This window comes from Micromonospora sp. NPDC093277 (assembly GCF_044765245.1).
Lineage (GTDB): Bacteria > Actinomycetota > Actinomycetes > Mycobacteriales > Micromonosporaceae > Micromonospora.
The window spans coordinates 55,804-112,517 of the sequence record NZ_JBIWJO010000003.1; the positions used below are offsets into that span (position 1 = coordinate 55,804).

Below are 56,714 nucleotides of genomic sequence, written 5' to 3' on the forward strand. Positions count from 1 at the left end.
GCGACCGGTCCAACGTCACCGCGCTGGTCGATCGGCTCGAGCAGGCGGGCCTGGTCGAGCGCCGGGTCGACCCGGCCGACCGGCGGCAGAAGACACTGGTGGTGACCGAGGCCGGCCGGCGCGTACGGGACCAGGTGTGGCAGGTGATGTCGGACTCCCGACTCCTCGGCGGCCTCACCACCGGAGAGCTCGCCACGCTGCGCGAGCTGGTCTGGAAGGTCTCCGACGGCGGCTGCCCGGAGACGTGCGGCGAAGGCTGAGCCCGGCTCGGCCCGATCGTGCCCGACTGGGCGACCTGAGCCTCCGTCGGTAATGCTGTCCGACGTGACCACCCCGCAAGATCTCGATGACCGGTTCCGGGCGGCGCTGGGCGCGCTCGGCGGGCCGGACCAGCGCCGTGACCTGGCCGAGTGGCTGCCCGACGGTGGACCGTTGACCGGAGCGCAGGCACTGGCCCTCTTCGACGCCCAGGCGACCAGCCGGCTGCTGGACCTCGCCGCCCGGTGGCTGCGCAGCTTCGGGGAGGGCTACTACACGATCGGCTCGGCCGGCCACGAGGGCAACGCCGCGGTCGCCGCCGCCCTGCGCCCGACCGACCCCGCCCTGCTGCACTACCGGTCCGGTGGCTTCTACTGCGTCCGGGCCGCCCAGGCGGCGGGCGGCTTCCCCGCCGCCCCCGAGGGGCGGCCGGACGGCGGCGACGACCCCGACGACGCCGAACCCGAGGCGTCCACGGACCCGGACAGGGCAGGCCCCGACCGCCCGGCGCCCACCCCCACCGCTGATCCGACCCTGGTCACCGATCCGTCGCCGGTCACCGACCCGTCCTCGGCGGACGGCCCGTCCTCTGTGGCCGGCCCTTTGTCGGAGCCGGACGCGGAGGTGCCCGCCGAGGTAGTGCCGGTGCCCGCCGAGGTCGCGCCCGACGCCGGTGGGCCGGCCCCCGGTGCCACGCCGGCCCGGTCGGGCGAGACCCCAGACGATCCCGAGTCCGTGGTGCCCCTGCCGACCGGCGCCGGGGTGACGGCGGTGGCCGACGGCGAGGCCGGGACCGGCCTGCCGGCGCTGCCCACACCGGACCCCGACGACGGGTACGTGCAGGCGGCGCGGGACGTGCTGCGCGGCGTGGTCGCCTCGGCGCGGGAGCCGATCGCCGGGGGCCGGCACAAGGTGTTCGGCCACGCCGACCTCGCGGTCATCCCGACGACCTCCACCATCGCGTCCCACCTGCCCCGGGCGGTCGGCATGGGGCTCGCCCTGGAACGGCTGCGCCGGGTCGGCGGTGGCCGGCGGCCCGGGGCGGCGGTTCCCGAGGCCGGCGGAGACGGCGCCGCCACCTCGCCGTGGCCGGCGGACGCGATCGTGGTCTGCTCGTTCGGGGACGCCTCGGTCAACCACGCCACCGCCACCGCCGCGTTCAACACGGCGGGCTGGTACGACCACACCGGGCTGCGTATCCCGGTCCTGTTCGTCTGCGAGGACAACGGACTCGGCATCAGCGTGCGCTCGCCGAAGGGCTGGGTCGAGGCGACGCTGCGGGCCAGGCCGGGGATCCGGTACTTCACCGCCGACGGCACCGATCCGGTCGAGACGTACCGGGTGGCGGAGCAGGCGGCGGGCTGGGTGCGCCGGCACCGGCGGCCGGCGGTGCTGCACCTGACCACCGTACGGCTGATGGGTCACGCCGGGGCCGACGCGGAGACCGCGTACCGGAGCCCGGCCGAGATCTCCGCGGACCTGGCGCGTGATCCGTTGCTGGCCACGGCGCGGCTGCTGGTGGCAACGGGCTACGCCACCGGCGAGGAACTGCTGGCCCGGTACGACGAGCGCGGCTGGCAGGTCCGCCGGATCGCCGAGGAGGTGCTCGACGAGCCGAAGCTGGCGTCCCCCGCCGAGGTGGTGGCGGAGCTGGCCCCGCGCCGGCCGGCCCGGCTCTCCCGGGCGCTGGCCGACGCGGCGGCCCGCGCGGCCGGGCCGAACGCGGGCGCCCGGGCCGAGGCGTTCGGCGGCAAGCCGCCGGAGCTGGCCGGGCCGCTGACCCTGGCGCAGAGCATCAACGCGGCGCTCGCCGACGGGATGCTGGACCACCCGGGGATGGCCGTCTTCGGCGAGGACGTCGCCGCCAAGGGCGGCGTGTACGGGGTGACGAAGGGGCTGCGGGACAGGTTCGGGGCGGCCCGGGTCTTCGACACGCTGCTCGACGAGACCTCGATCCTCGGGCTCGGGCTGGGCGCCGGCGTCGCCGGGATGCTGCCGGTGCCGGAGATTCAATACCTGGCGTACCTGCACAACGCCGAGGACCAGCTCCGGGGCGAGGCCGCGACCATGCGGTTCTTCTCCCGCGGGGCGTACCGGAACCCGATGGTGGTACGGGTGGCCGGGCTGGCGTACCAGGAGGGGTTCGGCGGGCACTTCCACAACGACAACTCGGTGGCCGTACTCCGGGACGTGCCGGGGCTGGTGATCGCGGTGCCGGCGCGGCCGGACGACGCCGCGCCGATGCTGCGGACGTGCCTGGCCGCCGCGGCAGTGGACGGGAGCGTCTGCGCGTTCCTGGAGCCGATCGCGCTCTATCACACCCGTGACCTGTACGCGGACGGCGACGGCGAGTGGCTGGACGAGTACGCCGGGCCGGGCGCCTGGGCCGCACGCCACGTGCCGATCGGTCGGGCCCGGGTGTACGGGGTGGGCTCGGCCGAGGACCTCACCATCATCACCTTCGGGAACGGGGTGCGGATGTCGCTGCGGGCCGCGGCCACCCTCGCCGACGAGGGGATCGGCAGCCGGGTGGTGGACCTGCGCTGGCTCGCCCCGCTGCCGGTGGCCGACATCGTCCGGGAGTCCTCGGCCACCGGGCGGGTGCTGGTCGTGGACGAGACCCGCCGTTCGGGTGGGGTGGGCGAGGGGGTGATCGCCGCTCTGGTGGACGGCGGATACGTCGGTGCGGCGCGACGTGTGGCGGGACTTGACTGTTTTGTACCATTAGGTCCGGCGGCCCGTCAGGTTCTGGTCTCCGAGGAGGCCATTACCCAGGGTGCCCGTACCTTGCTGGCACGGTAAATTCCGTTCCACCCGGTGCGCCACTTGCGCGGGGGGCCACAAACTGTGTGGACTTGGCGCGACGGCGTCGGACGACGCCACGAGCAGGGATGAGATGAGGAGGCACGCGACAGTGAGCGCGACCGCTGGTCAGGCCGCCGACGGGGTACGCAGTCTGGCGGACCGGTTCGGGATCGAGCCGGGGATGGTCGTCATGGAGATGGGCTACGACGACGACGTCGACCAGGATCTCCGGGACGCCCTGACCGACCGCTGTGGAGAGCTGGTCGACGAGGACACCGACGAGGTGGTCGACGCGGTTCTCGTCTGGTACCGAGAGGGCGACGGCGACCTCTTCGAGATCCTCGTCGACGCACTCGGGCCGCTGGCCGACAACGGGGTGGTCTGGCTCCTGACGCCCAAGGCCGGCCGGGACGGTCACGTCGAGCCGAGCGAGGTCGCGGAGAGCGCCCAGACCGCCGGCCTCCAGCAGACCTCGACGATCAACGCGGGTCGGGACTGGAGCGGCGCCCGGCTCGTGCTCCGGCGCGGGTCGAAGAGCCGGAAGTAGTCCCCGTACGCCACCCGGCGGCGCCCGTCGCCGGGTGTGGCAGGCTGATCACCTCCAGACTCGACCCAAGGAGTTTGTATGCCCATCGAGGTTGGCGCCGAGGCGCCGGACTTCGTGCTCAAGGACCAGAACAACCAGGAGGTTCGGCTCTCCGACTTCCGCGGCAGGCGGACCGTGCTCCTGGTGTTCTACCCGCTCGCCTTCACCGGCATCTGCCAGGGCGAGCTCTGCGAGGTGCGGGACAACCTCAACGAGTACGTCAACGACGACGTCCAGGTGCTGACCGTCAGCGTCGACTCGGTGTACGCCCACAAGATCTGGGCCGACCGTGAGGGCTACGAGTTCCCGATGCTGGCCGACTTCTGGCCGCACGGCGCGGTGGCCCAGGCGTACGGCGTCTTCAACGACGTCGCGGGCATCGCCAACCGGGGCACCTTCGTGATCGACAAGGCCGGCGTGGTCCGGTTCGCCGAGATGAACCTGCCCGGCGAGGCCCGGGACCAGCAGGGCTGGCGCAAGGCCCTGGCCGAAGCCGTCGCCTGATCCCACGTTCAGGTACGCCGTTCGACCGGACCGGAGGCCGGCAGGTAAGCTTGCCGGACCTCCGGCCCGCCGTACGGGCGTTCCGGGCGCGTAGCTCAGTGGGAGAGCACCCGCCTTACAAGCGGGGGGTCGCAGGTTCGAAACCTGCCGCGCCCACCATCAGTTGCTCGGACAATCTGATCATGAATGACCTCAGGATCCGCGACCGGACTGCCGCCGACCTGCCGCACTGTGTCGCGATCCTCGCGGCGGTGCATCGCCTCGACCACTACCCGCTGAACTGGCCGGACGACCCGCAACCATGGCTGTCGCCGGCCAACGCCCTCCATGCCTGGGTCGCGGAGACGGCACGAGGCCACATCGTCGGCCATGTCGCCGTTCACCGCGTCGATTCCGCCACGGCCCCTGCCTCGATGCCCACAGCCGAGGTCAGCCGCCTGTTCGTCACGCCGGACGCCCGCGGGTGCCACGTCGGGTCCCAGCTCCTGACCCACGCCCGCGAATGGGCCGTCGGACGCCGGCTCCAGCTCGTCCTGGAGGTCGTCGACCACCAATGCTCCGGCCCCGCCATCACCCTCTACGAACGCGCCGGCTGGCGGCACACCGACACGACCGCCGCCACCTGGACCGGCCCGGAAGGCGTCCCCGTCCGGTTGCGCCGATACACCCTCACCGAGGACGCGCCCCCCACGTGATTACGCGCGCGTTCCGTCTCGACACCCCGAGTTGACGGGTTCCCTAGGGTGTAGGCGGGAGGTCGGCGATGCGGAGAGAGGTGGGCGCCCTCGCGGGCGTCACCGCGCTTCTGATGGTCGGCGGTTGCACGCCGGAGGACCGTGCCGACCGGCCGGCGGCGGCGACGGTCGCCAGCCCGTCGGTCACCGCCAGCCTCGCGATTGACGCCGCCACCATGGCAAGAGGCCCCGAGGCGGACGAGGTTCCCCGGCCGGTCAGCTGCGAGCCCGGCGAGGCACACATGATCGAGCCGACGCCGACCCCGCCCGGCCCCGATGACGTCCTCGCCGGTCCGGTCATGTGGCGGGGCCTGAAGGCGATGGCGACCGGAGACCCCGCCGCCTTCGGCTACCAGGACGCCGACGGCAGCCACTACAAGGTCGGGGTGGGCATCCGGGCCGGCGCGACCGCGACCGTCATGATCGGCCCGGAGGCTCGCGGCTACGCCGGCCTGAAGTACGGCCAGGCGTGGGACTTCCGGCCGGTGGAAGGGGTACGGTTCTCCGCCTGTCCGGAGGGCGACACCTGGTTCGTCGGCGGGTTCTTCGTCAAGGGGCGCCGATGCGTGCCACTGGACATCACGGCCGAGGGCGACCGGCCGGTACGGGTCGTCGTGTCGCTCTTCGCCGGACCCTGCCCCAGCTGACCGTGGCGTGACCTTGCCCACCCTCCGTGCGGCGGTAAGGGGATGGGCAGGTCATCTCCCGTTACCCGGCGGTTAAGCTGGAGGCGCGAAGTCGCTCCCCCCGACCGGGGTGCGGCTTCGTAGTGCTTCACGGGATCCGTGTAGCCCAGCCGTTCCGACGTTCTCCGGGCCAACCGAATCGGGACGACTGCAACCCCCGCCGCCCGACCGGCACATCCGGCGGGCCAACCCGGAACGGAGTAAGCCACGCCATGAGCGTGACTATGCAGGAACCTGCTGCCCCCGTCGAGTCGGCGGCTCCCGCCGAACGCGGCCGCATCGACCGCTTCTTCGAGATCACCCGCCGGGGCTCGACGGTCAAGCGCGAGGTGCTCGCCGGGATCACCACCTTCGCGACGATGGCGTACATCGTCGTGCTCAACCCGCTGATCATCGGAACCGCGCCGGACGTCAACGGCAACATGCTCGGCATGGGAGCGGTCGCCGGGGTGACCGCGCTGGTCGCGGCGGTAATGACGATCATGATGGGGATCGTCGGCCGGGTGCCGTTCGGGGTGGCGACCGGACTCGGTCTCAACGCCTTCGTCGCGTACGCCGTGGCCTCCCAGATGACCTGGGCCGAGGCGATGGGCCTGGTCGTCATCGAGGGTCTGATCATCACCGTGCTGGTGCTGACCGGCTTCCGGAAGGCCGTCTTCCGGGCCATCCCGGCCGAGCTGAAGGCGGCCATCGCCGCCGGCATCGGCCTGTTCATCGCGCTGATCGGCTTCGTCGACGGCGGTTTCGTCCGGGCCGGCACCGGCGTGCCGCTGCAGCTCGGCTCGGGCGCCAACGGCACGCTGCACGGCTGGCCCACGATCGTCTTCCTGGTCGGCCTGCTGGTCACCGGCATCCTGGTCGCCCGCAAGGTGAAGGCCGGCGTGCTGATCGGCATCGTCGCCACCACGGTCGTCGCCGTGATCGTCAACGCCCTCGCCAAGCCCGGCGGGGCGATCGTGGACGGCCAGCCCAACCCGGACGGGTGGCGGCTCAACGTGCCGACCCTGCCGGACCCGCTCTGGCAGAAGCCCGACCTGCACCTGCTCGGCAACGTGTCGTTCGGCTCGTTCGCGCACGTCGGCGTGATGACCGCGCTGCTACTGGTCTTCACCCTGGTGCTCGCCGACTTCTTCGACGTGATGGGCACGACCGTCGGCCTGGCCAAGCAGGCCGGCCTGACCAACGCGGACGGCACCGACATGCCCCGGCTGGGCAAGGTGCTCTTCGTCGACGGTGTCGCCGCGGTCGCCGGTGGCGCGGGCAGCGCCTCCTCGGCCACCACCTACGTCGAGTCCTCCTCCGGCATCGCCGACGGTGGGCGTACCGGCCTCACCAGCGTGGTCACCGGTGTGCTCTTCCTCGGCGCGCTGCTGCTCACCCCGCTGGTGCTGCTGGTGCCGAGTGAGGCCGCCGGCCCGGCCCTCGTCATCGTCGGCGCGCTGATGATCCGCCAGGTCAAGGACATCGACCTCACCGACGTGGGCGTCGCGGTCCCGGCGTTCCTGACCATGACCCTCATGCCGTTCACCTACTCGATCACCAACGGCATCGGCGCCGGCTTCGTCAGCTGGGTGGCGATCCGGGTGGCGCAGGGCAAGGCCCGGACCATCCACCCGCTGATGTGGGCGGTCTCCGCCGCGTTCGTGATCTACTTCGGGATCAACCTGGTCAAGGCGGTCACCGGCGTCAGCTGACCGGATCCTCGTCGCGCCCCCGCTGCCCGTTGGCCCGAGGCAGCGGGGGCGCGGCGTATCCGGATCACGTGTCGGATCGGCTCGTTGTACCGGTACGCCAGGACGAGAGGGGGCGGCATGGGCTACGCGGACGTCAACGGGGTCCGGCTCTGGTACGAGGTCCACGGGACCGGCCGGCCGCTGGTGCTGCTGCACGGCGGCTACGGGTCGGCGGAGATGTTCGACCCGATCCGGCCCGCGCTGGCCGCCCGCCGGCAGGTGATCTCGGTCGACCTCCAGGGCCACGGCCGCACCGCCGACGTCGACCGTCCGCTGCGCTACGAGTCGATGGCCGACGACCTCGGGGCGCTGCTGCGCCATCTCGACCTACCCGAGGCCGACGTGCTGGGCTACTCGCTCGGCGGCGGGGTGGCCCTGCGTACCGCGATCCAGCATCCCGGCCAGGTCCGCCGCCTGGTGCTGGTCTCCACCCCGTTCCGGCGGCGGGGCTGGTACCCGGCGGTGCTGGCCGCGATGGCGGCCCAGGACGAGCGGGTGGCCGAGCAGATGCGCGGCACCCCGCCCCACGAGCTGTACGAGCGGTTGGCGCCCCGCCCGCAGGACTGGCCGACGCTCTGGGCCAAGACCGGCGAGCTGCAGCGCCACGACTACGACTGGTCCGCCGAGGTGGCCGCCCTCGCCCTGCCGGTGCTGCTGGTCTACGCCGACGCCGACTCGATCCCGGTCGGTCACATGGCGGAGTTCTTCGGGCTGCTCGGCGGCGGGCACCGGGACGCCGGCGGGGACGGCACCGACCGGCCGGCGTCCCGGCTGGCCGTGCTGCCCGGCCTGACCCACTACGACATCGTCGGGTCACCGGCGCTGCCCGCCGCCGTCCTGCCCTTCCTCACCCACGAGGTCCGCACGCCCGCCTGACCGCCCCTTGCCGACACCGTCCGAGGGCCTTGATCGTTGGCAGCTCAGCAATCCGACACGCCGAGGGCCTTGATCGTTGGCAGCTCAGCAATCCGACGCGCCGAGAAGAACGCAGCCCGTGCGCCAAGGATCATGAATCTCCCGCCGGCGTGATCTGCAACAGGGAGGGCTTCGGCGGCCATAGTGGGCCCCTTCGGCGCGCGACAGGCGATCCGGGTTACCGATCAGGGCAGCCGGCGGTCCAGCCAGCGCAGCAGCGCGTCGCCCTGGGCGCGCTGGAACGCCCGAACGGTGGGGATGCCGGTCGGCGGTGGGAGCCGGGATCCGTCGAGGAAGAACCCGGTGAACCCGGCCAGTACGCCGGTCAGGTCGGCCGGGTCCACCCCGGCGGCGAGCGGCAGGTCGCGCAGCAGCGCCTCGGGGTCGTGCCCGCCGTACACCTGCACGTTGATCAGGATCATCAGGCTGTCCAGCCAGGCCGACCCCCGGCAGGCCCACGGCCAGTCGACCACGTTGACCGTTCCGTCGGGGCTGATCAGCAGGTTGTCGGCGCGAATGTCGAGGTGGCACAGGGTCTCGCCGGCCAGCGCCGTCAGCCCCCGGTCGGCTGCGGCGCACAGCTCGGCCAGCCGCGGCCGGGCCCACGGGTCCAGGTCGACCGGCGGATCCTCGGCGATCCGCCGCCAGCCGGCGAAGTCCCGCGCGAGTTGCTCGGTGGCCGTGGGCGCCACCGCGATCGACGTCGGCGTGAGGGCGTCGGCCATCGCCTCCAGGGTGGACAGCACGGCCGCCAGCTCGCCGGCCGCCCAGGGGGTCACCGGGGGCCGGCCCTCGACGTCGGCGAAGACCAGTGCCACCCAGTCGCCGTCGTCATAGCTGCCGAGCAGTCGGGGCGCGGGCGCAGCCGACGGCAGCGCGGCGGCGATCTGCGCCTCCACGCGGTGCAGCCGGGGGCTGTGTTCGTTCTGCGCCGGGCTGACCGCCTTGACGAAGGCCCGTCCACCACCGGCGGTGCGTACCCGGTCGGCGGTGCCGGGGGAGAAGCCGCCCTGCTGCGAGACGGCCTCCACCACCCGGTCGCCGAGGATCTCCTCGACGGTAGCCCGGACCGGGGCCGGCAGGTCGCTCCAGCGGATCCGGCTCTTCGTCGCGCTCGTCACAGGTCCACCGTGCGATGCCGGCCCGGCTCGGAGCAATCCGATTACCGCATCCCGGCGGTGTAGCGGAGGAGGACGAGCCCGCTGTCGAACGGGCATGCCTCGACCAGGGTGAACCGGTGCGGGGCGAATTCCCGGTTGGCCAGCGGAACGCCGCTGCCGGCCACGATCGGGTTCAGTTTGACCACCAGTTCGTCCACCTCGCCGAGGAGCTGGCCGGCGAGCTGGCCGCCTCCGCAGAGCCAGATGTCCCCGCCGGGCTGCCGCTTCAGGTCGCGGACGAAGGTCACCGGGTCGGCGTCGACGATCTCCACCTGCGGGTCCTCGGACGGGGGCAGCGATCGGGAGAAGACGTACTGCTTCAGGTGGGCGTACGGGCTGGTGACGCCGAGCTTCAGCGCCGGGTCGTAGGTGCTGCGGCCCATCACCAGCGCATCGAAGCGGCCGGCGGGCGGCGAATCGATGCCGAGCTGGGTGTGGGCGAAGGTGGGGAAGGTCTGCGGCCATTCGGCGGCCAGGTGGGCCAGCACGTCCGGCTCCGGCATCAGGGGAAAGAAGTCGTAGGACCCGTCGGGGGCGGCGATGAAGCCGTCGAGGGTGCTGGCGACGTAGTACACGAGCTCGCGCAAATCGGCTCCGAAGATCGGCTTAACCACGACGGCTGTCGTGGTCGGATCGAATGTACAACACCTGTCGTGGTTATTGCTAGGGTGGGTCGGTGGCCAGGAACCCGGAACGACGCAACCTCCTCGCCGACGCCGGGCTGCGGGTCCTCGCCGCGTCCGGCGCGCGCGGGCTCACCCACCGCGCGGTCGACGCCGAGGCCGGCGTGCCGGTCGGCACCGCCTCCAACTACTTCCCGTCCCGGGCCGCGCTGCTCGCCGGCCTCGCCGAGCGGATCTTCGAGCGGATGGCGCCCGACCCGGTGGTCCTGGCCGACCTCGGGCGGCGCGAACCATCGCTCGCCCTGGTCACCGACTATCTGCGGTACGTCGTCGAGCGCACCACCCGGGAACCCGAGCTCACCCGGGCGCTGTTCGAGCTGCGGTTGGAGGCGTCCCGCCGGCCCGAACTGCGTCGTGCCCTCGGCGACGTGCTCCGCCGGGGGTACGCCGACGACGTCGCGTTCCACGTCGCGGCCGGGCTGCCCGGCGGCGCGTTCGAGGTGGCCCTGCTGCACTACGCGGTGGACGGGCTTCTGCTCGACCGGTTGACCACCTCGATCGACGCCGGGTTCGACATCGACCAGGTGGTTTCCGCCCTGGTCTCCCGTCTCGTCGGCGCGGGCGGCTGACCCCTACCCCCAGGTATGTCCACCGGTGCAGCGGGAAACCGGCACGGAACGGGGCTGGGGAGGGGCGACGGATGACGGATGACGCCGGACTGACCATCGGCGTGCTCGGCTCGTACGGCGGCCGCAACCTCGGCGACGAGGCGATCCTCACCGGTCTCCTGTCCGACCTGCGGCAGCTGGAGCCGAATGCCCGGATCATTGTGTTCTCCCGGAACCCGGCGCACACCGCGATGGCCCACCCGGACGTGGAGGCGGTGCCCTGGGAGGGCGTCAGCCGCGCCGACTCGTCGCTGATCCTGGCCGACCTCGACCTGCTCATCCTGGGCGGCGGCGGCATCCTCTACAACCGTGAGGCCCGCCGCTACCTACGGGTGGTCCGGGTCGCCCAGGAGCGGGGGCTGCCGCTGCTCACGTACGCGGTGGGTGTCGGGCCGCTCAGCGACGGCGTGGACACGGGGATGGTGCGGGAGACCCTGGCCGGGGCGACCGAGGTGACCGTACGGGACCAGGAGTCCCGGATGGTGCTGGAGGAGGCCGGCCTGCTGAACCCGATCACCGTCACCGCCGACCCCGCGTTCCTGCTGGAACCGGAGGACTTCCCGGACAGTTGGCTGCGTGAGGAGGGCGTCCCGGCGGGCAAGCGGCTGGTCGGGCTGAGCGTACGCGAGCCGGGCCGGGCCGCGGAGCGCCTCGACATCGACGGCTACCACCGGCTGCTCGCCCAGATCGGCGACTTCCTGGTGCACCGGATCGACGCGTACGTGCTCTTCGTCCCGATGGAACGCGACGACATCCGGCACTCGCACGGGGTGATGTCGCACATGACCGCCGCTGAGCGGGGGCGCGTGCTGAACGGCGACTATTCGCCCCGGCAGATCCTCGGCCTGATGCGCCACTTCGACCTGGCGGTCGGCATGCGGCTGCACTTCCTGATCTTCGCCGCCATGGTCGGTACGCCGTTCCTGCCCCTGCCGTACGCCGGGAAGGTCTTCGACCTGGCCCAGCGGCTCGGCGTGCCGGCGCTGCGTGGCGTGGAACGCGAGGTGGAGGGCCCGCTGCTGGCCGAGGTGGACCGGCTGTGGGACGAGCGGGACTCGCGGGCGGAGGAGACCGCCCGAATGGTGGCGAAGGTGTGCGACGAGGCCCGGGCCACCTCCCAGGTCACCCGGGGCGTGCTGGACAGCATCCGTTCGCGGACCCTGTCCCGGGCCTCCGAGGCGCAGGTCCCGCACTGAGGCGCCAGCGCGGTGTCGGGACGGTGGGTCAGCCGGGTCGATGCCGGTTCAGACCGCCGGGCGGCGCCAGCGCGGTGCCGGGGACGGTGGGTCAGCCGGGGTTCAGACCGCTGGGCCGCGCCAGGCGTAGATCCAGGGCCGGCCCCGGTGGTTGTCCGTCTCCAGCTCGTAGATCTGCGCCTTGGCCAGCCCCTCCGCGCCGAGGTGATGGTGGGTCAGCGGGGGGCGATCGTTGCTGTCCAGCTCGACGGTGACGGTCTCGCCGTCGGCCGTACCGCCCACCAGGGGGATCTGCACCGTGGAAGCCATGCGCCCATCCTGCCCCGGCGCAGGCCGGGCCGCAGCGGATAGCAGCGCAGCGGGGCCGGCCGCTCCCGGGGCTGCCGACGCAATGATCGACTCCGTGTGCGGCAACAGGTGGTCTCGCGATCGGCTGTGACCACCACATGCCGCACACGGAGTGGATCAAGGATTGGCCACCTGCCGCACGCGGAGTGGATCAAGGATTGGCCACCTGCCGCACGCGGAGTGGATCAAGGGGCGGCCCGAACTGGCCGACGGGAGACCGGGCTCAGTCGCGGGGCAGCAGGCCGGGCGGATACTCCATCCCGTCGTGGGTGCAGGCGGCGGCGGCCACCCGGGCCGCGTACCGGGCGGCGTCCAGCGGGGGCGCGCCGCGCAGGCGGGCGGCGATCAGGCCGGCCGCGAACGCGTCGCCGGCGCCGTTGGTGTCCACCACCGGGGCGGGCGGGGTCGCCGCGGGCACCCGCGCCGGTGGGGTGTCCACCCCGTGCAGGGTCGCGCCGGCGGCCCCGCCGGTCACCAGCACCGTCCGCGGCGCCAGCCCGTCGGCGACCTTCCCGGCCCGGTCGCCGAGCCGGACGTCGCTGACGAAGACCAGGTCGGCGGCCTCGGCGAAGGGGCGGTGGTAGTCGTTCTCGCCGTCCCAGTCGTGCAGGTCGGTGGAGAGGGCCGTGCCGTCGCCGAGGCCCGCGCGCAACGCCGGCAGCGCGTCCCGGGCCCAGTCCATGATCGAAACGTGTACGTGCGCCGCGTCGCGTACCAGCGCGGTCAGCTCCGCCTCGGCGAACGGCACCGGACCGGCCCACGGGCGCGGGTCGTAGAGGGACATCCGGCGGCCGGCCGGGTCGACCAGGTTCACCGACCGGCGGGTGCCGCCGGGGGCGTCGGCCAACACGGTCCGTACCGACGTGCGGGCCAGGGCCGCCCGGACCACGTCGCCGGCCGGGTCGGAGCCCAGCACGTCGATCAGCGCCACCCGCAGGCCGAGGGCGTGCGCGGCGAGCGCCACGCCGGCGCCCGTGTTGCCGATCCGCAGCTCGACCGGGGGTACGGTCAGCGAGTCGGCGGTGGGCAGCGGAAGTGCGGGAACCTGGGCGCGGATGTCGACCCCCAGGCCACCGATCACGAGTAGATCGACCACGCCGCCGAGACTATCCGGCCGGGGCCGCCTATCCTGGCACGGGCGGTCGTCGAGGGGGAGTGCGTGCTGGTCATCCACGGGCTGTGGCTGCCCGGCGTCGGGCTCGCCGTCTGGGCCGAGGACAGCACCCGGCCACCCCGCGCGCCCCGCCGTCCCGGGCGCCCCCCGCGCGAGCGCCCCCATCCCTTCGCCGCCGACCAGGCCAGCCTCGCCGCCGCGCTCGGTGACCCGCGCGCCGCGCTCGGCGACCCGCGCGCCGCGCTCGGCGACCCGCGCGCCGCGCTCGGCGACCCGCGCGCCGCGCTCGGCGACCCGCGCGCCGCGCTCGACAACCCGCCGGCCGCGCTCGACAACCCGCCCGCCGCGTTCGGTGACCCGCCCGCCGCCCTTGGCGACCCGCCCGCCGCGCCGGCGTCGGTGCTGCTCACCCTGCCTACCCGGGCGGGCTCGCCGCTCGATTCGCCGGAGCTGGTCCGGGCCGCCGTCGACGAGCCGGTCCGCGGCCCGGTGGCCCTCGCCGGGTGGCGGGTGCCCGCCCTCGCGTACGTCCCGGACGCCGCGTTCGCACTGCTCCGGGCGCTTGACCCGAAGGACGCCGTGATCGGTGCGAGCCTGCGCCACCTGGCCGAGCTGGCCGACTTCGCCGCCGACCTGGTCGCTCGCGGCCGGCTCCTGCCCGGCGTGGCCGACCACGATCCCGCCTCCGCCGACCAAGATCCCGCCTCCGCCGACCACGATCCCGCCTCCGCCGACTTCGCGTCCCCCGCCGCGCTTGCGTCCCCGCCGCACCCCACCCCCGCGCCGCTGTCGGGTGTGGCCGCCGCAGATCTTGGAGACCTGCCGTTCGGACAGGACGGTAAGTTTCCAAGATCTGGCCAACGCGCGAGTGGCGACGGCGACCAGCGCGTTCTCAGCGCAGGCGGGGGCGGCTCGGTCGGCCGGAGCCGGGCCGTGCGGGGCGCGGCGGACGGCGGGCGATCCCGGCGTCACCTGCGCCCGGTGGGCGACGGGGACGTGGCGACCGCCCGGGCGGTCTGGCGTCCCCTGCTCACCGGCACGGATGCGGCCTGGGCGCGCTCGCTCGCCCTCGCACTGCCCCCGGCCGCCCGCGCCGCCGTCGAGTGGGAGGTCAGCCGGACCGCCGGTGGCCGGACCGTCGGTGGCCGGACCGCCGGTGGCCGGGTGGCCGGAGGGGTGCCGGCGGGCGCCGAGCCGGGGGAACTTGTCGCCGCGGCGCTGGACGCGCTGACCGACGCGGCCGCCCGGGCCGCGCTCGCCGACGTCTCGCTGCACCGGGGCATGCGGCCGGGCGGGCCGGTGCCCCGCTGGCTGGCCGCGCTCACCGGGCCGGAGCGCGCCTTCACCGCCGAACCGGCCGCGCTGGTCACCCTCCGCACCGAGCTGGACGCCTGGCAGCGGGACGCCGCCGGCGGCGCGGTACGAGCCGCCTTCCGGCTGGTCGAGCCCGACGTCGACCCGGTGGCCGAACTGGTCGAGGAGGGCTCCTGGCGGGTCGAGTTCGGCCTGCACCCGGCCGACGAGCCGGGCCTGGTGGTCGACGCGGCGCAGGTCTGGCAGGGGCCGACGCCCGCGCTGGCCGGGCGCGGCGTCGACCCGCAGGAGACGCTCCTCGCCGAGCTGGGCCGGGCCAGCCGGCTCTGGCCGGAGCTGGAGGACGCGCTGCGGACCGCCACGCCGGAGGGGACGGACCTGGACGCGGACGGGGCGCACCGGTTCCTCCGCGAGGGTGCGCCGGTGCTGCACGCGGCCGGTTTCGGGGTGCTCCTGCCGTCCTGGTGGCGGCGGTCCTCGGCGCGTCTCGGCGCCCGGTTGCGGGCACGCAGCCGCACCGCCCCGGGTGCGGTCGCCGCCGCCTCCGGCGGTCTCGGGTTGGACGCCGTGGTGGACTACCGCTGGGAGGTGGCCCTCGGCGACCAGCCGCTGACCGCTGAGGAGCTGGCCTCGCTGGCCGAGCTGAAGTCCCCGCTGGTCCGGTTGCGGGGCCGCTGGGTCGAGTTGGACCCGCAGCGGCTCGCCGCCGGGCTGCGGCTGCTCCGCTCGGCCGGTGAGCTGACCGTCGCCGACCTGCTGCGGATGGGCCTGGACGGCGCCGACCGCCCCGACGAGCTGCCGGTGCTGGAGGTGACCGCCGACGGCGCGCTGGGCGAGCTGCTGGCCGGAGGGGCGGAGCGGCGGCTCACCCCGGCCGATCCGCCGCCGGGGTTCACCGGGACGCTGCGGCCGTACCAGCGGCGCGGGCTGGCCTGGCTGGCGTTCCTCCAGTCGCTCGGGCTGGGTGGGATCCTCGCCGACGACATGGGTCTGGGCAAGACGGTGCAACTGCTCGCCCTGCTCGCCGGGGACCCGCCGGAGGCCGGGCCCACGCTGCTGGTCTGTCCGATGTCGCTGGTCGGCAACTGGCAGCGGGAGGCGGCCCGGTTCGCGCCGAAGCTGCGCGTACACGTGCACCATGGTGCGGAACGGGCGCGGGGCGCGGAGTTCGCCGCGGCCGTGCACGCGGCGGACCTGGTCCTCACCACCTACTCGGTGGCCGGGCGGGACGCGTTCGACCTGGCCGGGATCGACTGGCACCGGGTGGTCGTGGACGAGGCGCAGGCCATCAAGAACGCCGCCACCCGGCAGGCCGAGGCGGTCCGGTCGCTGCCCGCGCGGCACCGGGTCGCGGTCACCGGTACGCCGGTGGAGAACCGGCTCGCCGACCTCTGGTCGATCATGCAGTTCGCCAATCCCGGTCTGCTCGGCCCGGCCGCCACGTTCCGGAAGAGGTTCGCCGAGCCGATCGAGCGGCACGGGGACGCCGAAGTGGCCGACCGGCTGCGCCGGATGACCGGACCGTTCGTGCTGCGCCGGCTCAAGACCGACGCGTCGATCATCTCCGACCTGCCCGAGAAGTTGGAGATGGAGGTGCTCTGCAACCTCACCGCCGAGCAGGCCGCGCTCTACCGGGCGGTGGTCGACGACATGATGGCGAAGATCGAGTCCAGCGACGGGATGGAACGCCGGGGCCTGGTGCTGGCCACGATGACCCGGCTCAAGCAGGTCTGCAACCATCCGGCCCAGCTGCTGCACGACGGGTCCACGCTGCCCGGTCGTTCCGGCAAACTGGAACGCCTTGAGGAGATCGTCGACGAGGTCCTCGCGGCGGGGGAGAAGGCCCTGCTCTTCACCCAGTACGCCGAGTTCGGCGGGATGCTGCGCGGCCACCTGTCCGCCCGTACCGGCCGGGAGGTGCTCTACCTGCACGGCGGGGTCGGCAAGGCCGAGCGGGACACGATGGTGACCAGGTTCCAGTCGCCGGACGGCCCGCCGCTGTTCGTGCTGTCGCTGAAGGCCGGCGGCACCGGGCTGACCCTGACGGCGGCGAACCACGTGGTGCACGTGGACCGCTGGTGGAACCCGGCGGTCGAGGACCAGGCGACCGACCGGGCGTTCCGCATCGGCCAGCGCCGACGGGTGCAGGTACGCAAGTTCGTGTGCGCCGGCACGGTGGAGGAGAAGGTGGCCGCGATGATCGCGGACAAGCGCAGCCTGGCACAGCGGGTGGTGGGCAGCGGCGAACAGTGGGTCACCGAACTCTCCACCGAGACGCTGCGGGAGCTGTTCGCGTTGGAGTCCGGGGCGGTGGTGGAGTGACCACTTCGGATGACCGCTCGCGGTTCGCCGAGTTCGGGCCGCCGCGCCGGGTCGAGGGCGGCCTGCGGGCGCGTAGCACCCGGGGTGCGATCGGCCGCTCGTGGTGGTCCCGGCGGTTCCTGGAGGTGCTGGAGTCCTTCGCGCTCGGCACCCGCCTCACCCGGGGTCGGGCGTACGCGCGCCGAGGCCAGGTGCTCCGGCTCGACGTCGCCCCCGGTCTGGTCACCGCCGAGGTGCAGGGCTCCCGGCCGAAGCCGTACCCGGTGCGGATCGGATTGGCGGCGTACCCGGACGAGGTGTGGGAGCGGATCGAGGCGGACCTGGCCGGGCAGGCGTTCTTCAGCGCCCGGCTGCTCGCCGGCGACCTGCCGGCCGAACTGGAGGAGCTGTTCGCCACGGCGGGCGCGCCGCTCTTCCCGGCCGACGTGGCCGAGCTGGAACAGTACTGCGGCTGTCCCGACTTCGCGGTGCCGTGCAAACACCTGGCGGCCAGCTTCTACCTGCTCGCCGAGGCGTTCGACGCCGATCCGTTCCAGCTGCTGCACTGGCGCGGCCGGAGCCGGGCCGAGCTGCTCACCCGGCTGCGTACGCTGCGCGGCGCCACCACTCCGGCCGTGGCCCATGTGTACGGGCCGGCCGAGCGGACGGCGGCGACGGGCGGACCGGCCGTCAACCCGGCCGAGCAGCGTGCTGAAGGCCAGCCCGAACCTCCGGTGGCCGGTGCGGCGCGGGTGCTCGGCGGGCTGCCGCCGGCCCCGCTGGCCGACGCGGTGGACCGGTTCTGGCTGTCCCCGGTGTCGTTGCCCGACCGGCCACCCACCCTGGCGACCGGGCCGGAGTTGCTGCTGCGGCAGCTCGCCCCGCCCGGCGCGGCGATCGGCGGCCCCGGCCTGGTGGAGCGGCTGCGCCGGGCGTACCGGGAGTTCGGCGGTCCCCGGCCGACGGCGGACCCGGACCTCTCGGCGCGTTGATCCCGTTCGGGCAGTGTCCCGGCACGGATGGGACGGTCGGCGCGGTCATAGCCAACGCCGCCGGAATCGCCACATGAATCCGGCGTTGGCCAGCAGCACCACGGCACAGATCGCGCCGGCCAGCCGCCCGGCCAGCACGGTCATCGCCGGCAGCGAGGCCCACAGCACGATCGTCAACAGCATCAGATATCGGCCTCGGCGGGCCCGGGCCCGGTCCTCGAGCCGGGCGAAGAACTGCGGGTCGCTCTCCCGCAACTGGCGGGTGATCTGTTCGAACCTGCGCTGATCCTCTTTGCTGAGCATGGCGGGTCCTTCCCCTCACGGCTTCAGCGGTTCGGGGGCATACCCGTAACGGCGGCGGGTCACGCGCCGCTGCTACAGCTACTTTCGATCGAGTCGGGCAGGCATGCCCGGTCCGGATCTTCCGGGCGGACCACCGCAGTGTGGGCTTATCCGCGCCTCAGCGGACGGGGCGGTAGGTGATGTTGGGGCGGGAGCCGGTCGGCCGGGGACGGCCGGGGCGGGTGCCCCAGGGCCGGGTGCCGGCCCAGCGGTGCGGACGGCGGTGGTGTCGTGATGGTTCGGTGCCGCCGGTGTGGCGGGCCGCGTCGTCTCGTGACATCTCAACCCCCGCTCTGGCGCGAACGCGCTCTCACCTGGTCCAACGAGTCCGGTGTGGGGGAGGACGCTGTCGGGGAACCGCCGGTCAGGGGGCGCGGCGGGGAAAGGGGAGCTGGCCGGGGAGCAGGCCCGGGGCGAGCGTGATGCCGGCCGAGCGCAACGCGTCGATCAGCGCGTTCTGCACCAGGTACGAATCGGGCAGTTGCCAGCGGGCCTGCTCGGGGGCGACCGCCCAGCGCACCGTCCCCTCGGGCAGCGGGGTGGGCGGCGCCGGGATCCACGAGCCGGGACCGTGCCGGACCACGTGGAAGCACTGCTCCAGCTCCGGCCGGAGCGGGTCACCCGGGCGGGCCAGGAACATCCAGCGGCCGGTGGGGGTGACCAGGACCGGCCCGCGTACGCCGAAGCCGGCCGGGTGGGACACGACGGTGTCCAGCACCTGCCGGCCGAAGTGGGCGGCCACCTCCAGCACGTCGAACGAGCGCCCGGTGGGCAGCAGCACCCCGTGTGGGCGGCTGCGCCACCAGGTGGCCACCCTCGCCGGGTCGGCGCTCGCCGCGTGCTCCCAGTCCTCAAGGGCCGGATGGCAGCCCACGGTGGGACAGCCGGCGCGGCCGCAGACGAAGCGGTGGTTGGCCAGGCAGGCGCCGGGCGTCACCTCCCAGCCGTGTGCGGCGTACCGGACGGCGACCCGGCGCAGCCGGACCCGTTCCAGTGGCGACAGGCGAGCCATGCGCGGTCCGACGGTCTCCCACATCTGCGCCATCCCCTCTCGCCCCGGCAAGACGGTGTCCACATCGCACGTCGAGCGCCGTCACTGCCGTAACCCACACTCGTTGACCTGACGAACGGCTGATGCAACTTGCACGGAAACTACGAGGGCTGACCGTAAGGTTGACGTACAGACTGTGCGACCAGGGGGACATTGCGGGACCGACGGGTCGTCGCGATCGCCGCCCGGAGGAGATCAGCCGGACGTGGTGGGGGAGGGATGGCGAGATGGACGAACTGCCCATAGGCCGCCGGGTGGCGTACTGGCGCGGCCGTCGCAAGATGTCCCAGCAGGTCTTCGCCGACCGGCTCGGCAAGTCCAAGAGCTGGGTCGACAAGGTCGAGCGCGGGGTGCGGCGGCTGGACAAGTTCTCCGTCCTCTACGAGATCGCCGACATCCTCCAGCTCGACGTGCAACTGCTGCTCGGCAAGGACCCGGAGCGGCGTACCGACGCCTTCAACTGCATCGACCAGGTCGAGGTCGAGGAGATCCGCGCCGCGCTGGAGCGGTACGACTCGATGAGCGCGTACTTCGACGCGGCGCCGTACCCCCCGCCGCTGGACGACATGCGCAAGGCGGTCAACCACGCCTGGCTCACCTACCAGTACGGCCGCTACGGGATGCTCACCCGGGCGCTGCCGAAGCTGCTGCGCGACGCCCAGGCCGCGGATGCCGGCCACGGCGGAGACCGGGCCCCGCAGGCGGCCCACCTGCTCGGGCAGGTCTATCAGATCGCCTCCTCGGTGCTGCGCAAGCTCGGCGAGTGCGAGCTGGCCTGGCTGGCCGCCGACCGTTCGATGGCGGTCGCCCAGCGGGCCGACGACCCGCTGCTGGCCGGCATCGCCACCACCCGGGTCTGCAACGCGCTGGTGGCGATGGGTCGGGCCCGGCCCGCGCTCGAACTCAACGTGAACATCGCCAACCGGCTCGCTCCCGGCGGCGACAACGAGGCCACCCCGGGCCGGCTCTCCGTCTACGGCATGCTGCTGCTCCAGGGTGCGATGGCCGCCGCCCGGATCGGCGACTCCGCCACCGTGGACGACCTGCTCGCCGGGGCCCAGGAGGCGGCCACCCTGGTCGGCGGGGACCACAACCACTACTGGACCTCGTTCGGCCCGACCAATCTGGAGCTGCACCGGGCCGCCGCGGCGGTGGAGTTGGGCGACGGCGGCCGGGCCGTGGAGATCCACCAGGCCATCTGCGAGACCGCGTTCAACGGCCTGCTGCCCGAGCGGCGCGCGCACCACCTGCTCGACATCGCCCGCGGCTACGCGCAGATCGGCGACATCGCGAACGCGGGTGAGATGCTGCTGCGCGGCGACCGGCTCGCCCCGTCCGAGATCCGCTGCCGGCCGATCGCCCACGAGGTGATGTCGGACGTGCTCCGTCGCACCCGGGGTACGCCGCCCGCACCGATCGCGGAGTTGGCCGAGCACATGGGCGTCGGCGTATGAGCGAGCGGATCATCAGCGGAGTGGCGGCATGAGCGCGGTGCCGGTCGGATGAACGGTCCGCGCATCGGCCTCGGGCGCCGCCGGGTGCTCTATGTCATCGCCTGCGGTTCGCCGCTGGCCCGTGACGTCGGCCGCCTCGTCGACCTCGCCCAGCAGGACGGCTGGGACGTCTCCGTGGTCACCACGCCGGACGGCGCGAAATTCGTCGACCGGACGGCGCTGGCCCGGCAGACCGGTCACCCGGTACGCACCCACTACAAGAACCCGGGCGACCCGGACGTGCTGCCGCAGGCGGATGCGATGCTGGTCTGCCCGGCGACGGTCAACACGGTCAACAAGTGGGCGGTCGGCATCGCCGACACCCTCGCGCTCGGGCTGCTGGTCGAGGCGCAGGGGCTCGGGTTGCCGATCGCGGCCGTCCCGTACACCAACTCGGCGATGGCCGCGCACCCGGCGTTCCGGGCCAGCCTGGAGCGGCTGCGGGAGTGGGGGGTGCGGGTCGTGTTCGGCGATCATGTCGTACCGCTGCATCCGCCGGGCACCGGCGAGCGGCACCTGCACGACTTCCCCTGGGCGGTCGGCCTCGCCGCGCTGCGTGGCACTCCGCGTCCGGCCGCCCCGGTCGGCTGAGGTGTAGCAGGGGCCCCTTGTCAACGCATTCTGTAATACACGGGCCCCTTCCTGACCGCCATGGGCGTGAGAGCAGTCTCGACGCCGGTAAGCTGGCCGGCCGTGAGCACAACCCGATTCCCACCCACGGTCGCCGACGTGGTGGCCGCGCTGGATCGCCGCTATCCGCCCGCCTGGGCCGAGGAGTGGGACCGGGTCGGCCTGGTGCTCGGCGAGCCCGCCAACCCGGTGCGCCGGATCGCCTGCGTGGTCGACGTGGTGCCCGAGACGGTGGACGAGGCGCTCACCGCCGGGGCCGACCTGATCGTCGCGCACCACCCGCTGCTGCTGCGCGGCGTCTCCTCGGTCGCCGCCACCACGTACAAGGGGCGGATCGTCCATCGGCTGATCAAGTCGGACGTCGCGTTGTACGCGGCCCACACCAACGCGGACGTGGCCGACCCGGGTGTCTCCGACGCTCTCGCGGCCCGCTTCGGGCTGACCGGGCTGCGTCCGCTGCACCGGCCGCGGCCCGGGTCGCCGGCCGACGCCCCCGGGCGGGGCATCGGCCGGATCGGCGAACTGCCCACCCCGATGACCCTCGCCGAGCTGGCCCGGCACGCCGCCGCGGTGCTGCCCGCCACGGCCTGGGGAGTTCGCGCCGCAGGTGACCCTCGGCGTATGGTTCGTAGCCTCGCCGTCAGCGGCGGCTCGGGGGACGGTTTCCTCGCCGAGGCGACCGCCGCCGGCGTGGACGCTTTCCTCACCGCCGACCTGCGCCACCACCCCGCCGGTGAGCACCTCGCCGCCGGTGGCCCGGCGCTGCTGGACGCCGCCCACTGGGCGACCGAACGACCCTGGCTGGACGACCTGGCCGCCCAGCTGCGGGACGAGCTGGGCGTCGAGACCGTGGTGTCCGACCTGGACACCGACCCGTGGACCGTGCACGCCGCCGCACCCGACCGGACGACAAGGAGCCCCGACCGTGAAGGCTGACCCGAAGGTGCAGCGTCGGCTGCTCGACCTGCAGGCGATCGACACCACTCTCGCCCAGCTCGCCCACCGCCGCCGGTCGCTGCCCGAGCGGGCCGAGCTGGAGGCGCTCGCGCGGGAACTCTCCGCGCTGGAGGACGAGCGGGTCCGCGCCCAGGTGGCCGTCGACGACCTGGACCGGGACATCGCCCGGCTGGAGAAGGACGTCGACCAGGTACGCGCCCGCAAGAGCAAGGACGAGGCGCGGCTGGCCGCCGGCAGCGGCCCGGCCCGGGAACTGGAGGCGATCCAGCACGAGCTGGCCTCGCTCAACCGCCGCCAGGGCGACCTGGAGGACGCCGAGCTGGAGCTGATGGAGCAGCGCGAGACCGGGCAGGGTGTGCTCGACGGCGTCGAGCGCCGGATCGCCGAGGCCCGGGACCGGCGGACCGGCACCGAGCAGCGCCGCGACGAGAGCCTGGCCGAGATCGCCAAGGAGGAGGAGTTCAAGCGCTCCGCCCGCCAGCCGCTCGCCAACGACCTCCCGGCCGACCTGGTCGCCCTCTACGAGCGGATCCGCGAGGACACCGGGCTCGGCGCGGCGCTGCTCACCGCGGCCCGCTGCGGTGGCTGCCGGCTGGAACTCTCCGGCGCCGACCTGGCCCGGATCCGCAAGGCCGACCCGGATGAGGTGGTGCGCTGCGAGGAGTGCCGGCGGATCATGGTCCGGACCAGCGAGTCGGGGCTGTAACCGTCGTGGCGGTGCGCGGGGTGGTGGTGGAGGCCGACGGCGGGTCGCGGGGCAACCCGGGCCCGGCCGGCTACGGCGCGGTGGTCCGCGATCCGGAGACCGGCGAGGTGCTGGCCGAGCGCTCCGAGTCGATCGGCACGGCCACCAACAACGTCGCCGAGTACCGGGGTCTGATCGCCGGGTTGGAGGCCGCCGCCGAGCTGGGCGCGGCCGAGGTCGAGGCGCGGATGGACTCCAAGCTGGTGGTCGAGCAGATGTGCGGCCGCTGGCAGATCAAGCACCCGGGGCTGCGACCGCTCGCCGCGCAGGCCGCCGGCCTGGTCGGCCGGTTCGAGAGCGTACGGTTCACCTGGGTGCCCCGGGAGCGCAACCGGCACGCGGACGCCCTGGCCAACGCGGCGATGGACGCTGCCGCGGGCCGGGCGCCGGCCCGGCCGACCGTCGAGTCGCCGCGGATCGTGGAACCGCCGCGCGAGGTGGCCGCCGCCGACTCGGCCGCCCGGGCGGCGGCGCGCGAGGCGGCGACGCGGGCCGCCGTGGGCCGGGCCACCGGCACCGATCCGGCCACCACGCCGGCTTCGTGGGAGCCGCGCCCCACCGAGACCGCGACCCGGCTGATCCTGGTCCGGCACGGCGAGACCGGGCGGACCGTGCAGAAGTGCTACTCGGGCCGCGACGACGTGCCGCTCACCGACCGGGGTCGGGCCCAGGCCCGGGCGACCGCCGCCCGGGTCGCCGCCCTCGCGCCGTCCGTCGCGGCCGTGGTCAGCTCCCCGCTGTCCCGCTGCACGGCCACCGCCGAGACGATCGCCGCCGCCGTCGGCAACCCTCCGGTACGCCCCGACGACGACCTGATCGAGTGCGACTTCGGGGTCTGGGAGGGGCGGACCTTTGCCGAGGTGCGGGAGGGCTGGGCGGGGGAGTTGGACGCCTGGCTCGCCTCCACTCAGGTCGCCCCGCCGCAGGGCGAGTCGTTCGCCGCGGTCGCCGAGCGCACCGGCCGGGCGGTCGAGCGGCTGCGTACCGCGTACCCGGGGGAGACGGTCGTGGTGGTCTCCCACGTCTCACCGATCAAGCTGGTGCTGCGCGACGCGCTCGCGGCCGGCGACGCCTTCCTGCACCGGCTCTACCTGGACACCGCGGGCGTCTCGGTGCTCGACCTCTACCCGGACGGCGGCGTCGCGGTCCGCTCGGTCAACGACACCGCCCACCTGACCTCCTCCTGACCGCGGGACCTCCGATGCAGCGCGTCGGCCGTCCGCCTCCGCCGTCCGCCTCCGCCGTTCGGCGCAGGCGGGGGGCCGCTCGGCGCAGCATCGCCACCGGGATGGACGTGACCTGGGTCACATGGCCGTAACCTCCGGCCGTTACCTGGCGAGTCACGACTTCCCGGAGGTGTGTCACATGGCAGCACCCGAACCGGAGGCGCCGAGCACGGCGCGGTCCAGGGCGACCGATCGCAGCCCCTGGAACTGGTTGCTCTTCATCCCGATCGTGGTGCCGTTGATCCCGGCCTTCTTCAACGCCGACTCACCCCGGATCTTCGGATTCCCGCGCTTCTACTGGCTGCAACTGGCCTGGATCATCCTCGGCGTCGGCACCACCACGCTGGTCTACCAGATGACGAAGAGGCGGGGTGACCGGTGATGCGCGACCATCTGACCGAGATCATCGTCTTCACCGTCCTCTTCCTGCTGGTCAGCGCGATGGGCTTCGTGGCGGCCCGATGGCGGGCGCCGCGCGACATGGCGCACCTCGACGAGTGGGGGCTGGGCGGGCGCAGCTTCGGCGGCTGGATCACCTGGTTCCTGGTCGGCGGTGACCTGTACACCGCGTACACCTTCGTGGCGGTGCCGGCGCTGATCTTCGGGGCCGGCGCGGCGGGCTTCTTCGCCGTGCCGTACACGATCGTCATCTACCCGTTGGTGTTCCTGGTGCTCTGCCGGCTCTGGTCGGTGTCGCACCGGCACGGCTTCGTCACCCCGGCCGACTTCGTCCGCAGCCGGTTCGACTCGCCGATCCTGGCGCTGCTGGTCGCGATCACCGGCATCGTGGCGACCATGCCGTACATCGCGTTGCAGCTGGTCGGCATCGAGGCGGTGCTCAAGACGATGGGCGTCACCGGGGACAGCGCGGTGGCCCGGCACCTGCCGATCATCATCGCGTTCGCGATCCTGGCGGCCTACACGTACCAGTCCGGGCTGCGCGCGCCGGCGCTGATCGCGTTCGTCAAGGACTCGCTGATCTACGTCGTGATCCTGGTGGCGGTCATCTACCTGCCCCACAAGCTGGGCGGGTGGAGCAGCATCTTCGACGCGGCGGACGCGAAGTTCCAGGCATCTCCGGCCCCCGGTGACGGCATCCTGCTCAACGCCAACAACCAGCTCCAGTACGTCACCCTGGCGTTCGGTTCGGCGCTGGCGCTGTTCCTCTATCCGCACAGCATCACCGGCGTGCTGGCCAGCCGGAACCGGGACGTGATCAAGCGGAACATGTCCGCGCTGCCGGCGTACAGCCTGCTGCTCGGGTTGATCGCGCTGCTCGGCTACATGGCCATCGCGGCCAACGTGACGCCGCTGGCGGGGGCCAAGGCGGGCAGTGTGGACACCAACACCATCGTGCCGCGGCTCTTCGACGCGCAGTTCCCGAGCTGGTTCGCCGGGATCGCGTATGCGGCGATCGGCATCGGGGCGCTGGTGCCGGCGGCGATCATGTCGATCGCGGCGGCGAACCTGTTCACCCGCAACATCTACAAGGAGTATCTGAAGCGGGATGCCAGCCCGGCGCAGGAGGCCAACGTCTCGAAGATCGCCTCGCTGGTGGTGAAGGTCGGCGCGGTCGCCTGCATCGTCTTCCTCGACCCGCAGTTCTCCATCGACCTGCAGCTCATCGGCGGCGTGATCATCCTCCAGACGTTGCCGGCGGTAGCGCTGGGCCTCTACACCCGCTGGTTCCATCGGGGCGCGCTGATCGCCGGCTGGGCGGCCGGCATGGCGCTGGGCATGTGGATGCTCTACCAGGTCGCGAACCCGGCGACGGGGAAGAAGCACTTCGCCGGCTCGGCCTTCCCGCTGGAGAAGTTCGGCTTCGACACCCCGAAGACGATCTACGTCGGGATCGTGGCGGTTCTGGTCAACCTGGTTGTCGCCGCGCTGCTCACCCTGGTCCTGCGAGCCGGCAAGGTCGCCGACGGGGTGGACGCCACCACCCGGGACGACTACTTCGCCGACGAGGGCGACCCGCGGGTCACCCCCGGCCCCGACCGCGGCGCCGAGTCCGCCCGCGAGCCGGTCGCCTGAAAGGACGGGCCCCCTGTTGACGCCTCGCGTTGTACAGGGGGCCCTTCCTGACACGCGCACGGCGGTTCTCAGCGGGGGCGGTTGCGCGAGTCGAGGGCCTCGTTGAGGCGGTGCAGCAGCTCTGCGAGGGTGGCCCGGTCGTCGGGCGACCAGGCGGCGAGGATGTCGCCGTAGAGCCGGGTGCGGGCCGCCCGGACGGCGGCCATCCGCTGCAGCCCGGCGGGGGCGGCGGAGACCACGGTGCCGCGCCCGTCGGCCGGGTCCGGCGTACGGGTGATCAGGCCGTCCCGCTGCATCGCGGCGACCTGCCGGGTGACCGTGGAGCCGTCCAGGTTGAGCCGGGCGGCCAGCGCGGAGACGTTCTGTGGGCCGGCGGTGTCCAGGTATCGCAGGATCACGTACGCCGCCCGGTCCAGCACCCGGTGTTCGGCGGTGCCGGTGGCCCGGCGGGTCGCCTCGCCCAGTCGCATCAGCAGGGCCACCTCGGTCTCGATCCGGCCGAGGGTGATCTCGTCCTGGCCGGTTTCCTGGCTGCGGTCGTCCGTCATAGCTGTATGATACAACCGAATTAACTGTAAGATACAGCTATCTAGGGAGGCGGAGTGGATCGGGGATCCGAGCCCAACCGCAGTGCCATCTACGCCACCACGCTGGTGGCCTTCCTCGCCATCGCCGGCATCGCCGTGGTGGACCCGATCCTGCCCGCCATCGGCGCGGCGATCGGCGTCACCGCCTGGCAGGTCGAGCTGCTGTTCACCGCGTACATCGCGGTGATGGCGGTCGGCATGATCCCGGCGACCCTCGCCAGCGGGCGGTTCGGCTTCAAACCCGTGCTGATCACCGGGGTCACCGTGGTCGGCCTCGCCGCGATCCTTGCCTCGTTCAGCAACGACATCGTGCAGCTCTCCGTGCTACGCGGCGTGTGGGGGCTGGGCAACGCGATGTTCTTCGCCACCGCGATGGTGGTGCTGGTCAACCTCGCCAACGACCGGGAATGGGTGGTCGGCCTCTTCGAGACGGCGCTCGGGCTTGGCTTCGCCGTCGGCCCGCTGATCGGCGGCCTGCTCGGCGAGGTGAGCTGGCGGCTGCCGTTCTTCGTCTGCGGCGTGTTCATGGTGCTCGCGCTGGGCGTCGCCGCGCGCAAGCTCCGCGAACCGGCCCGCCGGCAGCCTCCCGTACGCGTCGGCCAGATCTTCTCGACGTACCGCAAGCCGGCGTTCATCACGCTCTGCGTGGTCACCGCCGCCTACAACTTCGTCTTCTTCGTGGTGCTCGGCTACACGCCGCTCTACCTGCACCTCGACGTGATCCCGCTCGGGCTGGCCTTCACCGGCTGGGGCCTCGGCCTGGCCGCCGGCATCCTGTTGATCGGTCACCGGCTGGCGCACCGGATCGGCGCCGTGCAGACCGTCGGCGTCGCCATCACCGGCCTGCTGGCCTGCATGGTGCTCTTCGCCACCTCCTCCGGCACCGCCGAGTCGCTGGTGGTGCTGGTGCTCGCCGGCCTCTTCATGGGACTGGCCAACGCCAACCTCACCGACCTGGCGCTCGGCCTCGGCTCCGCCGACCGGCGGGTCGCCACCGGCGCGTTCAACCTGGTCCGCTGGGGCGCCGCCGCGCCGGCCCCGATCATCGCCGGCAAGCTCGCCGAACACGGGCTGGCCCTGCCGTTCTGGGTCGGCTTCGGGGTGCTCGCCGTCGGCGTGCTGATCTATCTCGCCTTCGCGCACCTGATGGCCGCCGGCTACGGCGAGCGGGTGCTCTGGTCGAGGTGGAACCGGGCCGCCCGCGGCGCCGAGCACTCCCCGGAGGAACCGGTCGGCGAGGCGTACTGAGCTCCGTCCCGTCCTGGTCGAACCGCCCCTGCGCGATGCCGCGCCGGGGCGGTTCGGTGTCCCAGGGCGCCTATCGCAGGGCGCGCGAGAGCAGGTAGAGGCCGATCACCGTGCCGAACACCACGATGACCGTCTTCAGCACCACCGGCGGCAGCCGGCGGACCAGCCGGGCGCCCAGGTAGCCGCCGGTCACCGTGGCCGGGGCGACCACCGCGGCGGCCGCCCAGTGGACCGGGCCGAAGAGCGCGAACACCACCAGCGTGGTCAGCCCCACCACCGCCGAGAGCAGGTTCTTGATGGCGCTCACCCGGGCCAGGGTGGTGTCCAGCACCAGCGCCAGGCCGGCCACCAGCATCACCCCGAGCGCCGCGCCGAAGTAGCCGCCGTACACCGAACCGATCGCGACCATGGCCTGCACGCTGACGGTACGGCGGCGCGGGCTCAGGTGGGCCGGGTGGCCGACCAGCCGGCGCAGCGGATCCTGGAAGGCGAGTACGGCGGTCGCACCCAGCACCAGGAACGGCACCACCAGCTCGAACGCCCGCGCAGGGGTGGAGAGCAGCAGCAGGCAGCCCACGATCGTGCCGGCGATCGCGGTGGGCAGCAGGCGCCACAGCTGCCTTCCGCGCGACAGGTCCATCCAGCTGCCGGCGACAGCCGCGACGTACCCGGGAAACACCGACACGGAGTTCGTGACGTTGGCCGGAATCGGTGGCAGGCCGGTCGCGATCAGGGCCGGGAAGGTGATGAGCGAACCGCCCCCGGCCACCGCGTTCACCGTGCCCGCGGCGAGGCCGGCGGCGACCAGGAGCGCGACGTCGGAGAGGTTCATGGGCCCCGAGGCTAGTACGGCTCGGACCGAACTCAACCTTTCGCTACCCTGCCGCGTCGTTCCCATCGACCGGGCCGACGAGGGGAGCGAGCTGTGCATCATCGCGACAGGGGGTCCGCCGGTGGATGACCCGGAGTTCCGCGAATTCGTGGAGATCCGCTACGCCGACCTGCTGCGCACCGCGTACCTGTTGACGGGCAGCCGGGACGCGGCCCAGGACCTGGTGCACGAGGCCCTGCTCAAGGTGATGCGGCACTGGCGACGCGTCGACGAGCCGATGGCGTACGTGCGCCGGGCGATGGTGAACGAGCGGACCAGCCGCTGGCGCCGCATCGGGCTGCGGGAGCTTGTCACCTCGACGGTGCCGGACCGGGCCGGCCCGGACAGCACCGAGGCGGTGGTGATCCGGGACGAGCTGCTGGCCGCGTTGGACCGCCTGCCGGTGCGGATGCGCACGGTGCTGGTGCTGCGCTACTGGGAGGACCTGCCGGAGGCAGCGGTGGCGGAGGCGATGGGCTGCTCCGTCGGAACGGTCAAGAGCCAGGCGGCCCGCGGGCTGGCCCGGCTCCGGGAGGTGCTGGCCGCGCCGGGGCCGCGGGTGGTCAACGGGTTGCTGGGGGAGCGGGCATGAGCGTGGACGAACTGCGGGCCGGGCTGGCCCGGATCGCCGAGACGGTGGTCCCGGACCCCGACCCGTACGAGCTGGTGATGCGGCACGCGCGACGGCGCCGTCGGCGTCGCCTCGCCGGCCTGGCGGCGGCGGTGGCCGCGGTGCTGGCGGCGGCGCTGACCGGTCCCGCAGCGCTGAACGCCGCGGGCCTGCACCACGAGTCCGAAGACCCGCCACCCGTCCACGGCCAGCCGGTCGACTCGCCGTGGGGCTGGCGTCTGATCAACTCGCCCACCCGGGGCAGCCTGGCCGGGGACACGGCGTTCGTCGCCGACCTGGCCCGGCTCTTCGACCGCGAACGCGAAGAGCTGCACATATCCGCGGACCTGCCGACGGTGAAGGTGCTCTTCGCCGATGAGTCCGCCGGGTACCGCCAGGTGGTGCTGGTCTACCACTCGGCGAAGTCGGCGGCCCTGGTGGTCTCGGAGGGCCCGGCCGGGGCAGCACCGGCGCGGCTGCGGAGCGACGACGTGCTGTGGATCGGGCCGGTCGACCCGTTCAACCTCATCGGCGTCCACTCTCAGCCGCCCGGCGTGCAGAATCAGCCGCTGCTCGGCCTCGCCCCGGCCGGCTGCCGCGTCTCCATCAGCCGGACCGCCGACGCCGGGGAGTCCGGCCTGCGGCGGCAGTGGCAGGCCCAGCCCACCGACGGCTATCTCCTGGTCGACCAGGACACCAGCGACGGCTGGTGGCGAGTCGAGTGCGACGGGCAAGTCCGGCAGGAGGAGCCGATGCGACCCGCCGGGGCAGGCCGTGCCGGCACCGTCGCCGAGACGTATCCGGACGACGGCCGTTGGGCGCCGACCTCGGAATTCCCCAACACGACGGTGGCCCGGGAGGCTGGGCAGACGTATCGGGTCCTGGCCCGCCAGTCCGGCCTGGTCGACGAGGCGCGGCCGGTGATCCGGTGGTCCGGCCGGCTCGACCCGCCCGGCGGCGAGGCCGCGCTGCTCACCGCGCGGGGCGGCGGGCCGACCCTGCTGTTGGTGGGCGACACCGGTGCCGGCCCGCTGCTGGCCCTCGCCACGGTCCGGGACCCGGCTCCGACCGAGCCCGCGTCGGATGTCGGCCCGCTGCGACCAGCGCTGGTCGCCACCGGCTACGCCCCGGCGCCCGACCTGCTGGCGGTCCGCGTGCCGGCTCTCGACGGCGACCGGGCCCTGCTCACCGACCAACTCCTGGTGGTGCCCTACAAGGGCGCGACGCGGATCGAGGCGGTGGCCGACGGGAAGGTCCGGGCGAGCGCGCCGGTGACCGGCGGGGCCGCCCTGCTCACCCTGCCGATCGGTACGCAGGCGACCCTGCGGGCGCTGGACGCGGACGGCAAGGTGCTGGGATCGGGGGTACTGCGCGAACCGGCAACGGGCGAGCGGATCTTCAACGAGCCGCTCATATCGGCCTGGTAGCGGGTGGCCTTCACGGGTGCCTGGCGACGCCTGGGTTGGTCCTGGTGACGCTGCGGACCGCCGGCCGGGAAATGGCGACGGCGCGGGCGTCGTTAGGATGATGGACGCGACGGACGAGTCGACCGGGCGGTCGCGTCGACGGGCTTTGCGGCCCGTCGCCGAGGAACGTCCGGACTCCACAGGGCAGGGTGGTTGCTAACGGCAACCCGGGGTGACCCGCGGGACAGTGCCACAGAAAACAGACCGCCGGCCCGATACGGGACGGTAAGGGTGAAACGGTGGGGTAAGAGCCCACCAGCATCCCGGGTGACCGGGATGGCTCGGTAAACCCCACCCGGAGCAAGGCCAAGAATGGGCCGTCACCGCGAGGCGACGGTCCGCGCAGACGCTTGAGGGCTGCCCGCCCGATGTCTGCGGGTAGGCCGCTGGAGCCTGCCGGCGACGGCAGGCCGAGATGGATGGCCGCCGCCGACGCGCCTTCGGACCGCGTCGGTAACAGAATCCGGCGTACAGGTCGACTCGTCCGTCGCCCAGGTCAGCCACCCTATGCGGTGGCTGACCTGCTGTTTCTTCGGGTGGTGCTGGATCATCCTTGGTCATCTTTGGTCGGCGCCAGCGACACCGCCCGGACGGCCCCGAGCCAAGCGGTTCATGGGGCTGCCCCCGGGTGGTCCAGGCACGGCGACCGATCACGTCAGACCGCTTCGTTGGTCTGCGTGGGGGTCGGTTCGGGAACCAAACCGGGCCTAACCAGCGTCCAGGCTTCGTAGAGGGGCACGGTGCGGCCTGTCAGCGTCGATCAGGCACAACCCGAAGGTCGGGCGACGAGCGAGTTAGTTCGACGCTCGAACCCTCCTTGCAAGTTCTGGGCAGCCTTCCGATTGCGTACACCGTCGGTCGGCCCGCCCTCGTCGGGCCGACCAAGAGCGGTTGGTCGTCCGCCCTCGTTGCTACAGGCACTGCTACACGCCGGGCTAGGTCAACCTAGATCCTGAGAAGCCATCCGGCCGTGTTGGGAAGGACCCCCGCTGGGGGTTGCGGACTCAAGCTGCCGGCTGGTGCCAGCTGATGGTGGCCCCATCGACGAGCAGGTGCGGGCCTCCCGGGCGTCGACGCGGGTGCCAGCGCGGGTTCCACCATGGACTACCAGCTACCTTTCGTCGCCCGTTTGGCCCTCGTTCGATCTCCACAGCGGACAGCCCCGCGACGATGGCGGTACGCTAGGCGATCCTACGGTGTGGAGGGAACCGATGGAGTTCTTGGTACAAGAGCGAGGGCAGGCGATACCAAGGGCCGAAAGCTCCAGATACATCCTCCTGCGCCAGGATACCTGGGACGACTACACCTTCAAGACTACCTTCACGGTCGAACTACGGGACTACGCCGCAAGCGCAGTCATCGGGACTGTCAAGATCCTAAAACGAGGCCAGGAGGCGGGATACACGGCTTTGCCGGGCACAACATTCCGGGCCCTTGGTGACGACTACTGCTCGCTTGGGCAATCAACGTCGTACTACGAATCCCTAAAGTCTCTCGGGCCCGACGTGTACCTTCCGGTGCTCGTCGCACTTAGGGACATCGTATATGAACCTTCCATTCGTGCAGAGTTTCTCGATGAACCAGGGCTTGAACTTTCCCTGGAAAGAAACGGCAGTTCTGTGCGCGCCTTTCAAGACGCGGCCTCACTGTTCGAGAGAGTGCCATACATGCCCGCGCAGACGAAGTCGACCCTTAAGCTCTCCTTCTTCTCAAGCGTAGGGGGCAGCGACTTCACCTTTCCGATGAGATTTGGTGACTCGCCACACTTGCCCGACAGAATCAATGCGGTAATTGGCTACAACGGCACTGGAAAGACCCGATTGTTGGCCAATCTCGGTATGGTGGCCAATGCCGACGCCGCAGAGCGTGCGAATGATGCGTTTGCACTTAACTACGGCCGGTTCCTGGAAACGAATCGAGAGGCGTTCGGCGCGGTAATCACCGTCTCGTACAGTGCCTTCGACACGTTTGATGTACCTGGCTCGAACAGTAAGGAGCGGGAACGCCTACGGCGAGTCGGAAATGTTTTCGGCCACGTTTACTGCGGCCTTCGCACCTTCGGCTCTGTCAAGGAAGATCTCAAAGAGCCGCACAAACTTAAAAGCATCTCAGAGATCGAGAAAGAGTTCTTCGCCACGTTGAGCAGTGCTTCAAACGTTACGCGGCGCGGGTTTTTCGAAGAAGCGCTTATGCCTATCGAGGCGGAGCCATCCTTCGAACGCTTGGGTGTCAGCTTGCGAAACATTCACACGGACACCTTCAGGAAGGTTATATATCCTACCTTAAGTACGGGACATAAGATCATCCTCAACATCGTCACTCAACTTGCGGCACACCTCCAGCCCAGATCTCTTGTATTAATGGACGAGCCCGAGGTTCACCTCCATCCCCCACTTCTTGCGGCGCTGATCAAGAGCATTAACATCCTGCTTGAGCGCCGCGATTCGTTTGCCGTGATAGCCACTCACTCGCCCGTCGTCCTGCAAGAGGTTCCCCGTCAGTATGTGCGAGTGCTTAGGCGTTTCGGCAACCGAACAGTTGTGCATGAGCCCGAGATCGAAACCTTCGGCGAGAATGTGGGCTCCCTTACTCGCCATGTATTCAATCTTGATAGTACCAGCACTGACTTCCACTCCGTCCTAAAAAAACTGGCGGAGGAACTACCGGTGTCAGAGATTGAAGGACTTTTTCAGCGTGGTATGAGTTCGCAGGCCAGGGCCTATCTGGTAAGCCTGAAGCGCGAAATGGAGCGTTCGTAGGTGTACTCCGTACCCCCGCCCCGACGCGACGACTGTCTGGACTACCGCACAATCTCCAACGCTCGGAGGAACCCGGCAGTCAAGCAAGCGCTGCTTAGCAAAGCCGGCCTTGTTGAGGCTGCGTACGCCGAGTACGAAAACGCCGGGGGCAACCCCGAGCAAATCACGGTTGAAGGGTTCGGAGATGCGGCCCTCGCTGCGATGCTGGAAAACTGCGACGCACTTGACACCGGACGACCGTTCGGATCCCTCCGGCAAGAGATCCTCTCGTCGGCGCGCGATGGCCAATGCCCTATGTGCGGTAGGGGCCAAGTCGCCACTCTTGATCACTACTTACCGAAAGCTCATTATCCTCAGTTTAGTATCTTCTCCAGAAATCTCATCCCCGCCTGCCATCGGTGTAACTTCAAAAAGGGTGATATTATCGGGAAAGCAGCGGGCCGTTTTTTACATGCCTACTTCGACGCACTCCCCGAGCGGTCCATACTTAGAGTGAAGACCCACGTTTCAGATACGGTCACATTGACGTATTACATAAACCTTGAGGCAACTGTTGATGAGTTGACCCTAAGAAATGCGGCCTTCCATTTCGAGAAACTGCAACTGGCGCCGTATTATCAAGCGGAAGCCACGTCCGAATTGGCGGATCGGGTAGAAGCCCTAGACGTTTACTATGGCCCTGACGGCGACGCGGATCTCGTTCGTGATTATCTGACTCGTGAGGCCAGTAGCATCCAATCCGCGAAGGGCTTGAACCACTGGAAAACGGCGTTGTTCAGCTCCTTAGCGGCAGACCCGGACTTCTGCGACGGAGGTTTTCGTCTCTTGATGCCGGATTTCTAGCTCGCGCCATAGACGCCCACCCTGATACTCCGATTACCTCCGTCATCTTGGTGGGGTTAGGCTCGATCAATTGCCTCTGCGGCGGAATCATGGCCCCCCTTCCCCTCCTTGTGAAGATTGATGACCTGGAAGCCCGCGCTGACCGCCGCCGGCACCGTGCCGACCGGGGCGACGGGCATGCACGAGCTGCGCCACTTCTACGCCTCGGCACTGCTCGACGCGGGGGAGAGCATCAAGGCCCTGCCCCCGAGAGGTGTTGCTGCCGCTGCGGCGTGCATCCGCAGCACACCGGGGCCGGGGAGGGCCTCCCCAGTTCCCGCCGCCACCATCTGAACGTTCCGCGCCCCATACGCCGGGGAGTTCTTCGCGGCTGCAATCCAGGAGCTACACCGCTTCCATGGCCTTCACCCTGAATTCGGGGGCTCGGCACTCCCTCTGCCCCACCCAAACGGGCAAGACCTCTAACGACGCCGCAGGCTTCGCGTCATGCTACGGACCGCTCAGTCGCTCCCCCTGACAGGGCTTTCGACGCTGGGCTTCGACCCGACCCGTTTCCAGACCGAGCCGCCAGCCTGCTACCGGGCCTCCTGGCAGCTACCCGGACCGGACTCACACCGGCAGGCGACGACGAGCTTACGACTCCAGATGAGCTACACACTCACCTCCAGGTCCGCTGGGCGCACGAATCATCGAGGTTAGAGGCCCAGCTCGCGCCTATCATAAAGCTCCTGGTTCATTGCGTAATCTGCCATCGCGCGAAGAAGTGAGCCCATCTGGAGAATGGCGTAGAACAACATCGTTGCCATCAAGAAAAGGCCCAGGCTGGAGCGCCGGCAGTGGGAACAATCAACCATGTTTAGGTCGCCGGCAATTGCGAAATATATCACACTCACAATTCCTAGACTAAGCTGTGCGCCAAGGGTCCAGGTGAATGTGAACATAAGATCACCATAGTACGACCTGAATGATGGCCCATAATGCTCCGAGCTCAATAGGGGCTCTTTGGAAGTGTCGACTGCCTCTACAGTCAGGCCGGAGTCTGTCTTCTTGACTCTGGCGCGCGGGGCTTTCGGGCCGTTTGCAATCATTGTGAAATATAGTTGCCCTCGCGGTATTCCGAGGGCTAGGACCGTTGCTGCTGTAGCAGCGCCGAAACCGAGAGCGGAAAACGCCAGCACGCCTGCAACTAGGTCTTTAACAGCTACCTTTTGGAGGGCGGGCATCCAATTTAGGCGGAAAGAGGTGAAGACCAGAAGTCCAGCGAATAAGGTGCTTAATGCTGCATTTCTGTGCAGGAGTGTCTCTTGGAGCCGGGGAGCTAGGTAGCGACGACTAAAGCGGAATAGATCTTGCTTGGGTGGTCCAGGGCTTGCCTTCTTCATGCCTGAGGCTTCCGGGAACCCGCTCATAGCACAATGATAGACGTCAGGTGTGACAAGTTGGCCTACGCCGACTCAGTCTGACGCTCGGCTTCCCCCTGCTGCCGGACGATGGGAATCGCTTGTTGTGCAAGACGTCGAACCGCTTCCCTCACGCTCTCGTCCTGGTCGCCCAGAGGGGCTTCGTCGTCTACTCGTGCTACGGCACGTAGTTGGTGCCTCTCCAAGGAAACAGTATGATCAGTGGGTTCTCCTGGTCGACGCCCCACTACTTTCATGTCTCGAATGTTTGGCAGGCGTCGTCGAATATTCGAAATGATTACATTAATGATGCCCTCGTCTTTGCTCAGCGATTGACCACGAGGCGCATGCACTACGACCGCCGCGTTTTTTCCGCCTGAACTGCCCGCAAGCTCCGAGAGAACATCGCTTGCGTCGTTCCAGTCGGAGTTCGGCCTGTTTACTACGATTGATGCCTCTTTGATTCGGGATAAGTCGAGAATCTCGCGCTCTAGTGATGCAGCGGGAAGCGGATCAAGGTCTAGGTCGACGGGCCCGTAGCCATTCTTTCGGCTAACTCCGAAGAAGTACTTCTCCAGGCTGGATGCGCTTACGCCTCGGCGTCGATTTTCAACGAAAATCAACCTATCTCTCGGGATAACCGAAACTCTCGTCGGCTGCGCAAGCCATGTATTTTCAGGGGTGCGAGCTTCCTGGGTGGTGCCTGTTTGCCTATTGAAAAGTAAAGGAATGCCCCGCGGGTTCCCGCTGACAAAACGAAAGTGAATGAACTCGCCGTCAATGGCGGAGGCAGTGACGGCAATCACCTGGTCTTGCGCGACAGGTGTCTCGGTTTCGGGCGCCGGAAGATCGGCGAGCCATCGAAAGAATCCGTCGTAGTTGAGAAGCGTCCTAGGCGTTCGACCATGCATGACAAATGCTTTGACTTGTCGTGTGTGCTTGCCGGGCATGCAACCTCCAAAACGTATTGCCGCACCACCGTACAGGGTAAGGGTGCCCGGCGAGGCAACACGATCTAGGTGGGACAGCAGGGTCCTCGCGTGCGGATGGGAAACCATCGTCGAGACGTCATATCTAGGGCTTGTCGACGTAGAAGTCAACCAGCGATCAACTCTGGCTGGCCTGGTGTCGGCTAGCCGACACCAGATCCCCAAGGTGGGTTAATTGGTGTGTAGCTGTCGAGCAGGTAATAAGGTTTAGAGCAGGCAAATAGGTCGAAGTGGCGGCGCTTTGGGGCGGCCGGCAGCGGGGGAGTGGTTGAGCTGCCTGTCAGCGAGAAATCAGCGGAAAAGCCAGTGCCGGCCATTGCTGAGCAACCGCGATAAATGTCCTCCCCTGCGCGTGGCGACACCAAACGACCTCGGACGCATAGGCGATGCGGGGTGGATCAACATCCCACCGAAGGTCAGCTAGTGGCTTCGGGTGAGCTAGGGGTGCGCGCATGGATTGCCGGCACTCGTGATATTCCCCCGTAGCTGTCCGTATCGTACGCTCCCCTTCGGCGGGTGATGCGTGATGTGGCGAGGAGGGTCGATGACCGGCAATAGGAGGGGGATACCGGCATCAATGGAGGCCGCCCTTTGGGTGATCAGCAACGGTCAATGCTATGGCCCGGGTTGTCCTATGCCAGTCATGTTCGAAGTGCGTCCCGGTGTGTACCGCAAGAACGTGCAGATCGCCCACGTCTACGGCGTGCGACCGAGCGCGCCGAGGTACACGGTGGGGATGCCGGACTCGGAACGTGACGCCTTCAAGACCTCTTGCTGCTCTGCCTTCCACATCATGCGGAGGTCGATGACAGGAGGACGGGGGAGAGGCTGTATCCAGCGGAGGTCTTGCTTGAGTGGAAACGGAAGCACGAGGGTGGCAATAGTCCTGAACTGAACCGTATCGGTCCCGTCGATGAAGATGCATTTATGGACTACGTTGCAGAAGTCTTCGAACCTCCATTGAGACGGTTGGAGTCGATAGCGGATCGGCTGGAAGAGACGGGGACCCTTAACGCAAGCACCGTTGTGGAGCTTCGCGGAATCGTGTCCGCCTTGACTGACAACCCAGTGGGCATAGATGCACGATCGGTTCGGATTCTCGCAGATGCCGTAGACCGGCTCGGTGGTAGTAAGTTTCCGAGAACTGTGGCTCATCTGTCCGAAGCAGCAGACACCATGATGAGGGCCGTACGACGGCTGCCCGAGCGATGATCGAAGAGGGTGAGGTGGGTGGGCTGTTCATCGTGACGAACATAGATCTAGTGGTCCGGCAGTTGCGCGACCAAGCGCTGACGGCTGTCGGCCGGTCCTCGGGAAGGACGCCCCTCCGCTCAGCTCTGTACCACCTGAGCAGGGGCAGAATCGACATGCGCCCGCGTCCTACCGTGGGCCAACTTCCCAAGTTGGGGACGCCTTGGCAGGACACGGTTTCAGGTAGGTATTTCGGATGGCGTTGCCGAGAGGCAACGCTCAACGGAGAGTTCGCGTTCGCCGTCGAGTATGTGATCTGCCCGTACTGCCAATTGGGCTGGGTGGACAAGCCGCACACAGCTGAGGAATACCAGCGGCATAGATTGGCCTCTGCAGCACTGGGCGCGCTGCGAACAGATCACCCCGGTTTGACCTGGCACACGGGCAGCGGACACATGCACGATTCCAAAGCGTTCTGGAGCGCCGCAGGGCGAGATGTTCTGGGCCAATACGAGCAACGTGACCTCTGCGAGCACATCAGCCGACATGGGGGTCTGAAGCCGCGCTGGCTTCTCCGGCAAGAAAGACGGCGCTACGACGACAGGCGGTAGCCACCGCTGGGAGGCTGACGACGAGGCCGGGCGCGTAGCCGATGTCGTGCAGCCACGCCGCCGCCACGAGCAGGTCGCGTTCGGCAGGTTCGACCATGACCGACAGGTGACGTGCCCTTTGGCCGACAGCCTGTACATGGGCCCAACGCTGGGCAAGCGAAGGGAGTCGAGCAGGGCAGCGGCGAGATGTCGGGCTTGGGCGATGTGGTCAGACACTCCCGGAACGGTAGTCGCGCAGCGGATATCGCCCCACCCTCTCGTGGGTCTTGCTAGGCCCTTTCGGAGCGGTGAGGCGTCCCTCCCGCGTTAGCCGATGTACAGTGTGGCCTGGTCGGCGAGGGCGTGGTCGATGCGGAGCCGCATCGACGGGTGGATGTCGAGTTTGTCGAGTTCGGTGGGATCCACCCAACGGACCTCACGCGACTCGGTGGAAGTGGTCGGTTCCCCGCCGACCGGCCTGGCGGTGAAGCAGATCGAGAACTGCTGGCGTACCTCACCGTCGTCGTAGGCCACCACGTGGCGCGGGTTGGTGTAGATGCCGACCACGCCGGTGACTTCCACGTCGATGCCGGTCTCCTCGCGTACCTCCCGCACCACAGTGTCGGAGATTGACTCACCGAGATCGTGACCACCGCCGGGCAGGGCCCACAGGTTGTTGTCGGTGCGGTGGATCATCAACAGCTCGCCGCGCTGGTTGCGGACAGCGGCGACGACCGAGGGCACTACGCTGTTGGCCTTCGGGGCGGCAGGGTCGTTGAAGTAGTCACGGCGCGGCATCGGTCATCTCCCGTCGAGGCGTGCTGGGCCTGGCGGCGACACGGTGGCTGGTTCGTTTGTGGTCAGGTGTGGCCGGAAGTGGCCGGTCGGGATTCGTGAGCGAGCTGGGCCGCTGTCTCGAATGCCACCACCCAGGGGAATGCTTTCTGCCGCTCGTTGCCGCTCCCGGGCGGGTGCGGTTTCCACTGATCGTCGGGGCCGAGCAGGACGCGTACCCCTTCGTCGCGAAGGCTGGCCAAGGCGTGCCGGAACGGCGCCCGCGCGGCGAGGGCAGCGTTGACGAACGGGACGATGACGGTCGGCACCTGCCTGCCGATCAGCTCAGCGACCGAGGTCATGGCGTAGTTGTCGGCCAGGCCGAGGGAGATCTTGTTGATCGAGTTGTAGGTTGCGGGGGCGATGACCAGGGCGTCGGTTGCGGGAAGCGACCGGCGGGTGCCGGGCGACGACTGGTAGGTCGACCGAACCGAATGACCGGTGAGGATCTCGAGCGGCTGAGGTTCGATGAAGTCCATCGCGCTTGGTGTGGCCGTGATCGCCACTGTCCAGGATCGCTGCTGTGCGGTCCTGACGAGGTTGGTTACATCGACGGCGGGACCGGCGCCGCAGACGACGATCTGGAGGTGACCGCCCTTCACACGCGGATCCCAGCGCTTTGGGCGAAACCGACAGCGGCGGTGCGGACAGAGCCGTTGGCGAGCATGGCGAGGTCGCTGGCGAGGCGCTGGACCGTCGGTCGGCAGCGGATCTCCTCGGGCGCCACCTCGTACGCGGTGCGCAGTGCGCTGAGGCTGTGCTCGTAGCGGCCCCACTGGGTGTAGGCGCGTGCCACGTCGACAAACAGGGACGCCTTGCGCTCGGCCAGCGTCACTTTCTCCAGCGCCACTGTGTGGGCGATCGCGATGGCTGTCCCGGCGTCGCCGAGGGTCAGCGCGATTTTGACCTGGTGCAGCAGGACGTTGGTGGCGCCGAAGCCGGTCCACCGGTCGTTGCCGTCGTAGCCAAGGCGGGTTGCAGCGCGGGTTGCCTCTTCGAGCATCGCGTGTGCGGTGTCCCGGTCGTCTCGGCGGGCGGCGGCGATGGCCCCCCGCAGGACGAGGGCGCCGTAGACGGCCACCGCATCGGTCGATGCGAGGCGGGTGTCCCGGTCGAGCGAGCCGGCTGCGTTCCCGGCGAGGGTCACCGCCTGGGCGTCATGGCTGTTACCCATGAGCGCATGGGTCATGATCCGGGCGCTTGCGGCGATCGCCACCGGGTCCTGACTCATGGCAGCGGCCCGGGTGCTCCGCTCTGCCGCTACCAGGGCTGTCCCGCGATCGCCCACCTTCAGCAGGACGCTGCCAACGACGTGGTACAGGTCGGCGGCCAGCGCCTCGACCCCTTGCCGCCGCTCGCCATTCGCGCCCGACTTCACCGGTTCGAGGGACGGCAGCAGCGTCACGAGCCGGTCGAGTACACGCTCGTACCGGCAGGCCTGGTAGTCGATCTTGGCGGCAGCGACGGCCCGGGAGAACTGCGGGAAGGAGAGTGCCGCACCGTCCGAGTGCGGTGGCGAGAAGAGCACGTCGAGCAGCGGCGCGACGTTGGGTGCGGCGGCGACGCCGATAGCCGCTCCGCGTAGAAGGTCTCTTCTTCGCACGTCACCATCCGAGCACGAGTCACCGTCTCCGTCATCGCCAGTATCCGCATGCGCCCCGGCATCCAGCCGCGAGGTAACCGCAGGTGCACCGCTGGTGCCGGCCGTCCGCAGCGCCTCGAACCGTTCCCGCACCTCAGGTGTGGCTCGGGTCAGCGTCTTGAGGTCGGGGTGACCAGCTGTGGTAGAAGGCCCGCACGGTAGCCGACCCTAAACATCTGGCGGCGGATCATCGCGGCGATGCGGGCGAGTGATCACCACTGGTCGACGCGTAGCCGGCCGGGATGCCCACCAACGGCGGTAGGCCCGCTTCTATGGAACTGTAGGAGCGGTACGTCGTAGAGATTCCCTAAATGAAATGCGCGACTGGTCTTCGTGACACCTGGCACATGTGACAGGTACGGTGATGAATGCCGCCGGGTGGCGTACTTCCATCTTACCGGTAGAGCCGGTGCGGCATGTCGTAGCGTCATGAGCCAGTGCACGCCAGCCAGTGGGGGGCAACCAATGCCGCGACGGTCCGTGGTCGTCCAACCCGGCTTCGCTGCTCGGCTCAAGGAGTTCCGCGAACGGCGGGGAATTTCGCTGCGGAGCCTTGGTAAGGAGGTGCACTGCTCTCATGGTTTCCTGTGGGATCTGGAGGCGGGCAAGAAGCAACCAAGCATCTCCGTCGCCGCGCTCCTAGACGCCGCATTGGGTGGCGGGGGTGCTCTCTCCGACATGGTCCACGAGGTGTCAGCCGACAGTGGCGAACAGATGGTCGGACGCGATTCCAGCGCCGGTTCGGCGAGTCTCGGACTAGAGTTCGCGCCAGACTGGCGGCAGGGTGTTGCCGTCGCGGTGGAGCTTTGGCAGGGAGACATGCAGCGGCGGAACATACTGCGGGCGGTGGGATTCTCTGCGGCGGCGTTTGTCACGCCAGCGATGCGGTGGCTGGTGTCGCCTATGGACGAGCAAACGTCTGGTGATGGTGAGCGACTGATCGGCGAGCCGGATATCGAGATGATAAAGAGGATTACGGCCACGTATCGGACGCTTGACAACCAGTTCGGCGGCGGCCACGTTCGGGACAGCGTCGTGCGGTTCCTCGACGCCGAAGTGGCTGCGATGCTGCGGGGCCGATATGACGCGAAGACGGGGAGATGCCTGCTGGCGGCGTCGGCTGAGACGACGCAATTGGCGGGGTGGGCGTCGTACGACCTCGGCATGCATGGGCTCGCTCAGCGGTACATGATCCAAGCTCTTAGGTTCGCCGCCGGGGCAAGAGATCGTGCGCTAGGTGCAGAGATCCTTGCCGCCATGAGTCATCAAGCCGCATATCTGCGTGCGTCAGCGCCCGCTGTCGATCTTGCGCGAGCCGCAGGCCGTGTGGCCGCAGAAGCCGGGATTAAGGCGATCGAGGCTGAGTCCGCTGTGCTTGAGGCGCAGGGCCATGCATCCGGGGGCGACGAGGCTGCATGCGCGAAGGCGCTTGATCGGGCGGAACGCGCGTTCGACAAGGCAGACCGAACAAGTGCCCCGGAATGGATTGGCTACTTTGACGAGTCCTACCTTGCGGCTAAGTTCGGTCACTGCTTCGCCGCCCTGGGCCGTGGCGATCTCTCGCAACGCTTTGCCGAGCGGTCGCTCGACATGGATGGTCGGCACTACGCGCGGGGGAGGCAGTTCAACCTGGCTTTGCTAGCGACGGCCCACGTCCAAGCCGGTGATCCCGAGCAGGCAAGTGCGGTCGGCATGCAAGCAGTTGACGCCGCCGAAGGGCTGGACTCAATGCGTGCGCGCGACTACCTCGGGGACCTGGCGAATAGGTTAGGTAAGCATGTTGGACTGCCCGCCGTGCGCGATTTCATCGACCGAGCCCGCCCGGTGTTTGGCGGCGTCTAGAGCTTTGCCTGTGCCTTGAGTAGCAGGACAGCAAGCAGGCCGGATACGGACCCGGCGCCAATGATTTCGCCGCTGCGGATTAGCCGCTCGATGTCCTCCAGCGGAATCCACTCGACCCGCTCGGCCTCGTTAATGTCTGGGGCCGTGCCGGCGTGATCAGCGCCGCGTGCCAGGTAGACAATGTTTGTCTGATCGATGGTCCCGACCATTGGCTGGAAGGTCACCAACGGCTCTATCGCGCGCGGACGCCAACCGGTCTCCTCCTCGACCTCTCGTGCCGCGCAGATGGCCGGGTCTTCGCCGTGATCAAGGTAGCCGCCCGGCAACTCCCACACCCATCGGTCGAGGATGAAGCGATGGCGCCACATCATCAGGACGCGTTCGGAATCGTCGACAACGATCACCATCGCGGCTGCCGGCACCCGCAGCACGTACTGCTCGAACTTGACGCCGTTCGGCAGTTCAACCTCGGCGATGCTGAGAACGGCACGGCGAGTGTCATCAACTATTCGCTCACCGTGGATCGTCCACTCGCTTGCCCGGCGCTGGTCCGTAGCCATGAGACGACCATAGCGGGCTGGCGTCCGCCACAGGCATGAGGATGTCCGCCGTTGTCGGCTGACACAGGCTGACGCCTGCCCGCTTCACAACTACTGCTCGCAGCCGCCACGCTACTGATCGGCGGAGCGCTCCCGTCAAACGCGCCGCGACGAGCCACCAGTGTCACCAAACGAAGCAGATGGATCGGCGGCGGTACGGGCCCAGTCGGGAGGCGAAGCCGCCGCTACGGACGCCCGCTCACAGCCCATTCCCTTTACCCCTTCCCAGGAAGGCTTCCGTGATGTACGAGCAAGAAGAGTTGACCCGCTATGGCTATCGGCAGGAACTGGCCCGGCAGCTACGGTTCCGGGACCTGATCGCGTACGGCTTGGTGTACATGGTGCCGATTGCGCCGATGGCGATCTTCGGGAGTGTGTACGCCGGCTCCGGCGGGATGGTCGCCTTGGCGTATGCGATCGGTGTGGTGGCGTTGGTGTTCACGGCGTTTTCGTATGCGCAGATGGTGAAGGCGTTTCCGATGTCGGGCAGCGTCTACAACTACGCAGGCAGGGGCATCAGCCCGCCCGTCGGCTTCCTCGCCGGCTGGGTGATCCTCCTCGACTACATCCTGGTGCCGGGGCTGCTCTACCTGGTGGCATCGGTGGCGATGCACGCGACCGTGCCCGCCGTTCCGGTCTGGTTGTGGCTGTTGGGCTTCGTCGCGGTCAATACGGTCGTCAACTCGGTCGGGATCCGTATGACCGCGGTGGTCACTCGAATCATGCTGGTCGGTGAGCTGATCGTCTTGGCGGTCTTCATCGCCGTCGCCGCCTGGGCCATCGCGTCCGGGAAGGGCCACTTCGGCTGGGAGGCGTTCTACAACTCCGACACGTTCACCTGGTCCCTGGCTGCGGGCGCGGTGTCGATCGCCGTGCTCAGCTTCCTGGGCTTCGATGGCATCAGCATGCTGGCCGAGGAAGCCAAGGGCGGCTCCCGGCAGATCGGTCGCGCCATGGCCGCCGTCCTGGTCCTTGCGGGGGTGTTGTTCATCGCGCAAACCTGGCTGGCCGCGATGCTCGTCCCCGACCCGGCCGGGCTGCTGGCCGACGGCGACCCGAACGGCACCGCCTTCTACGACGCCGCCCAGGTAGCCGGCGGGGGCTGGCTGGCGACGCTGTGTGCGGTGGCGACGGCGATCGCGTGGGGCCTGCCGAACTCGATGGTCGCCCAGGTCGCCACCTCCCGGCTGCTCTATGCGATGGCCCGCGACCGGCAGCTGCCCGCGTTCTTGGCGAGGGTGTCGATCCGCCGCAACGTGCCGATCAACGCCACCCTCCTCACCGGGACCGTGTCCCTCGCCCTCGGCCTCTACATGGCGACCCGCACCGACGGCATCACCCTGCTGTCCTCGCTGATCAACTTCGGGGCAATGGTCGCCTTCCTCGTCCTGCACGTCTCCGTGGTGGTACATCACCTCGTCCGCAGGCGCAGCGGCAATCTCTGGGCGCATCTGGTGATGCCCGGTATCGGGTTCGCGATCCTCGCCTACGTGGTGGTCAACGCCAACATCGCCGCCCAACGCCTCGGCCTGGCCTGGCTCACCCTCGGCGTCATCGTCCTCGCCGGCCTGTACCTGACCGGCCGCCGACCCACCCTCTCCGGCCTCGCCCCCGTCCAGCCGTCCGGCCGTGACCTGGAACGGGTGTGATCGCCATGGACAAGATCACCTACCGTCCGGTGCGGGACGAACTCGCCTACACCTTCGGCGGGCGGCTACCGGTCGCGCACCTGCACTCCGGCGACGTCCTCGAAGTGGCCACGGAAGACTGCTTCGGCGGCCTCGTACGCGGGCCGGGAGATCTGCCGTCGCAGGTGTGCCGCATGCCCTACCTGAACCCGGTGTCGGGGCCGTTCTTCGTGCAGGACGCCGAACCCGGCGACACCCTCGTCATCCACCTCGCCTCCATCACCCCGGCCCGGGACTGGGGTGTGTCGGCCACGTTCCCGCACTTCGGCGCCCTCACCTCCACCTCCCACACGCCGACGTTGCAGCCGCCGTTGCAGGAGCGGGTGTGGGTGTACGGCATCGACAGGCAAGCCGGCACCGTCCGGTTCCAGGCCACCGAAACTGGCCACGCCATCAACCTGCCGCTCGATCCGATGATCGGCACCATCGGCGTCGCCCCGGGCGGCTTCGAGGCCCGTTCCACGATCGTCCCCGACGTGCACGGCGGGAACCTCGACACCCCACGCCTACGCGCCGGCACCACCCTCTACCTCGGCGTGAACGTCCACGGAGCACTGTTCGCCCTCGGCGACGGCCACGCCTGCCAAGGCGAAGGCGAAGCCTGCGGGTTTGGGGTCGAGATCGCCACCACCACAACCCTCACCATCGAGGTGATCAAAGGCGTGTCGACGGTATGGCCCCGGCTGGAAACCGACACCTCGATCATGTCGGTCGGCTGCGCCCGCCCCCTGGAAGACGCCTACCGCATCGCCCACCACGACATGGTCACCTGGACCAGCGAACTGACCGGCCTGGAAGCGCTGGACGCATACCAACTCATCTCCCAGGTGGGGCGAGCGCCGATCGGCAACGTCTGCGACCCCAACTACACGATCCTCGCCGCCATCGTCAAGGCGTTGCTTCCCGCGCCCGAGCCGGCCTACGGCGGTGTGCACGCACGGCTGCGGCAGCACACCGCCGGACTGCGGTAGAGGGAGAAAACCCATGTCCACGCCGCTTCCCCCGCTGCCGCTGCGGGACGAGTTGTTCCTGCTCGGCCACAACGACGACACCGGCCACCCCCACATCCACCGCCAAGCCCTCGCCCTCGGCCTGGCCGGCGCGGTCCTGATTGACCTGTACCTGGCCGGACGCATCGACCTCGGCGACGACACCCGCCCGGCCGACGAACGGTGGGTGCGCCCGCACCTCGACCGGCCCGTCGGTGACCTGATCGCCGACACCGCACTCACCTCGATCCGCTACGCCCGCACCCTGCCCTCGCTGAAAGGCTTCGTACGCGGCTTCTCCGCCGACCTGTACGAACGCACCCGCGCCGGCCTCGTCGCCGCCGGCATCCTGCGACACGCCACCCGCCGCCGCCTCGCCGGCCTGATGCGCGCCGACAGCTACCTGCCCGTGGACAGCAAATGGTCGGTGGTGGCCCGCGCCCGGGTGCGGTCCCTCGCCACCCGATATCAGCAGCCGGACAACCACACCGCCGCCCTCGCCGGACTCGTCGCCGTCCTCGGCCTCACCGACCACCTCTACCTCGCCGACGACACCACCACCCTCACCGCGCACCTGAAGACGATCGCCGACCAGCACCTGCACCCGGTACGCGACATCACCACCGCCGTCGACGCCACCATCGGCGACCTCGCCACCGCCGCCTACCGATAGACCCCGCCTGACAGGAACACCACTCATGGAATCGAACGTTCGCATCCGAGCTGCCCACTGGACGGACAAAGACACGGTCGCCGGGCTGATCGCCGACGCCATGCAACCCAGCCCACTCGCAGAGTGGCTGGTACCCGACCCGCAGCAACGCCGACAGATCCTCGCCGACGTCGCGCTGATCTGGGTGGAACACGCCATGTTCTTCGGCGACGTCCACCTCACCGACGACCTCACCGCCACCACCGTCGGCTTCCACCGCTACCGACCCATCCCACCACCAGCCAACCACCGCACCCGACTCACCGACGTCGCCGGCAGCCACGCGGACCGGTTCCACCTGCTCCACAGGCTCGTGGCTCAGAGACAGCCCACCGAACCCCATTACGATCTGGCGTTCTTCGCCGTACACCCGAACGCCCAAAAGGCCGGTCACGGCGCCGCGCTGCTCGCCCACCACCGCGACCGCATCGACCGCGTCGACCTACCCTCCTGGACCACCACCCCCACCGACGGGCAGCCGCTACTCGCCCGCCACGGCTACACACCCCGCCCGGCGATCACCCTGCCCGACGGGCCGACCCTGCACCCGATGCGCCGCAACCCTCCCCACGCCAGCAGCGGCGACATGCCGACCAACCCCACCCACACGGTCGACAACCGCTGGCAGGACTTCCATGCCTAGCCCCAGCGCCCTCGCCACCCAGACCGAGCCGGCCGGTGATCCCCACCCGGCCACCGACCACCCACATCCCCGACCGACAACGCGGACCATGGCCTTCCCCAGCAGATACCCACCAGACCTCATCGACGCCGTCGTCCAACGCGTCGCCGACGCCCGCACCGTCCGCGCGTACGGCGCCGTCACGAGCGTTGCCCGTCAACTGAACCTCGAACCACGCCTGGTCCAGAAATGGGTCACCAGAGCCACCGCCCCAGCCGCCCACCCACCGACCAGGCGAGCAACCAGCGCCGCCACCTCGTGGGAGGTGCACCTGCCGCCGGCACTGCTGCACTGCCGGTCCTGCCACCAACCCATGCCCTACACCCACCAACACCAGGGCTACCAATGCCAGCAGAACTGCCGACCCCGACCCCTCGCCGCAGCCGCCCTCGCCGACGTCATCGGACGGGCAATCCTGCGACACGCACCCCGAATCCTTCCCACCACCGGCGCGCCAGCATCCCCACACCTGGCCGCCATCCACGCCCACCGAATCCTCGCCCGCATCACCATCGGCACCACCCCCACCGACATCACCCTCACCTGGCGCCCCACACCCACCCCCGCCCCCGCCCGCGACCAACTCACCATCGAACGTGCACAACGTGTCGCCACCGCCCGCAGCCTGGCCCTCACCGACCCGCTACGCGCCCGGCAACTCCTGCACGCCAGCGTCACCGGCATCGACCCCACCACCGCACCCGCCCACCCGCTACACGCCGAAGCCGCCACCCTCCTGGCCGAACTACAACTGCGCCTCGGCCACCCCACCGACGCCATCGGCTGGGCCACCTACGCCCACCAGGGCACCACCCACCTGCACGGGCCCACCCACCCACGCAGCCTGCACGCCCTACACCTCCTGGCCACCGCACACCGACGCGCCGGACATCACCAACGTGCACATGGCCTCTACCGGCAGCTCGGTGAACACCTCGCCGCCACCGCCGGCCCACACGCCCAACCGACTCTCGCGGCCCACGCCACCACCGCACTCGTCCTGCATGCCCTCGGCCACTGCCAGCCCGCCCGCACCCTCCTCGCCGACACCATCGCCACTCACCGACGTGAACACCCCGACGATTCCGCCACCGTCCGCATGACGCAGCACCTGACCCGCATCTGGGACGACTGCGCGAGCAAGGGCCACCAGCACCACGACAGCTGACCCGGCCGCCTCGCCCTGACAGGAGATCCGCTGTGGACGCGCAGCCCGGCGGAGTCGGACCTGACGAGGCACCCCCGCCGATGGGTACCCGCCTCCTACGGCGACCCACTATCCGACCTGGCCCGCCTCACCGTCCGCCTCCAACTACCCGACCCCACCGACCTGCTTTCCCTCAGGTCGAGCCGGGATGGGAAGGAACGCGCCCTGCTCGCCGCGTTCCACGCGGCATAGGTCGGCGGCGTGCTCGTCGAGGCCCAGCCGGGTTGCTATCCGCCCAGGCGATATCCGGATCATCGGCATCCACCAGGCCTCGCATGTAGCAGGACCACTGACGAAGGCCCACCGGCCTGAACTCAGGCCGCTGCACGGTCACCGAGCGGCCGGCGGCGCAGGTCAGTGCGCTCGATGGCGGGTGGCTGGTAGGCCATGTCCAGCGCGCCGATGTCGGTGCCGGGCGGCACGATCTTGTCGATGTGGTCCAGGAGATCGTCGTCGAGCGCGACCTCGACGCCGGCGAGCAGGTCGTCGAGGTGCGCCATGGTGCGCGGTCCGGTCAGCGCCGACGTGACGCCCGGATGGGCGAGCACGAAGGCCATCGCAAGGTGCGTCAATGGCATGCCCGCCTCCTCGGCGAGCGGGATCAGCTGCTCGACGGCGTCCAGCCGCCGGTCGTCCTTGAGATGCTGGAAGCCGTACCGCGACCGGTGTGTGGCGGCCTCCTGACCCTTGCGGTAGCGGCCGGTGAGCAGGCCGCCGGCGAGCGGCGACCAGACCAGGGTGCCCATGCCGAACTCCTGCGCCACCGGGAGCACCTCGCGCTCGATGCCCCGGTTGAGAATCGAGTAGACCGGTTGCTCGCTACGCAGTCGGGCCAGCCCGCGACGCTCGGCCACCCAGTGGGCCCGGACGATCTCCGAGGCCGGCAGCGAGGACGTGCCGAACGCCCGGATCTTGCCGGCGCGCTGCAGGTCGGTCAGTGCCGAGAGGGTCTCCTCGATGTCCGTGTCGGGGTCGGGGCGGTGGATCTGGTACAGGTCGACGTAGTCGGTGCCGAGGCGGCGTAGCGAGTCTTCCAGTGCGCGCACCAGCCAGCGCCGGGACGCACCCTGGTGGTTCGGGTCGTCACTCATCGACATCCGCGCCTTGGTCGCGAGCACAACGTCCGACCGACGGTCCCGCAGCGCCTTGCCGACGATCTCCTCGGACTCGCCGCGGGAGTACATGTCCGCGGTGTCGATGAGGTTGATCCCAGCGTCGAGCGCCCGGTGGATGATGCGGATGGACTCGTCGTGGTCGGGGTTGCCGATGGCGCCGAACATCATCGCCCCGAGTGCGTACGGGCTGACCTTGATGCCGGTGCGACCGAGACTGCGGTACCGCATGAGTGCCTCCTGTGTGTGACTGGCTAGGTGCTGTCTTCGACCCTGCCCCCTCACGCCTGGACTCTGAATGCTTGTTAGTCCATGTTTCTTGCGCGATAGTACGGTCATGCGAGGTGACCATCTGTCCGAGGTGTTCGATCTTGTCGAGGTGCGCAGTGTGCTGACAGGTGGCATCGCCGCGCACGGCGGCTGGTGGTCGCGCGGCCCGCTCGTCGACCCGGTGAAGTTCTTCGCGATGGTGGCCGGCCGGGCCCGGCTGCAAACCGATGGCGGTGACATTCCGGTCGAGCTCGAGCCGGGCGACGTGGCCATCCTGAGCGGGCGGTCGTGGGTGGCGTTCGAGGCCGGCGACGAGCCACGCCGCGAGGTGCAGCCCGAGTCCGACTTCTCGACGGAGCGTTTCGCGACGGCCGATCGCGCCACGGATGATGTCCTTGTCGGCGGCTGCGTCCGCCTCAACGAGGCGGGACGGGCACTGCTACTCGGAACGCTCCCCCCGGTCGCGCACGTGCGCGCGTCCGCCGCCCACTCCGACCGGCTGCGATCCGCCGTGCTACGGATGTTCGACGAGGCCACCGCCGACCGGATCGGCTCGGCGTTCGCGTCCCGGCAGTACGGCCAGCTGCTGCTCCTGGAGATGCTGCGGGCGTACGTCGGCCAGGCCGACCTGCCGCCCGGACTACTGCGGCTGCTCACCGACGAGCGGCTGCGCCCCGCCCTCGGGCTGATGCACACCGAGCCGGGCCGAAGCTGGAGCCTTGCAGAACTCGCACACGCCGCAGCCATGTCGCGAACATCGTTCGCTGAGCGGTTCCGCAAGGTGGCGGGTGTGCCCCCGTTGACCTACCTCAACCACTGGCGCATGCTCCTGGCACAGCGCGCCCTGCGCAACGGTGACGCGCGCGTCGGGATGCTGGCCACCGAGCTGGGATACAGCTCGGAGGCCGCCTTCAGCACCGCTTTCAAACGAGTGGTCGGTGAGTCGCCGTTGCGCTACCGGCTGCGCGTACGCGACCGGGCCGTCGCGGCGGTGTGATCGGCCGCCACGCAGTCTCGCCGGCCACCACCCCACGGCACCAGCTTCGATGTGGCCGACACGCCGGCCAACGTCGCGCACTTCTTCCGGATGGGGTCCGGGCCGAAAGCCTCGGCGTACCCGAAGATGTAGGTGACCGCGGTCGTCGAGTGCGCCAGCCGGGCGGTGGTCGGGGCGGTGATCGGTGCGTGCACGACCGGGGAACGCACCCAGGCCGGCGAGGCTGATGCGGTTGAACAGCCGAGGGTGACGGGATGTCCTACCCGGCCAGGTCGTTTTCGCGATCTGGCCGGGTGGTCTGCGACAACTGTCCCGGTCAGCCCCAGATCGCGGTGGCCCACTCCGGGTGGTCGACGAAGGGGTTCCGGTTGCCCTGCCAGCGCTCGTAGATGCGCTGGTTGCGGCGCTGCTCGAAGGCGTCCGGCGGGTCCTGCTGGTTCCACTGCAGCAACACCGACCGGCGTCCGATATAGGGTGCGCTGCCGTTGGTGACGGAGTCGTTCAGCTCCAGGTTCGGCCAGCCGTCCTCACCCTCGTACCGGATCGCCATGTACATGAGCATCCGGGCCACGTCGCCCTTGACCGCGTTGCGCGGCTCGAACGAGTCGGCGTCGGTGTAGCAGCCGGGTGCCTCGGCGACGGCGCTGCCGCCGGCGTCGAAGTCCTTGTTGCCGCGTGCGGAGTTGACCGACACGTCCTCGGGGCGCAGGTGGTGAACGTCGGTGCCCGGCCCGGTGGCGGTGCCGAAGCCGCCGTGCGACTTGGCCCAGACGTGTTCCCGGTTCCAGTCGTTGGCCCCGCCGCCGTTGGTGGTCTTGCTCTGCGACCGTCCGCTGTAGAGCAGGATGACGTTGTTGGCGTTCGCCGGATCCTGGTCGGTGTCCTTCAGCGCCTCCCACGCCTGGTCGTAGGTGAGCGTGGTCTGCGTCTTGATGATCGCGTGCAGCGACGTGCGCAGCGAGGTGCCGGTCTTGCCTATCGCGCTGGCGTAGTAGGTGGAGTCGTACGGGCCGCTCGTCGAGGTGGGGCTCGGCGCGGCGGTCGGCGAGGCCGTCGGGGAGGGGTTGGCGCCGCCCAGGCTCATCGCGGTCGGGCTCTTCAACCCGCCGTGCGCGAAGTACGCGGTCAGCGTGCCGGTCGTGGTGACCTGCTTTCCGCGCAGCGAGGGGTTGGTGAGCAGCCCGAACGTGTCCCGCCAGGTGGCGGTGACCTGGACGTACAGCATCCGGCTCGTGCTGGTCTCGGAGGCCGTGTCGGCTATCGCGATCGCGGTGTCGGCGTTGTAGTTGGACGTGATCACCGTGTTCGTGGCGGTCGGCTGGCCGATCACGTACCCGGTCACCGTCGCGCTGCGGTTGTCCTGCGCGGCCAGCGCCTGCGCCACGGTCAACGTGGTCGCCGCCGAGGCCGAGGTGGTCGCCACCATGGGAATCGCCACGGCGACGGACAGAGTCAACGCCGTGATCAGCCGCCCGGATCGCGAGCGGGTGATGCTCCTAATATTCATGAGCAGCGATGCTAGTGGTCGGCGGGTGAACTTCGGGAGATCGCGGGGGTGAATGGCTACTGCCATCCCCGGCCCTCTGGAGGTGGCAGCACGTGACGTGGAGCACACGGAACTCGTAGCGGCGTTGCTGGCAGGGATAGACGTGGACACAGGATTTCGGGCGAGGGTACGCGCGGGTGACGAGAGTGCCTTCGTGACGCTCTTTCGCCAGCATGCCAAAGGGGTGTACAACCACTGCTTCAGGCTGTCCGGTGACTGGTCCGTGGCAGAGGACTGCACGTCGCTGACGCCGACGCTCTGGAGCGGGACCTGGCCGACGCCGGGATGCCCACCCGTGTCGTCGGCTTGGAGGCCTGCGGTTTCAGCGTCGACGAGGTGACGCGAGCTCTGTCAGCCAGGCATGAGAGAGACACCAGCGCAGCGTCGAGTCGCGAGCCAATGCTCGTCATGCGAGTCACCGTCGCCCGTCAGGACCAACCTGCGGAATTCAGCTTCACGGTGTTCCGTGACCGGGTGCCGGTCGGCGAGACTCTCGTGCTCTACCTGTCGCAGGGTGCCAAGCAGACTGGTCCGGTTAGGGCAAGTGAAGTCGTCAAGCTGCCGGCAGGCTGGAAGCCGTGCACAGCCCTCACGCGATAACGCACAAACCTGCGGGAGGCCGGGTTACGCTGCCTCGCCGATCGCGGTGATCCCTACGGCGCCTCGGCACGGCTGGATCTGTGGTGGTTTCAGCACGATCGGCGCGGTGTCGCCCGGCACTCGAATCTCGACATGAGACGGGTCGTACCAGAACTTCTCGCACCGCCTCCCCACGATGCTGTCCCAGAATACCGAGAGCGCTACGTGCTCACCGGGCTTGACCAGGTACGTCTGCGGCGCTCGGCGCTCCACCCGGGTCACCGACTGATCGGGGCGCGCGGCCGTGGGGTCATCGGGGCAATCGGGCGTGGCCGGGATGCAGATGACACTGATGCCGACCATGGTGAATGTGACCCAGCCGCCCAGCGTGCACGGGCTCGCCGACCGATTGGTCAAGCCGATGCCGGTGGCGAACTGCCACGGATCCGAATCCGCGAGGACGCGCCCGCTGACCTTCATGGCGGAGAGGTCCCGCGCGCCGCACCGCCGCGTCGTCGGCTGCACATTGGTCGACGGTTGCGTCGTGTTCGGCGGTGTAGCCGACGGTCGTATGGTGTGCGGCGGTGTAGCCGATGGTGGTGTCGTGTTCGGCGGTGCGGTCGAAGCCTGCGATGAGCGGGTCTGGGCATCCGACGATGGCGGTGGCGTAGGCAGGGGTAAGACTCGGTGTGGCTTCCCGCACCCCGCGACGCAGGCGACTGCGAGCAGCGTGAGGAGGAGACCGGCCCGGGACATGATCAACACGGTAGTGGCGGCGGCCTTCGTCCCCGGTCCCCGCACGAAAGGATTTGCCCGCCTGCCACGGTACGGATGTCCGGCCGTCGTGCGATCGTCATTTCTGTTGCCGGGTCCTTGCCCCGGTGCCGTACGGTCACCGCGTGATTGCCGCGATCCTCGGTGCCACGGCTCGTCACCGTCGCGCCGTCCTGACCGGCGGCGTCGCGGTGGCCATCGTGGACGCCGCTGCGGCGTCGCTGATGCCGTCTGACGGCCCGGTGCTTGCCGTGCTCGGGGTGCTGCTGCTCCTGGGGCTGGCGAGCTGGCTCCAACCGCGTCCGGCGGAGTTTGTGGCGCAGCCGGATGTGCCCGCCTTCGGCAGCCCGGTCCGAGCGGGGCCGATCTATCTGGCCATCTTCGTGCTGCTCGTCGCCGCGGAGACGGTGGGCCGCCTGCTGCGTCCGGTCCGGCTCGGAAGCTCGCTCGACCTCCTGTTCTCTGCGGTGGCCATGTCGGTCATCGCCGTCCTGTCCGTGGTCGCGGCATGGCGTGGGCTCGGCGTCCAGCTACGGCCGCAGGGCGTACGCGTCCGAGAAATCTGGGGCACCCTGACGGTGCCGTGGGAGGCGTTGCCGGTGGGACAGGCCCACCGCCCCGCCGACCAGCCGCCGACCTTGCGCGTCGCGTACGCCCGGCCGGAGCTGGTGCGACGGCGTGGGCGCGTGGCGAAGGAGACGCTGCCCACGGACAACATCGACGCCCAGTTCCTCGCCGACGCCATCCGGCACTACGTCCGGCATCCCGAACACCGAGCCGCGATCGGCTCCGCGGTCGAGTACCGCCGCCTGCGGGATGCCCTGGCCGATCGGTAGCGCCCGGCCTCCGCCGGTCAGGACGACGGGTGGCGGACCTCCGGCAGGCCGAGCCAGGACGCCAGCGCCCCCAACTCCTCGTGTACGGCCGCCGCGACCTCGGCGGTGAACTGGATGTCCTCGTGGATCGCGTCCACGCGCAGGATCCCGGCCTTCCGGTCGGACGTCGCGTCGACCTTGCCGACGAGCCGATCGTGGTGCAGCACCGGCAGCGCGAAGTAGCCCCAGCGGCGCTGCGCCTTCGGCACGTACATCTCCAGGCGGTACTCGAAATCGAACAACTCCAGGGCGCGCCGGCGGTCGTGCAGCAGCCGGTCGAACGGGGACAGCAGCGCGGTCCGGCCGGCGAGCGGCGGGCCGTCCAGCGCGGCCGGATCGACCCGCCAGAGGCCGGACGTACCCTCGATCTCGGCCGGCTCGCCGGCCTGGCCGACCACGGTCGCGCGGGCGACGCCGAGCGACCGCAGCAGGCGCTCGTCGCGCGTCCTGGCGGCCTCCTCGGCGGGCAGGACCGGCGTGCCGGGCGGATAGACCCGTTCGGCGAGGTCCCAGGTCCGCTGCCGTCCGATGCGGCCGGAGATGGCGATCTCGCCGCGCGCGGCGAGGAACTCCAGCAGCTGCGTGACGTTGCGGTTGTTGGTCCAGCCGGTCGACGGCCACGGTACGACGCTGCGGTCCGGGACGTCGCGGCTCAGCAGCGGGCCGGAGTCGCGCAGCAGGTCCAGCACGTACCGGCGGAACGTGTCGTTGGCGGCCAGCCAGTCCCGGCGCCGGGCGTCCTCCGGCCAGGCCGCCATCTCGGCGAGGTGCAGCCCCAGGTCGGCCATCGGCCGCACCATCGCCCGGTGCTCGAACAGGGCACGGTCGACCTCCAGCGCCCGGGTCAGCTGGCTCGGCCGGTACGCGGCGCCGAGCCGGCTCCAGGCGACCAGATCGGCGTTGGGCGCCACGGCGGCGGTCGGGTCGATCTGGAGGAACGTCAGCCGGTCCACCACCGCCAGCAGGTCGGCGGGCCGCTCCGCGTCGAGGAGTTGGGCGCGGACGGCAACCCGGCGGGCGGTGGCGCGGTCGAGCCGGTGCGGGGTCATGCCGACCAGCTCACCATGCGTGCCGACCGGTCGTAGTGCCGGGCCAGCTCCGCGTCGATCCGTTTGGCGCGAGCCTCGCCGAGCACCAACCCGGGGTCCTGCCAGGGGCGGGAGGTGAGCATCCGGTGGCGTAGGCCCGCCGGCGGATGGGTGGCGAAGAGCGACGCGTCCTCCCGGATGGAGAGCTGGCGCAGCAGCGGCAGCCGCTCGGCGGCCCCGGCCAGCGAACGCCGCATTCCCGTCCGCCACTCGGCCGGACCGTGCCCGCCCTGGATGCCCCGGCGGACCACCAGCGCCACCGACTCGTGGCTGAGCAGCACGTCGAGCAGGCGGGTCGCGCCGGCCGTG

At 70.0% G+C, this 56,714-nt stretch carries 53 protein-coding genes, 1 tRNA gene, 1 other RNA gene and 1 pseudogene (2 of these 56 only partly in view); 35 read left to right on the top strand and 21 right to left on the bottom strand.

Annotated elements, in window-relative coordinates:
- The 9 genes from ACIRG9_RS08240 to ACIRG9_RS08280 all read left to right on the top strand — a co-directional run.
- Nucleotides 1-260: the 3' portion of a MarR family winged helix-turn-helix transcriptional regulator gene (locus ACIRG9_RS08240; protein WP_402852078.1), read on the top strand. The gene continues 223 nt to the left of window position 1, outside the view; the window shows 260 of its 483 coding nt (coding positions 224-483); its start codon lies off the left edge, out of view; the stop codon is at nt 258-260.
- A gap of 223 nt (nt 261-483) precedes the next feature.
- Nucleotides 484-3,060: a thiamine pyrophosphate-dependent enzyme gene (locus ACIRG9_RS08245; RefSeq protein WP_402853019.1), complete on the top strand. Its 2,577-nt coding sequence runs from the start codon at nt 484-486 to the stop codon at nt 3,058-3,060.
- Nucleotides 3,061-3,172: 112 nt separating this feature from the next.
- A complete protein-coding gene (locus ACIRG9_RS08250; RefSeq protein ID WP_402852081.1) occupies nt 3,173-3,610 on the top strand; it encodes a DUF3052 domain-containing protein in 438 nt (145 codons plus the stop codon).
- Between the two features lie 78 nt (nt 3,611-3,688).
- Complete coding sequence (locus ACIRG9_RS08255; protein WP_402852083.1) at nt 3,689-4,153, top strand: peroxiredoxin; 465 nt, start codon at nt 3,689-3,691, stop codon at nt 4,151-4,153.
- 84 nt (nt 4,154-4,237) lie between these two features.
- A tRNA-Val gene (locus ACIRG9_RS08260) sits at nt 4,238-4,312 on the top strand.
- A 23-nt stretch (nt 4,313-4,335) separates the two neighbouring features.
- Nucleotides 4,336-4,848 carry a GNAT family N-acetyltransferase gene (locus tag ACIRG9_RS08265; RefSeq protein ID WP_402852086.1) on the top strand — a complete coding sequence of 171 codons (513 nt, stop codon included), beginning with the start codon at nt 4,336-4,338 and terminating at the stop codon, nt 4,846-4,848.
- A gap of 68 nt (nt 4,849-4,916) precedes the next feature.
- Nucleotides 4,917-5,534, top strand: a complete 618-nt coding sequence (locus tag ACIRG9_RS08270) for a hypothetical protein (protein WP_402852089.1) — start codon at nt 4,917-4,919, stop codon at nt 5,532-5,534.
- Nucleotides 5,535-5,785: 251 nt separating this feature from the next.
- On the top strand, nt 5,786-7,267 hold the full coding sequence (locus ACIRG9_RS08275; RefSeq protein ID WP_402852092.1) for an NCS2 family permease: 1,482 nt from the start codon (nt 5,786-5,788) through the stop codon (nt 7,265-7,267).
- Between the two features lie 117 nt (nt 7,268-7,384).
- Complete coding sequence (locus tag ACIRG9_RS08280; protein ID WP_402852094.1) at nt 7,385-8,182, top strand: alpha/beta fold hydrolase; 798 nt, start codon at nt 7,385-7,387, stop codon at nt 8,180-8,182.
- A 224-nt stretch (nt 8,183-8,406) separates the two neighbouring features.
- On the opposite strand, the gene ACIRG9_RS08285 is transcribed toward ACIRG9_RS08280, so the two are convergent.
- Both ACIRG9_RS08285 and ACIRG9_RS08290 read right to left on the bottom strand, forming a co-directional pair.
- Entirely contained in the window at nt 8,407-9,342 is a 936-nt protein-coding gene (locus tag ACIRG9_RS08285; RefSeq protein ID WP_402852097.1) for a phosphotransferase family protein, read from the bottom strand.
- A gap of 41 nt (nt 9,343-9,383) precedes the next feature.
- Nucleotides 9,384-9,968 carry a dihydrofolate reductase family protein gene (locus tag ACIRG9_RS08290; protein ID WP_402852099.1) on the bottom strand — a complete coding sequence of 195 codons (585 nt, stop codon included), beginning with the start codon at nt 9,966-9,968 and terminating at the stop codon, nt 9,384-9,386.
- 89 nt (nt 9,969-10,057) lie between these two features.
- Between ACIRG9_RS08290 and ACIRG9_RS08295 the strand changes: the two genes are divergently transcribed.
- Nucleotides 10,058-10,633 (top strand): TetR/AcrR family transcriptional regulator, encoded by a 576-nt coding sequence (locus ACIRG9_RS08295; protein WP_402852102.1) that lies wholly within the window; start codon nt 10,058-10,060, stop codon nt 10,631-10,633.
- Between the two features lie 71 nt (nt 10,634-10,704).
- On the top strand, nt 10,705-11,868 hold the full coding sequence (locus ACIRG9_RS08300) for a polysaccharide pyruvyl transferase family protein (RefSeq protein ID WP_402852105.1): 1,164 nt from the start codon (nt 10,705-10,707) through the stop codon (nt 11,866-11,868).
- 102 nt (nt 11,869-11,970) lie between these two features.
- On the opposite strand, the gene ACIRG9_RS08305 is transcribed toward ACIRG9_RS08300, so the two are convergent.
- Both ACIRG9_RS08305 and ACIRG9_RS08310 read right to left on the bottom strand, forming a co-directional pair.
- Nucleotides 11,971-12,177 carry a hypothetical protein gene (locus tag ACIRG9_RS08305; RefSeq protein WP_402852108.1) on the bottom strand — a complete coding sequence of 69 codons (207 nt, stop codon included), beginning with the start codon at nt 12,175-12,177 and terminating at the stop codon, nt 11,971-11,973.
- 262 nt (nt 12,178-12,439) lie between these two features.
- Nucleotides 12,440-13,312, bottom strand: a complete 873-nt coding sequence (locus ACIRG9_RS08310) for a carbohydrate kinase family protein (RefSeq protein ID WP_402852111.1) — start codon at nt 13,310-13,312, stop codon at nt 12,440-12,442.
- A gap of 417 nt (nt 13,313-13,729) precedes the next feature.
- On the opposite strand from ACIRG9_RS08310, the gene ACIRG9_RS08315 reads away from it, so the two are divergent.
- Both ACIRG9_RS08315 and ACIRG9_RS08320 read left to right on the top strand, forming a co-directional pair.
- On the top strand, nt 13,730-16,966 hold the full coding sequence (locus tag ACIRG9_RS08315) for an SNF2-related protein (protein WP_402853021.1): 3,237 nt from the start codon (nt 13,730-13,732) through the stop codon (nt 16,964-16,966).
- On the top strand, nt 16,963-17,937 hold the full coding sequence (locus ACIRG9_RS08320; protein WP_402852114.1) for an SWIM zinc finger family protein: 975 nt from the start codon (nt 16,963-16,965) through the stop codon (nt 17,935-17,937). The genes ACIRG9_RS08315 and ACIRG9_RS08320 overlap by 4 nt, the downstream gene beginning before the upstream one ends.
- Nucleotides 17,938-17,982: 45 nt before the next feature.
- On the opposite strand, the gene ACIRG9_RS08325 is transcribed toward ACIRG9_RS08320, so the two are convergent.
- Nucleotides 17,983-18,240 (bottom strand): DUF3040 domain-containing protein, encoded by a 258-nt coding sequence (locus tag ACIRG9_RS08325; protein ID WP_402852117.1) that lies wholly within the window; start codon nt 18,238-18,240, stop codon nt 17,983-17,985.
- 403 nt (nt 18,241-18,643) lie between these two features.
- Nucleotides 18,644-19,315, bottom strand: a complete 672-nt coding sequence (locus tag ACIRG9_RS08330; RefSeq protein WP_402852120.1) for a bifunctional DNA primase/polymerase — start codon at nt 19,313-19,315, stop codon at nt 18,644-18,646.
- Between the two features lie 242 nt (nt 19,316-19,557).
- Between ACIRG9_RS08330 and ACIRG9_RS08335 the strand changes: the two genes are divergently transcribed.
- The 7 genes from ACIRG9_RS08335 to mctP all read left to right on the top strand — a co-directional run bounded on the left by ACIRG9_RS08335 (nt 19,558) and on the right by mctP (nt 26,415).
- The gene (locus tag ACIRG9_RS08335) at nt 19,558-20,784 is read left to right on the top strand and encodes a helix-turn-helix domain-containing protein (RefSeq protein ID WP_402852122.1); all 1,227 of its coding nucleotides are present in this window, start codon (nt 19,558-19,560) and stop codon (nt 20,782-20,784) included.
- Between the two features lie 48 nt (nt 20,785-20,832).
- Entirely contained in the window at nt 20,833-21,414 is a 582-nt protein-coding gene (locus tag ACIRG9_RS08340; RefSeq protein WP_402852125.1) for a flavoprotein, read from the top strand.
- A 102-nt stretch (nt 21,415-21,516) separates the two neighbouring features.
- A complete protein-coding gene (locus ACIRG9_RS08345; RefSeq protein WP_402852127.1) occupies nt 21,517-22,389 on the top strand; it encodes a Nif3-like dinuclear metal center hexameric protein in 873 nt (290 codons plus the stop codon).
- Nucleotides 22,379-23,116, top strand: a complete 738-nt coding sequence (locus ACIRG9_RS08350) for a zinc ribbon domain-containing protein (RefSeq protein ID WP_402852130.1) — start codon at nt 22,379-22,381, stop codon at nt 23,114-23,116. The genes ACIRG9_RS08345 and ACIRG9_RS08350 overlap by 11 nt, the downstream gene beginning before the upstream one ends.
- A 5-nt stretch (nt 23,117-23,121) precedes the next feature.
- Nucleotides 23,122-24,342, top strand: a complete 1,221-nt coding sequence (locus ACIRG9_RS08355; RefSeq protein ID WP_402852133.1) for a bifunctional RNase H/acid phosphatase — start codon at nt 23,122-23,124, stop codon at nt 24,340-24,342.
- Between the two features lie 178 nt (nt 24,343-24,520).
- Nucleotides 24,521-24,763 (top strand): DUF3311 domain-containing protein, encoded by a 243-nt coding sequence (locus ACIRG9_RS08360; protein ID WP_402852136.1) that lies wholly within the window; start codon nt 24,521-24,523, stop codon nt 24,761-24,763.
- Nucleotides 24,760-26,415 carry a monocarboxylate uptake permease MctP gene (gene mctP / locus ACIRG9_RS08365; protein WP_402852138.1) on the top strand — a complete coding sequence of 552 codons (1,656 nt, stop codon included), beginning with the start codon at nt 24,760-24,762 and terminating at the stop codon, nt 26,413-26,415. The genes ACIRG9_RS08360 and mctP overlap by 4 nt, the downstream gene beginning before the upstream one ends.
- Before the next feature lie 68 nt (nt 26,416-26,483).
- Here mctP and ACIRG9_RS08370 read toward each other — a convergent pair whose 3' ends face one another.
- The gene (locus ACIRG9_RS08370; RefSeq protein ID WP_402852141.1) at nt 26,484-26,963 is read right to left on the bottom strand and encodes a MarR family winged helix-turn-helix transcriptional regulator; all 480 of its coding nucleotides are present in this window, start codon (nt 26,961-26,963) and stop codon (nt 26,484-26,486) included.
- Between the two features lie 54 nt (nt 26,964-27,017).
- Here ACIRG9_RS08370 and ACIRG9_RS08375 point away from each other — a divergent pair, with 54 nt between their 5' ends.
- The gene (locus ACIRG9_RS08375; RefSeq protein ID WP_402852144.1) at nt 27,018-28,250 is read left to right on the top strand and encodes an MFS transporter; all 1,233 of its coding nucleotides are present in this window, start codon (nt 27,018-27,020) and stop codon (nt 28,248-28,250) included.
- A 70-nt stretch (nt 28,251-28,320) separates the two neighbouring features.
- On the opposite strand, the gene ACIRG9_RS08380 is transcribed toward ACIRG9_RS08375, so the two are convergent.
- Complete coding sequence (locus tag ACIRG9_RS08380) at nt 28,321-29,082, bottom strand: sulfite exporter TauE/SafE family protein (RefSeq protein ID WP_402852147.1); 762 nt, start codon at nt 29,080-29,082, stop codon at nt 28,321-28,323.
- Between the two features lie 121 nt (nt 29,083-29,203).
- Here ACIRG9_RS08380 and ACIRG9_RS08385 point away from each other — a divergent pair, with 121 nt between their 5' ends.
- The 6 genes from ACIRG9_RS08385 (at nt 29,204) to ACIRG9_RS08410 (ending at nt 35,132) form a co-directional block, all read left to right on the top strand.
- Nucleotides 29,204-29,713 (top strand): SigE family RNA polymerase sigma factor, encoded by a 510-nt coding sequence (locus ACIRG9_RS08385; protein ID WP_402852150.1) that lies wholly within the window; start codon nt 29,204-29,206, stop codon nt 29,711-29,713.
- Nucleotides 29,710-31,158: a hypothetical protein gene (locus tag ACIRG9_RS08390; RefSeq protein ID WP_402852153.1), complete on the top strand. Its 1,449-nt coding sequence runs from the start codon at nt 29,710-29,712 to the stop codon at nt 31,156-31,158. The genes ACIRG9_RS08385 and ACIRG9_RS08390 overlap by 4 nt, the downstream gene beginning before the upstream one ends.
- Before the next feature lie 114 nt (nt 31,159-31,272).
- An RNA gene (gene rnpB / locus ACIRG9_RS08395) (RNase P RNA component class A) lies at nt 31,273-31,684 on the top strand.
- A 724-nt stretch (nt 31,685-32,408) separates the two neighbouring features.
- The gene (locus tag ACIRG9_RS08400) at nt 32,409-33,956 is read left to right on the top strand and encodes an AAA family ATPase (RefSeq protein ID WP_402852156.1); all 1,548 of its coding nucleotides are present in this window, start codon (nt 32,409-32,411) and stop codon (nt 33,954-33,956) included.
- Nucleotides 33,957-34,799, top strand: a complete 843-nt coding sequence (locus ACIRG9_RS08405) for an HNH endonuclease (protein WP_402852159.1) — start codon at nt 33,957-33,959, stop codon at nt 34,797-34,799.
- A gap of 120 nt (nt 34,800-34,919) precedes the next feature.
- Nucleotides 34,920-35,132: a hypothetical protein gene (locus tag ACIRG9_RS08410; RefSeq protein WP_402852161.1), complete on the top strand. Its 213-nt coding sequence runs from the start codon at nt 34,920-34,922 to the stop codon at nt 35,130-35,132.
- Between the two features lie 362 nt (nt 35,133-35,494).
- On the opposite strand, the gene ACIRG9_RS08415 is transcribed toward ACIRG9_RS08410, so the two are convergent.
- From ACIRG9_RS08415 to ACIRG9_RS08440, 6 genes and pseudogenes are all read right to left on the bottom strand, one after another.
- Nucleotides 35,495-36,208 (bottom strand): hypothetical protein, encoded by a 714-nt coding sequence (locus ACIRG9_RS08415; protein WP_402852163.1) that lies wholly within the window; start codon nt 36,206-36,208, stop codon nt 35,495-35,497.
- A 35-nt stretch (nt 36,209-36,243) separates the two neighbouring features.
- Nucleotides 36,244-37,149 carry a hypothetical protein gene (locus tag ACIRG9_RS08420; RefSeq protein WP_402852165.1) on the bottom strand — a complete coding sequence of 302 codons (906 nt, stop codon included), beginning with the start codon at nt 37,147-37,149 and terminating at the stop codon, nt 36,244-36,246.
- A gap of 1,767 nt (nt 37,150-38,916) precedes the next feature.
- Nucleotides 38,917-39,126, bottom strand: a pseudogene (locus ACIRG9_RS08425) (hypothetical protein); the annotation flags it as partial.
- Nucleotides 39,127-39,296: 170 nt separating this feature from the next.
- Nucleotides 39,297-39,767 carry an NUDIX hydrolase gene (locus tag ACIRG9_RS08430; RefSeq protein ID WP_402852168.1) on the bottom strand — a complete coding sequence of 157 codons (471 nt, stop codon included), beginning with the start codon at nt 39,765-39,767 and terminating at the stop codon, nt 39,297-39,299.
- A gap of 62 nt (nt 39,768-39,829) precedes the next feature.
- A complete protein-coding gene (locus ACIRG9_RS08435) occupies nt 39,830-40,405 on the bottom strand; it encodes a flavoprotein (protein WP_402852171.1) in 576 nt (191 codons plus the stop codon).
- Nucleotides 40,402-41,559, bottom strand: coding sequence for a hypothetical protein (locus tag ACIRG9_RS08440; RefSeq protein ID WP_402853024.1), 1,158 nt, complete (start codon nt 41,557-41,559; stop codon nt 40,402-40,404). Before ACIRG9_RS08440 ends, ACIRG9_RS08435 begins: the two co-directional genes overlap by 4 nt.
- 366 nt (nt 41,560-41,925) lie before the next feature.
- On the opposite strand from ACIRG9_RS08440, the gene ACIRG9_RS08445 reads away from it, so the two are divergent.
- Nucleotides 41,926-43,287, top strand: a complete 1,362-nt coding sequence (locus ACIRG9_RS08445) for a helix-turn-helix domain-containing protein (RefSeq protein ID WP_402852174.1) — start codon at nt 41,926-41,928, stop codon at nt 43,285-43,287.
- Here the strand turns inward: ACIRG9_RS08445 and ACIRG9_RS08450 are convergent.
- Nucleotides 43,284-43,847 (bottom strand): NUDIX hydrolase, encoded by a 564-nt coding sequence (locus tag ACIRG9_RS08450; protein ID WP_402852177.1) that lies wholly within the window; start codon nt 43,845-43,847, stop codon nt 43,284-43,286. The two genes, ACIRG9_RS08445 and ACIRG9_RS08450, sit on opposite strands and share 4 nt — an antisense overlap.
- 281 nt (nt 43,848-44,128) lie before the next feature.
- Here ACIRG9_RS08450 and ACIRG9_RS08455 point away from each other — a divergent pair, with 281 nt between their 5' ends.
- From ACIRG9_RS08455 to ACIRG9_RS08475, 5 genes are read left to right on the top strand one after another with little or no spacing between them, the layout of a single operon-like run.
- Nucleotides 44,129-45,535: an APC family permease gene (locus tag ACIRG9_RS08455; protein ID WP_402852180.1), complete on the top strand. Its 1,407-nt coding sequence runs from the start codon at nt 44,129-44,131 to the stop codon at nt 45,533-45,535.
- Between the two features lie 5 nt (nt 45,536-45,540).
- Complete coding sequence (locus ACIRG9_RS08460; RefSeq protein ID WP_402853027.1) at nt 45,541-46,545, top strand: acetamidase/formamidase family protein; 1,005 nt, start codon at nt 45,541-45,543, stop codon at nt 46,543-46,545.
- A gap of 13 nt (nt 46,546-46,558) precedes the next feature.
- Nucleotides 46,559-47,236, top strand: a complete 678-nt coding sequence (locus tag ACIRG9_RS08465; protein WP_402852183.1) for a GPP34 family phosphoprotein — start codon at nt 46,559-46,561, stop codon at nt 47,234-47,236.
- A 25-nt stretch (nt 47,237-47,261) separates the two neighbouring features.
- Nucleotides 47,262-47,918 (top strand): N-acetyltransferase, encoded by a 657-nt coding sequence (locus ACIRG9_RS08470; RefSeq protein WP_402852185.1) that lies wholly within the window; start codon nt 47,262-47,264, stop codon nt 47,916-47,918.
- On the top strand, nt 47,911-49,125 hold the full coding sequence (locus ACIRG9_RS08475; protein ID WP_402852188.1) for a hypothetical protein: 1,215 nt from the start codon (nt 47,911-47,913) through the stop codon (nt 49,123-49,125). The genes ACIRG9_RS08470 and ACIRG9_RS08475 overlap by 8 nt, the downstream gene beginning before the upstream one ends.
- Nucleotides 49,126-49,478: 353 nt before the next feature.
- Here ACIRG9_RS08475 and ACIRG9_RS08480 read toward each other — a convergent pair whose 3' ends face one another.
- A complete protein-coding gene (locus ACIRG9_RS08480) occupies nt 49,479-50,507 on the bottom strand; it encodes an aldo/keto reductase (protein WP_402852191.1) in 1,029 nt (342 codons plus the stop codon).
- A gap of 106 nt (nt 50,508-50,613) precedes the next feature.
- On the opposite strand from ACIRG9_RS08480, the gene ACIRG9_RS08485 reads away from it, so the two are divergent.
- Nucleotides 50,614-51,543 carry an AraC family transcriptional regulator gene (locus tag ACIRG9_RS08485; protein WP_402852194.1) on the top strand — a complete coding sequence of 310 codons (930 nt, stop codon included), beginning with the start codon at nt 50,614-50,616 and terminating at the stop codon, nt 51,541-51,543.
- Here the strand turns inward: ACIRG9_RS08485 and ACIRG9_RS08490 are convergent.
- From ACIRG9_RS08490 to ACIRG9_RS08500, 3 genes are all read right to left on the bottom strand, one after another.
- Entirely contained in the window at nt 51,501-51,752 is a 252-nt protein-coding gene (locus ACIRG9_RS08490) for a hypothetical protein (protein WP_402852197.1), read from the bottom strand. The genes ACIRG9_RS08485 and ACIRG9_RS08490 overlap by 43 nt on opposite strands.
- Before the next feature lie 107 nt (nt 51,753-51,859).
- A complete protein-coding gene (locus ACIRG9_RS08495; RefSeq protein ID WP_402852200.1) occupies nt 51,860-53,050 on the bottom strand; it encodes an endonuclease in 1,191 nt (396 codons plus the stop codon).
- A gap of 663 nt (nt 53,051-53,713) precedes the next feature.
- On the bottom strand, nt 53,714-54,193 hold the full coding sequence (locus tag ACIRG9_RS08500; RefSeq protein ID WP_402852202.1) for a hypothetical protein: 480 nt from the start codon (nt 54,191-54,193) through the stop codon (nt 53,714-53,716).
- Between the two features lie 374 nt (nt 54,194-54,567).
- Between ACIRG9_RS08500 and ACIRG9_RS08505 the strand changes: the two genes are divergently transcribed.
- Nucleotides 54,568-55,278, top strand: a complete 711-nt coding sequence (locus tag ACIRG9_RS08505; protein WP_402852205.1) for a hypothetical protein — start codon at nt 54,568-54,570, stop codon at nt 55,276-55,278.
- Between the two features lie 17 nt (nt 55,279-55,295).
- On the opposite strand, the gene ACIRG9_RS08510 is transcribed toward ACIRG9_RS08505, so the two are convergent.
- Together ACIRG9_RS08510 and ACIRG9_RS08515 are read right to left on the bottom strand one after the other, a co-directional pair.
- Nucleotides 55,296-56,366: a DNA glycosylase AlkZ-like family protein gene (locus ACIRG9_RS08510; protein ID WP_402852208.1), complete on the bottom strand. Its 1,071-nt coding sequence runs from the start codon at nt 56,364-56,366 to the stop codon at nt 55,296-55,298.
- Nucleotides 56,363-56,714, bottom strand: partial view of a M48 family metallopeptidase gene (locus tag ACIRG9_RS08515; RefSeq protein ID WP_402852211.1) — the 3' end only. 923 nt of this gene lie beyond the right edge of the window; only the last 352 of its 1,275 coding nucleotides appear in the window; its start codon lies beyond the right edge, outside the window — the gene reads right to left on this strand; its stop codon occupies nt 56,363-56,365. The genes ACIRG9_RS08510 and ACIRG9_RS08515 overlap by 4 nt, the downstream gene beginning before the upstream one ends.

Coding starts and splice junctions, on each gene's coding strand:
- ACIRG9_RS08410 (WP_402852161.1), top strand. CDS start 34,920: ATGACCTGGAAGCCCGCGCTGACCGCCGCCGGCACCGTGCCGACCGGG.
- ACIRG9_RS08480 (WP_402852191.1), bottom strand. CDS start 50,507: ATGCGGTACCGCAGTCTCGGTCGCACCGGCATCAAGGTCAGCCCGTAC.
- ACIRG9_RS08415 (WP_402852163.1), bottom strand. CDS start 36,208: ATGAGCGGGTTCCCGGAAGCCTCAGGCATGAAGAAGGCAAGCCCTGGA.
- ACIRG9_RS08475 (WP_402852188.1), top strand. CDS start 47,911: ATGCCTAGCCCCAGCGCCCTCGCCACCCAGACCGAGCCGGCCGGTGAT.
- ACIRG9_RS08270 (WP_402852089.1), top strand. CDS start 4,917: ATGCGGAGAGAGGTGGGCGCCCTCGCGGGCGTCACCGCGCTTCTGATG.
- ACIRG9_RS08275 (WP_402852092.1), top strand. CDS start 5,786: ATGAGCGTGACTATGCAGGAACCTGCTGCCCCCGTCGAGTCGGCGGCT.
- ACIRG9_RS08305 (WP_402852108.1), bottom strand. CDS start 12,177: ATGGCTTCCACGGTGCAGATCCCCCTGGTGGGCGGTACGGCCGACGGC.
- ACIRG9_RS08335 (WP_402852122.1), top strand. CDS start 19,558: ATGGACGAACTGCCCATAGGCCGCCGGGTGGCGTACTGGCGCGGCCGT.
- ACIRG9_RS08495 (WP_402852200.1), bottom strand. CDS start 53,050: ATGAATATTAGGAGCATCACCCGCTCGCGATCCGGGCGGCTGATCACG.
- ACIRG9_RS08340 (WP_402852125.1), top strand. CDS start 20,833: ATGAACGGTCCGCGCATCGGCCTCGGGCGCCGCCGGGTGCTCTATGTC.
- ACIRG9_RS08485 (WP_402852194.1), top strand. CDS start 50,614: ATGCGAGGTGACCATCTGTCCGAGGTGTTCGATCTTGTCGAGGTGCGC.
- ACIRG9_RS08390 (WP_402852153.1), top strand. CDS start 29,710: ATGAGCGTGGACGAACTGCGGGCCGGGCTGGCCCGGATCGCCGAGACG.
- ACIRG9_RS08280 (WP_402852094.1), top strand. CDS start 7,385: ATGGGCTACGCGGACGTCAACGGGGTCCGGCTCTGGTACGAGGTCCAC.
- ACIRG9_RS08255 (WP_402852083.1), top strand. CDS start 3,689: ATGCCCATCGAGGTTGGCGCCGAGGCGCCGGACTTCGTGCTCAAGGAC.
- ACIRG9_RS08470 (WP_402852185.1), top strand. CDS start 47,262: ATGGAATCGAACGTTCGCATCCGAGCTGCCCACTGGACGGACAAAGAC.
- ACIRG9_RS08370 (WP_402852141.1), bottom strand. CDS start 26,963: ATGACGGACGACCGCAGCCAGGAAACCGGCCAGGACGAGATCACCCTC.
- ACIRG9_RS08450 (WP_402852177.1), bottom strand. CDS start 43,847: ATGGCTACGGACCAGCGCCGGGCAAGCGAGTGGACGATCCACGGTGAG.
- ACIRG9_RS08465 (WP_402852183.1), top strand. CDS start 46,559: ATGTCCACGCCGCTTCCCCCGCTGCCGCTGCGGGACGAGTTGTTCCTG.
- ACIRG9_RS08420 (WP_402852165.1), bottom strand. CDS start 37,149: ATGCCCGGCAAGCACACACGACAAGTCAAAGCATTTGTCATGCATGGT.
- ACIRG9_RS08265 (WP_402852086.1), top strand. CDS start 4,336: ATGAATGACCTCAGGATCCGCGACCGGACTGCCGCCGACCTGCCGCAC.
- ACIRG9_RS08400 (WP_402852156.1), top strand. CDS start 32,409: ATGGAGTTCTTGGTACAAGAGCGAGGGCAGGCGATACCAAGGGCCGAA.
- ACIRG9_RS08510 (WP_402852208.1), bottom strand. CDS start 56,366: ATGACCCCGCACCGGCTCGACCGCGCCACCGCCCGCCGGGTTGCCGTC.
- ACIRG9_RS08325 (WP_402852117.1), bottom strand. CDS start 18,240: ATGCTCAGCAAAGAGGATCAGCGCAGGTTCGAACAGATCACCCGCCAG.
- ACIRG9_RS08300 (WP_402852105.1), top strand. CDS start 10,705: ATGACGGATGACGCCGGACTGACCATCGGCGTGCTCGGCTCGTACGGC.
- ACIRG9_RS08380 (WP_402852147.1), bottom strand. CDS start 29,082: ATGAACCTCTCCGACGTCGCGCTCCTGGTCGCCGCCGGCCTCGCCGCG.
- ACIRG9_RS08460 (WP_402853027.1), top strand. CDS start 45,541: ATGGACAAGATCACCTACCGTCCGGTGCGGGACGAACTCGCCTACACC.
- ACIRG9_RS08360 (WP_402852136.1), top strand. CDS start 24,521: ATGGCAGCACCCGAACCGGAGGCGCCGAGCACGGCGCGGTCCAGGGCG.
- ACIRG9_RS08430 (WP_402852168.1), bottom strand. CDS start 39,767: ATGCCGCGCCGTGACTACTTCAACGACCCTGCCGCCCCGAAGGCCAAC.
- ACIRG9_RS08455 (WP_402852180.1), top strand. CDS start 44,129: ATGTACGAGCAAGAAGAGTTGACCCGCTATGGCTATCGGCAGGAACTG.
- ACIRG9_RS08330 (WP_402852120.1), bottom strand. CDS start 19,315: ATGTGGGAGACCGTCGGACCGCGCATGGCTCGCCTGTCGCCACTGGAA.